The 55,578-nt window shown below is 71.8% G+C and carries 57 protein-coding genes and 1 tRNA gene (2 of these 58 cut by a window edge); 38 read left to right on the top strand and 20 right to left on the bottom strand.

The annotated features are described in order from the left end of the window. Positions 1 to 706: the 5' portion of a glucose-6-phosphate dehydrogenase gene (gene zwf, locus ASF37_RS04745; RefSeq protein WP_055961508.1), read on the bottom strand. The gene continues 704 nt to the left of window position 1, outside the view; the window shows 706 of its 1,410 coding nt (coding positions 1–706); it begins with the start codon at positions 704 to 706; its stop codon lies beyond the left edge, outside the window. A gap of 309 nt (positions 707 to 1,015) precedes the next feature. Between zwf and ASF37_RS04740 the strand changes: the two genes are divergently transcribed. Continuing rightward, positions 1,016 to 2,725, top strand: a complete 1,710-nt coding sequence (locus tag ASF37_RS04740; RefSeq protein ID WP_156368129.1) for a hypothetical protein — start codon at positions 1,016 to 1,018, stop codon at positions 2,723 to 2,725. On the opposite strand, the gene ASF37_RS04735 is transcribed toward ASF37_RS04740, so the two are convergent. From ASF37_RS04735 to ASF37_RS04720, 4 genes are all read right to left on the bottom strand, one after another. Then, positions 2,706 to 5,171, bottom strand: coding sequence for an ATP-dependent DNA ligase (locus ASF37_RS04735; protein WP_082506479.1), 2,466 nt, complete (start codon positions 5,169 to 5,171; stop codon positions 2,706 to 2,708). The two genes, ASF37_RS04740 and ASF37_RS04735, sit on opposite strands and share 20 nt — an antisense overlap. 35 nt (positions 5,172 to 5,206) lie before the next feature. Further along, positions 5,207 to 6,049 (bottom strand): Ku protein, encoded by an 843-nt coding sequence (locus ASF37_RS04730; protein ID WP_055961499.1) that lies wholly within the window; start codon positions 6,047 to 6,049, stop codon positions 5,207 to 5,209. A gap of 111 nt (positions 6,050 to 6,160) precedes the next feature. Further along, positions 6,161 to 6,703: a hypothetical protein gene (locus ASF37_RS04725; RefSeq protein WP_055961495.1), complete on the bottom strand. Its 543-nt coding sequence runs from the start codon at positions 6,701 to 6,703 to the stop codon at positions 6,161 to 6,163. A gap of 202 nt (positions 6,704 to 6,905) precedes the next feature. Further along, on the bottom strand, positions 6,906 to 7,658 hold the full coding sequence (locus ASF37_RS04720; RefSeq protein ID WP_056579315.1) for a CatB-related O-acetyltransferase: 753 nt from the start codon (positions 7,656 to 7,658) through the stop codon (positions 6,906 to 6,908). 137 nt (positions 7,659 to 7,795) lie between these two features. Here ASF37_RS04720 and ASF37_RS04715 point away from each other — a divergent pair, with 137 nt between their 5' ends. Next, complete coding sequence (locus ASF37_RS04715) at positions 7,796 to 8,755, top strand: GGDEF domain-containing protein (protein WP_156368128.1); 960 nt, start codon at positions 7,796 to 7,798, stop codon at positions 8,753 to 8,755. Here ASF37_RS04715 and ASF37_RS04710 read toward each other — a convergent pair. Further along, the gene (locus ASF37_RS04710; RefSeq protein ID WP_082481037.1) at positions 8,746 to 9,156 is read right to left on the bottom strand and encodes a DUF3817 domain-containing protein; all 411 of its coding nucleotides are present in this window, start codon (positions 9,154 to 9,156) and stop codon (positions 8,746 to 8,748) included. The genes ASF37_RS04715 and ASF37_RS04710 overlap by 10 nt on opposite strands. A gap of 56 nt (positions 9,157 to 9,212) precedes the next feature. Here ASF37_RS04710 and ASF37_RS04705 point away from each other — a divergent pair, with 56 nt between their 5' ends. Beyond that, entirely contained in the window at positions 9,213 to 9,854 is a 642-nt protein-coding gene (locus ASF37_RS04705; RefSeq protein ID WP_055961486.1) for a hypothetical protein, read from the top strand. A gap of 22 nt (positions 9,855 to 9,876) precedes the next feature. Here ASF37_RS04705 and ASF37_RS04700 read toward each other — a convergent pair whose 3' ends face one another. From ASF37_RS04700 to ASF37_RS04690, 3 genes are all read right to left on the bottom strand, one after another. After that, the gene (locus ASF37_RS04700) at positions 9,877 to 10,797 is read right to left on the bottom strand and encodes a short-chain dehydrogenase/reductase (RefSeq protein WP_056579310.1); all 921 of its coding nucleotides are present in this window, start codon (positions 10,795 to 10,797) and stop codon (positions 9,877 to 9,879) included. A 65-nt stretch (positions 10,798 to 10,862) separates the two neighbouring features. Continuing rightward, positions 10,863 to 11,390 carry an SRPBCC domain-containing protein gene (locus ASF37_RS04695; RefSeq protein ID WP_056579307.1) on the bottom strand — a complete coding sequence of 176 codons (528 nt, stop codon included), beginning with the start codon at positions 11,388 to 11,390 and terminating at the stop codon, positions 10,863 to 10,865. Further along, complete coding sequence (locus ASF37_RS04690) at positions 11,387 to 11,758, bottom strand: helix-turn-helix transcriptional regulator (protein WP_056574999.1); 372 nt, start codon at positions 11,756 to 11,758, stop codon at positions 11,387 to 11,389. Before ASF37_RS04690 ends, ASF37_RS04695 begins: the two co-directional genes overlap by 4 nt. Positions 11,759 to 11,810: 52 nt before the next feature. On the opposite strand from ASF37_RS04690, the gene ASF37_RS04685 reads away from it, so the two are divergent. Next, positions 11,811 to 12,755 carry a 1,4-dihydroxy-2-naphthoyl-CoA synthase gene (locus tag ASF37_RS04685; RefSeq protein ID WP_056579305.1) on the top strand — a complete coding sequence of 315 codons (945 nt, stop codon included), beginning with the start codon at positions 11,811 to 11,813 and terminating at the stop codon, positions 12,753 to 12,755. Between the two features lie 120 nt (positions 12,756 to 12,875). Then, positions 12,876 to 13,571 carry a hypothetical protein gene (locus tag ASF37_RS04680; protein WP_056552046.1) on the top strand — a complete coding sequence of 232 codons (696 nt, stop codon included), beginning with the start codon at positions 12,876 to 12,878 and terminating at the stop codon, positions 13,569 to 13,571. Between the two features lie 65 nt (positions 13,572 to 13,636). On the opposite strand, the gene ASF37_RS04675 is transcribed toward ASF37_RS04680, so the two are convergent. Further along, positions 13,637 to 14,650: a hypothetical protein gene (locus tag ASF37_RS04675; RefSeq protein WP_056552043.1), complete on the bottom strand. Its 1,014-nt coding sequence runs from the start codon at positions 14,648 to 14,650 to the stop codon at positions 13,637 to 13,639. Further along, a complete protein-coding gene (locus ASF37_RS04670) occupies positions 14,647 to 14,994 on the bottom strand; it encodes a PadR family transcriptional regulator (protein ID WP_055961469.1) in 348 nt (115 codons plus the stop codon). Before ASF37_RS04670 ends, ASF37_RS04675 begins: the two co-directional genes overlap by 4 nt. A gap of 246 nt (positions 14,995 to 15,240) precedes the next feature. Between ASF37_RS04670 and ASF37_RS04665 the strand changes: the two genes are divergently transcribed. The 5 genes from ASF37_RS04665 to ASF37_RS04645 all read left to right on the top strand — a co-directional run bounded on the left by ASF37_RS04665 (position 15,241) and on the right by ASF37_RS04645 (position 19,689). After that, positions 15,241 to 15,915 (top strand): HNH endonuclease family protein, encoded by a 675-nt coding sequence (locus ASF37_RS04665; RefSeq protein WP_082506478.1) that lies wholly within the window; start codon positions 15,241 to 15,243, stop codon positions 15,913 to 15,915. 120 nt (positions 15,916 to 16,035) lie between these two features. Beyond that, positions 16,036 to 17,586 (top strand): Re/Si-specific NAD(P)(+) transhydrogenase subunit alpha, encoded by a 1,551-nt coding sequence (locus ASF37_RS04660; protein WP_056579303.1) that lies wholly within the window; start codon positions 16,036 to 16,038, stop codon positions 17,584 to 17,586. Next, the gene (gene pntB / locus ASF37_RS04655) at positions 17,583 to 18,980 is read left to right on the top strand and encodes a Re/Si-specific NAD(P)(+) transhydrogenase subunit beta (RefSeq protein WP_369815230.1); all 1,398 of its coding nucleotides are present in this window, start codon (positions 17,583 to 17,585) and stop codon (positions 18,978 to 18,980) included. The genes ASF37_RS04660 and pntB overlap by 4 nt, the downstream gene beginning before the upstream one ends. An 89-nt stretch (positions 18,981 to 19,069) precedes the next feature. After that, the gene (locus ASF37_RS04650; protein ID WP_056580406.1) at positions 19,070 to 19,372 is read left to right on the top strand and encodes a helix-turn-helix transcriptional regulator; all 303 of its coding nucleotides are present in this window, start codon (positions 19,070 to 19,072) and stop codon (positions 19,370 to 19,372) included. Next, positions 19,369 to 19,689: a hypothetical protein gene (locus ASF37_RS04645; RefSeq protein ID WP_056579299.1), complete on the top strand. Its 321-nt coding sequence runs from the start codon at positions 19,369 to 19,371 to the stop codon at positions 19,687 to 19,689. Before ASF37_RS04650 ends, ASF37_RS04645 begins: the two co-directional genes overlap by 4 nt. 16 nt (positions 19,690 to 19,705) lie before the next feature. Here the strand turns inward: ASF37_RS04645 and ASF37_RS04640 are convergent, their stop codons facing one another. The 3 genes from ASF37_RS04640 to ASF37_RS04630 are packed head-to-tail and all read right to left on the bottom strand — an operon-like array spanning position 19,706 to position 23,167. Then, positions 19,706 to 21,163 (bottom strand): MFS transporter, encoded by a 1,458-nt coding sequence (locus ASF37_RS04640; RefSeq protein WP_056579297.1) that lies wholly within the window; start codon positions 21,161 to 21,163, stop codon positions 19,706 to 19,708. 49 nt (positions 21,164 to 21,212) lie between these two features. Continuing rightward, positions 21,213 to 21,854, bottom strand: a complete 642-nt coding sequence (gene upp, locus ASF37_RS04635) for a uracil phosphoribosyltransferase (protein WP_056552030.1) — start codon at positions 21,852 to 21,854, stop codon at positions 21,213 to 21,215. 56 nt (positions 21,855 to 21,910) lie between these two features. Next, the gene (locus tag ASF37_RS04630) at positions 21,911 to 23,167 is read right to left on the bottom strand and encodes a D-arabinono-1,4-lactone oxidase (RefSeq protein WP_082506397.1); all 1,257 of its coding nucleotides are present in this window, start codon (positions 23,165 to 23,167) and stop codon (positions 21,911 to 21,913) included. Positions 23,168 to 23,372: 205 nt separating this feature from the next. Between ASF37_RS04630 and ASF37_RS04625 the strand changes: the two genes are divergently transcribed. From ASF37_RS04625 to ASF37_RS04520, 22 genes are all read left to right on the top strand, one after another. Further along, positions 23,373 to 24,365 (top strand): ABC transporter substrate-binding protein, encoded by a 993-nt coding sequence (locus ASF37_RS04625; protein ID WP_056552025.1) that lies wholly within the window; start codon positions 23,373 to 23,375, stop codon positions 24,363 to 24,365. A gap of 134 nt (positions 24,366 to 24,499) precedes the next feature. After that, the gene (locus ASF37_RS04620) at positions 24,500 to 26,182 is read left to right on the top strand and encodes a sugar ABC transporter ATP-binding protein (RefSeq protein ID WP_082480587.1); all 1,683 of its coding nucleotides are present in this window, start codon (positions 24,500 to 24,502) and stop codon (positions 26,180 to 26,182) included. Next, entirely contained in the window at positions 26,175 to 27,206 is a 1,032-nt protein-coding gene (locus ASF37_RS04615) for an ABC transporter permease (protein ID WP_200931181.1), read from the top strand. The genes ASF37_RS04620 and ASF37_RS04615 overlap by 8 nt, the downstream gene beginning before the upstream one ends. Then, positions 27,203 to 28,207, top strand: a complete 1,005-nt coding sequence (gene yjfF / locus ASF37_RS04610; protein WP_056579292.1) for a galactofuranose ABC transporter, permease protein YjfF — start codon at positions 27,203 to 27,205, stop codon at positions 28,205 to 28,207. Before ASF37_RS04615 ends, yjfF begins: the two co-directional genes overlap by 4 nt. Next, positions 28,204 to 29,250 (top strand): LacI family DNA-binding transcriptional regulator, encoded by a 1,047-nt coding sequence (locus ASF37_RS04605; protein WP_056579290.1) that lies wholly within the window; start codon positions 28,204 to 28,206, stop codon positions 29,248 to 29,250. The genes yjfF and ASF37_RS04605 overlap by 4 nt, the downstream gene beginning before the upstream one ends. Next, positions 29,247 to 30,950, top strand: coding sequence for a ribulokinase (gene araB, locus ASF37_RS04600; RefSeq protein WP_056579288.1), 1,704 nt, complete (start codon positions 29,247 to 29,249; stop codon positions 30,948 to 30,950). The genes ASF37_RS04605 and araB overlap by 4 nt, the downstream gene beginning before the upstream one ends. After that, positions 30,947 to 31,621, top strand: a complete 675-nt coding sequence (locus ASF37_RS04595; protein WP_056579286.1) for an L-ribulose-5-phosphate 4-epimerase — start codon at positions 30,947 to 30,949, stop codon at positions 31,619 to 31,621. Before araB ends, ASF37_RS04595 begins: the two co-directional genes overlap by 4 nt. Before the next feature lie 19 nt (positions 31,622 to 31,640). After that, the gene (araA, locus tag ASF37_RS04590; protein WP_056579282.1) at positions 31,641 to 33,146 is read left to right on the top strand and encodes an L-arabinose isomerase; all 1,506 of its coding nucleotides are present in this window, start codon (positions 31,641 to 31,643) and stop codon (positions 33,144 to 33,146) included. A 197-nt stretch (positions 33,147 to 33,343) separates the two neighbouring features. Next, positions 33,344 to 33,814: a tRNA adenosine(34) deaminase TadA gene (gene tadA / locus ASF37_RS04585; RefSeq protein WP_255353923.1), complete on the top strand. Its 471-nt coding sequence runs from the start codon at positions 33,344 to 33,346 to the stop codon at positions 33,812 to 33,814. Positions 33,815 to 34,121: 307 nt separating this feature from the next. After that, positions 34,122 to 35,258 (top strand): ABC transporter substrate-binding protein, encoded by a 1,137-nt coding sequence (locus ASF37_RS04580; RefSeq protein WP_056579280.1) that lies wholly within the window; start codon positions 34,122 to 34,124, stop codon positions 35,256 to 35,258. 36 nt (positions 35,259 to 35,294) lie between these two features. Next, positions 35,295 to 36,191: a branched-chain amino acid ABC transporter permease gene (locus tag ASF37_RS04575; RefSeq protein ID WP_055961390.1), complete on the top strand. Its 897-nt coding sequence runs from the start codon at positions 35,295 to 35,297 to the stop codon at positions 36,189 to 36,191. Beyond that, positions 36,188 to 37,078, top strand: coding sequence for a branched-chain amino acid ABC transporter permease (locus ASF37_RS04570; RefSeq protein ID WP_082506395.1), 891 nt, complete (start codon positions 36,188 to 36,190; stop codon positions 37,076 to 37,078). Before ASF37_RS04575 ends, ASF37_RS04570 begins: the two co-directional genes overlap by 4 nt. Then, positions 37,075 to 37,893, top strand: coding sequence for an ABC transporter ATP-binding protein (locus tag ASF37_RS04565; protein ID WP_055961384.1), 819 nt, complete (start codon positions 37,075 to 37,077; stop codon positions 37,891 to 37,893). The genes ASF37_RS04570 and ASF37_RS04565 overlap by 4 nt, the downstream gene beginning before the upstream one ends. After that, positions 37,838 to 38,530, top strand: coding sequence for an ABC transporter ATP-binding protein (locus ASF37_RS04560; RefSeq protein WP_056579276.1), 693 nt, complete (start codon positions 37,838 to 37,840; stop codon positions 38,528 to 38,530). The genes ASF37_RS04565 and ASF37_RS04560 overlap by 56 nt, the downstream gene beginning before the upstream one ends. After that, positions 38,527 to 39,333: an IclR family transcriptional regulator gene (locus ASF37_RS04555; RefSeq protein ID WP_055961378.1), complete on the top strand. Its 807-nt coding sequence runs from the start codon at positions 38,527 to 38,529 to the stop codon at positions 39,331 to 39,333. The genes ASF37_RS04560 and ASF37_RS04555 overlap by 4 nt, the downstream gene beginning before the upstream one ends. 19 nt (positions 39,334 to 39,352) lie before the next feature. After that, a complete protein-coding gene (locus ASF37_RS04550; protein ID WP_056552004.1) occupies positions 39,353 to 40,222 on the top strand; it encodes an oxaloacetate decarboxylase in 870 nt (289 codons plus the stop codon). A 2-nt stretch (positions 40,223 to 40,224) separates the two neighbouring features. Continuing rightward, complete coding sequence (locus ASF37_RS04545) at positions 40,225 to 41,493, top strand: aconitase family protein (protein WP_200931180.1); 1,269 nt, start codon at positions 40,225 to 40,227, stop codon at positions 41,491 to 41,493. Next, entirely contained in the window at positions 41,490 to 42,026 is a 537-nt protein-coding gene (locus ASF37_RS04540; RefSeq protein WP_200914449.1) for a hypothetical protein, read from the top strand. The genes ASF37_RS04545 and ASF37_RS04540 overlap by 4 nt, the downstream gene beginning before the upstream one ends. A 261-nt stretch (positions 42,027 to 42,287) precedes the next feature. Further along, entirely contained in the window at positions 42,288 to 42,824 is a 537-nt protein-coding gene (locus ASF37_RS04535) for a hypothetical protein (RefSeq protein WP_056579274.1), read from the top strand. A 146-nt stretch (positions 42,825 to 42,970) separates the two neighbouring features. Then, positions 42,971 to 44,083 (top strand): LLM class flavin-dependent oxidoreductase, encoded by a 1,113-nt coding sequence (locus ASF37_RS04530; protein WP_056580398.1) that lies wholly within the window; start codon positions 42,971 to 42,973, stop codon positions 44,081 to 44,083. After that, positions 44,080 to 44,688: a CE1759 family FMN reductase gene (locus tag ASF37_RS04525; protein WP_056579272.1), complete on the top strand. Its 609-nt coding sequence runs from the start codon at positions 44,080 to 44,082 to the stop codon at positions 44,686 to 44,688. The genes ASF37_RS04530 and ASF37_RS04525 overlap by 4 nt, the downstream gene beginning before the upstream one ends. 40 nt (positions 44,689 to 44,728) lie before the next feature. Continuing rightward, positions 44,729 to 45,031 carry a DUF2277 domain-containing protein gene (locus ASF37_RS04520; protein WP_056551995.1) on the top strand — a complete coding sequence of 101 codons (303 nt, stop codon included), beginning with the start codon at positions 44,729 to 44,731 and terminating at the stop codon, positions 45,029 to 45,031. A 519-nt stretch (positions 45,032 to 45,550) separates the two neighbouring features. Here ASF37_RS04520 and ASF37_RS04515 read toward each other — a convergent pair. After that, positions 45,551 to 46,771, bottom strand: a complete 1,221-nt coding sequence (locus ASF37_RS04515; RefSeq protein ID WP_056579270.1) for a S9 family peptidase — start codon at positions 46,769 to 46,771, stop codon at positions 45,551 to 45,553. An 82-nt stretch (positions 46,772 to 46,853) separates the two neighbouring features. On the opposite strand from ASF37_RS04515, the gene ASF37_RS04510 reads away from it, so the two are divergent. Further along, the gene (locus ASF37_RS04510) at positions 46,854 to 47,921 is read left to right on the top strand and encodes a hypothetical protein (RefSeq protein ID WP_156368127.1); all 1,068 of its coding nucleotides are present in this window, start codon (positions 46,854 to 46,856) and stop codon (positions 47,919 to 47,921) included. Between the two features lie 4 nt (positions 47,922 to 47,925). Here the strand turns inward: ASF37_RS04510 and ASF37_RS04505 are convergent, their stop codons facing one another. Genes ASF37_RS04505 through ASF37_RS04495 form a run of 3 tightly spaced genes read right to left on the bottom strand, consistent with a single transcriptional unit; the run spans position 47,926 to position 51,168 of the window. Next, positions 47,926 to 49,602, bottom strand: a complete 1,677-nt coding sequence (locus tag ASF37_RS04505) for an AMP-binding protein (RefSeq protein ID WP_304438872.1) — start codon at positions 49,600 to 49,602, stop codon at positions 47,926 to 47,928. Positions 49,603 to 49,633: 31 nt separating this feature from the next. Continuing rightward, positions 49,634 to 50,719, bottom strand: coding sequence for a dipeptidase (locus ASF37_RS04500; RefSeq protein ID WP_082506394.1), 1,086 nt, complete (start codon positions 50,717 to 50,719; stop codon positions 49,634 to 49,636). Between the two features lie 32 nt (positions 50,720 to 50,751). Continuing rightward, positions 50,752 to 51,168, bottom strand: coding sequence for a hypothetical protein (locus ASF37_RS04495; RefSeq protein ID WP_056579267.1), 417 nt, complete (start codon positions 51,166 to 51,168; stop codon positions 50,752 to 50,754). Between the two features lie 83 nt (positions 51,169 to 51,251). Between ASF37_RS04495 and ASF37_RS04490 the strand changes: the two genes are divergently transcribed. Beyond that, a complete protein-coding gene (locus ASF37_RS04490) occupies positions 51,252 to 52,403 on the top strand; it encodes a MalY/PatB family protein (protein WP_056579266.1) in 1,152 nt (383 codons plus the stop codon). A 16-nt stretch (positions 52,404 to 52,419) separates the two neighbouring features. Further along, positions 52,420 to 53,265 (top strand): hypothetical protein, encoded by an 846-nt coding sequence (locus ASF37_RS04485; RefSeq protein ID WP_056579265.1) that lies wholly within the window; start codon positions 52,420 to 52,422, stop codon positions 53,263 to 53,265. A gap of 4 nt (positions 53,266 to 53,269) precedes the next feature. Here the strand turns inward: ASF37_RS04485 and ASF37_RS04480 are convergent, their stop codons facing one another. Beyond that, positions 53,270 to 53,908: a nucleoside/nucleotide kinase family protein gene (locus ASF37_RS04480; protein WP_056579264.1), complete on the bottom strand. Its 639-nt coding sequence runs from the start codon at positions 53,906 to 53,908 to the stop codon at positions 53,270 to 53,272. An 85-nt stretch (positions 53,909 to 53,993) separates the two neighbouring features. Here ASF37_RS04480 and ASF37_RS04475 point away from each other — a divergent pair, with 85 nt between their 5' ends. The 3 genes from ASF37_RS04475 to ASF37_RS04465 all read left to right on the top strand — a co-directional run bounded on the left by ASF37_RS04475 (position 53,994) and on the right by ASF37_RS04465 (position 55,448). Further along, the gene (locus ASF37_RS04475) at positions 53,994 to 54,335 is read left to right on the top strand and encodes a PadR family transcriptional regulator (RefSeq protein WP_055961341.1); all 342 of its coding nucleotides are present in this window, start codon (positions 53,994 to 53,996) and stop codon (positions 54,333 to 54,335) included. Beyond that, positions 54,332 to 55,318 (top strand): permease prefix domain 1-containing protein, encoded by a 987-nt coding sequence (locus ASF37_RS04470; RefSeq protein ID WP_056579262.1) that lies wholly within the window; start codon positions 54,332 to 54,334, stop codon positions 55,316 to 55,318. The genes ASF37_RS04475 and ASF37_RS04470 overlap by 4 nt, the downstream gene beginning before the upstream one ends. A gap of 43 nt (positions 55,319 to 55,361) precedes the next feature. Then, a tRNA-Ser gene (locus tag ASF37_RS04465) sits at positions 55,362 to 55,448 on the top strand. A 78-nt stretch (positions 55,449 to 55,526) separates the two neighbouring features. Here ASF37_RS04465 and ASF37_RS04460 read toward each other — a convergent pair. Next, positions 55,527 to 55,578, bottom strand: the 3' end of a protein-coding gene (locus ASF37_RS04460) for an APC family permease (protein WP_056579261.1). The gene runs 1,355 nt beyond the window's last position; 52 of the gene's 1,407 nt are visible here — the last part of the coding sequence; its start codon lies off the right edge, out of view; the stop codon is at positions 55,527 to 55,529.

Here is a 55,578-nt window from a genome sequence, read left to right as displayed (position 1 = left end):
TGTCGCGCAGTGCACCGGTGGCCTCGTAGAACGCGCCCCGGCCCTCGATGGTCAGCTCCTCGGGCACGTCGATCTGCACGGCGCACACGTGCTCGGCGTTCCACGACGGCTCGAGCAGCCCGTTGGCGAACCGCAGCGCCAGCACGTTCTGCACCGCCTCCTTGCCCAGGAAGTGGTCGATGCGGAACACGGCGTCCTCGCCGGCGACGTCGTCGAGCGTGGCCTGCAGCGAGCGCGACGACTCCAGGTCGGTGCCGAACGGCTTCTCCACGACGATGCGGGCGTCGTCGGCGATGCCCTCGGCGCCCAGCATGCGGATCATCGGCTCCATCGCGGCGGGTGGCACCGACAGGTAGACCAGGCGACGGGCGTCGTCGCCCAGCTCGGACTCGGCATCGCGCACCGCAGCCGCCAGGGCGCTGCCGTCGTCGGCGTCCGACGTCTGGAACGTCACGCGGGAGACGAACGCGTCGGCGACGTCGGCGTCGAGCTCGTCGACCGTGTCGCGCAGACCGTCGAGCACCTGCTGGGCGAAGTCGCCGTCGGGCTCGTGCCGTCCTGACCCGATCACCCGGTAGTCGGCGGGGAGGCGGCCGGCCGCGGCCAGGCGGTACAGGCCGGGGAACAGCTTGCGACGGGCGAGATCGCCGGTGGCGCCGAAGAGCACGACGACGTGCGGCGGCAGGGCGGTGGGGGAGTCAGGCACGACACGTCCTCGCGTCGGGGGAGCAGGGGCACCACCCACGCTAGGAGCGGGTGGGTGATGCCGCATGGCGACCGCGGCGGAAGGAGCGCGTCCGACGAGGAGGAATCGGACGCCCCGGCGCTTCTCGAGGGCTCCGGGACGTCCGTCCGGGCATCGCGCCACACCCCTGGAGGCGGGCGTGCCCAGGGCAGCATATCCGAAGTTGGACTTTCGTTCGTGTACGGCGCCTCGGGGTGGTCGCTACGATGACGCTCCGACGATGCGTCGACGACGCCTGGACGCCGTCCGGGACCCGGGGGAGGGGTGGCCGTGAGCGACGCCGAGATGGACGGACCCGACTCGGACCGCCTGTGGGGTGCGGAGTGGTGGGAGCGTCTCGCCGACGCGCGTGAGCGGTGGCGCGAGGGTCACGTCGGGACGGCACGGACCCTCGACGGGGTGGTCCGCACCGCCTTGTTCGTCGCCTTCGCCGTGCTCGTCGTGACGGTCAGCGTCTCGCCGGTCCTGCGCGCGGGACTCGGTGCGTGGCTGGGCGGAGCCTGGCTGGCGCTGCTGGGCTTCGTGCTGCTGCGCACCAAGACCATCGCCTGGTCGACGTACTGGTGGATCTTCACGGTCGCGCTCGGCTGGTCCTTCGTCGCGAGCGTCGGTCTGGGTTCCCTGGCCTCCTCCGTCTCGGCCAGGGGCGCGGAGGCCGCAGGTCCGGCGGTGGGCATCGCGTCGATCGGCGAGGAGGCGCTGAAGCTGGCGCCCCTGCTGCTCATCGCGGTCTTCGCCCCAGGACGGGTGCACCGCTTCTCGGTGGCCGACTGGGTGCTCGTCGCCCTGGCGAGCGGCGCGGCCTTCACGGCGGTCGAGGAGTTCATCCGACGGGTCGCGAGCATCGGTCTCGAGGGTGGCGGCGTCCCCGACAGCTTCCTGTCGTTCGGGGTCTCCGGGCTGCAGCTGGCCTACGACGGGGCGGTGGCCTACCCCGGCCACCACGCCGCCACCGGCATCACGGGTGCAGCGGTGGGGCTGGGCATCGCGCTGGTGCGTCGGGCACGGCGCGACATCGGCTGGCGGAGGGCGGCGCTGCTCGCCGCCGGGGTCGCGCTCCCGGTGCTCGTGTGGTGGCTCTTCGTCGTGCGGCACGCCGCGCTCAACGCCTTCGGCGTCGGCGTCGACCTGCCGGGGCCGATGGCCTTCACCGAGGCGCTGCTGCCACCTGCGTGGGGACGCACGCTGACGGTGCTGCTGGTGCTCCTGCTGGTGCAGCTCGTCGACGCCCGACGCCTCGCCCGCTGGCGGGACGCCAGCCTGGAGGACGGTCCCACCCCCGCCTGGCTCGACCGGCTGCTCGACACGACGGAGCGCTGGCGCGCCGCGGACGGCCCCGCGCGGTACGGAGCCCCCGTCGTGGAGAGCGCCGGCCACCTCGGCCACGTGGTCGGGCGCGACGTCCGCCAGCTCGCGGAGGTCGTCGGGAGCCAGGATGGGACGAACCGATGGTCGATCCTGCGGTCTTCTCGTACGCTCTTGGCCATGCAGCGAGAGATGCGACAGATCGTCCAGCACCTGGATGGCGCTCCGTCGCGTCCTTCGGTGGTCCGCTCGGTGGCCCTGGTGGCCCTCGTCGCGCTCGGTGCGGTGACCCTGCTCGTGGCCCCGGCGGTGGCCGACGACGTCCAGGCCGCGGCCGACGCCGGCCAGGCCTGGATGGCCGGCCTCCTCCAGCAGCTCGACCAGTGGTGGAGCGGCGCGAGCTTCATCGACCAGGTCCTCTTCACGAGCGGCACGGTGGCCGCCGCGAGCCTCTCGTCGGCCGCGCTCGGGCGGTCGCCCGGCTCGCTGCGCGAGACGACCCCCGTGGGTGCCGTCGCGGCGCTCGGCCACGGCGCGCTGGCCGCCGGCCTTCGGGTCACGGGGTCCTCGGCCAACGCCACGTCGCCGTGGGTGGCCGAGACCGACCGCTACCTGGCCGATCCCACCGGCTGGCGCACCGCCCAGATGATCCGACTCAGCGCGCCGGGAGCCTGACCGGCTGCACGTCGGCCACGGTCTTGTCGTCGCGCAGCCCGCGCCACACGGGGTGGCGCAGGTGGCCGGAGTCGGTCCAGCCTGCCGACGTCACCTCGCCGATGATCGTGGGCTCCACCCACACGGCCTCGCGGGCGACGTCGCGTGGCGCCGCCACCGTCGCCTCGTCACGACGTGCCTGCTCCAGTCGTGCCGCGAGGTCGGCCAGCGTGCGCTCGGCGAACCCGGTGCCCACACGACCGGCGTAGACGAGCGTGCCCTCGGCGTCGGGAACGGCGACGAGGAGCGACCCGATGCCGCCGCCGCGACCTCCCTTGCCGGGTCGCCAGCCGACCACCACGACCTCCACGTGCTGCTCGTGCTTGAGCTTGACCCAGTGCGCCGACCTCGCGCCGGGCCGGTACCGGCTGGTGCGACGCTTCGCCACCACGCCCTCGAGTCCCAGCTCCCGGCTGGCCTCCATCGCGGCCTCCAGGTCACCGTCGAAGGCGGCCGGCACGTCCACGCCGTCGGCGTCGTCGAGGTCGAGGCCGAGCAGCAGCTCGCGACGCTGCTCGTAGGGCAGCCCGGTCACGTCGGCACCGCCGAGCCTGAGCAGGTCGAACCCGACGAACCGCACCGGCACGCTGCGGCGGGCCGCGGTCACCTCGCGCGGCTTCGTGAGCCCGATGCGCTGCTGGATGCGTCCGAAGGAGGGGGAGCCGGCGTCGTCGAGGGCCACCACCTCGCCGTCGACCACGGTGTCGTCGAGGTCGAGCGTCTCCAGCGCCTCGGTGATCTCGGGGTAGGTGGCGGTGACGTCGCGACCGCTGCGCCCGACGAGCCGGACGGCGCCCGCGTCGCACGTGGCCACCACGCGCACCCCGTCCCACTTCATCTCGAACGCCCAGGCGGCCGCGTCGGCGTGGGCGTCGAACGTGCCGGCGCGCGTGGCGAGCATGGGTGCGACGGTGTCGAGCCGTCCGGGGTCCGGCGACGCCCCCTCGTCGGCGCTGTCGTCGGGGCCGTCGTCGCTGCTCGCCTCGTCGCTCTCCGGTCTCTCCTCGGCCGGCGCGCGGGCCGGGTCCATGCGGTGCATGAGCCAGTTCTCCCCGGTGCGGATGAGCGCGAACCGCACGCTGCCGCCGAGCCCGCCGCCTTCGCTGCCGTGCAGGGTGGCGATGACCTCGCCGTCCTTCCACTTCTCGAGCGCGTACGTGCCGTGGTCCCAGATCGTCACCTCGCCAGCGCCGTACTCACCCTTCGGGATGGTGCCCTCGAACGTGGCGTAGTCCATGGGGTGGTCCTCGGTCGGCACCGCCAGGTGGTTCTTCCCGGGATCCTCGGGTGGACCCTTCGGCACGGCCCACGACACGAGCACCCCCTCGCGCTCCAGTCGCACGTCGTAGTGCAGCCGGGTGGCGTGGTGCTCCTGGACGACGAAGACCGGCCCGTCACGGTCCGGGTCGGCGCTGTCGTCGGCCGGAGCGTCGGCGGGGACGGGCTCGGGCGTGCGGCTGGGGTCGCGCATGGACCGGTAGACCGTCAGGCGGTCGGGCGCTGCGGTCCCGGACGCGGCCGCGTCGATGTCGCTGCTCCCCGCCCCCAGGCCGGAGAGGGGGTCGTCGGAGCGCTCCAGCACCTCGGCCATCGTCAGGTGCCGCAGGTCGGGACCGAGCTCGTCCCAGTGCCGTGGCGCAGCGACGAAGGGGCCCTCGCCGTCCGGCGCCGCGCGGCCACGCAGCGAGTAGGGAGCGATCGTGGTCTTGGCCTGGTTGTTCTGGCTCCAGTCCACGAGCACCTTGCCGTCGCGCAGGGACTTCTTCATCGACGAGACCACGAGGTCGGGCATCGCGTCCTCCAGGGCCGCGGCGACCTGCTTGGCGAAGGAGTTCACGTAGTCGGGTCCGTGCTCGCCGGTGAGCCGGGCGTACAGGTGCAGTCCCTTGCTGCCGCTCGTGACGGGCCAGGCCGTGAGCCCCACGTCGTCGAGCAGCTCGCGCGCGGCGAGTGCCACCTCCACGCACTCGGCCAGACCCGCCCCGGGACCGGGATCGAGGTCCAGCACCAGGCGGTCGGGATGGCGGGGCGTGCCGTCGGCGTCGACCCGCCACTGCGGCACGTGCAGCTCGAGCGCCGCCACCTGCCCCAGCCACGCCAGGGTGGCCGCGGAGTCCACGATCGGGTACACGTTCACGTGGCTCTTGTGCCGTACCACCACCCGGCGCACCCAGTCCGGCGCCGAGTCGGGCAGGTTCTTCTCGAAGAAGAGCTCACCAGGATGCTCGGTGTCCCCGACGCCGTTCGGCCACCGTTTCCGGGTGGCCGGACGACCGGTCGCCCACGGCAGCAGCCGGTCGGCGACCGCCACGTAGTACGAGATCACCTCGGCCTTGGTCGTGCCCGACGCCGGGTAGAGCACCTTGTCGAGGTTGGTGACGCGCAGGCGGCGACCGTCGACCTGCACGGTCTGGGACGACCCGCGACCCGCCACGACCGCGGTCAGGCCTTCTTGCGGGCGCGCGGCTTGGTCGCGTCACCCGAGCCCTGACCACGCCGCTCCTTGCTGCGCTCGACGCTGCGCTTCAGCGCCTCCATCAGGTCGACGACCTCGGCGTCCTCGCCCTCGTCGTCCTTCTCGCCGAACGTGGCCGCGGTGTCGATCGTGTCGCCCTGCTCCAGCTTGGCCTCCACGAGCGTGCGCAGCTGCTCCTGGTAGTCGTCGGTGAACTGCGACGCGTCGAAGTCGGCTGCCAGGGAGTCGACCAGCTGGGCGGCCATGTCGCGCTCCTTGGCGCTGATCCGCGGCACCTGGTCGAGCACGTCGAACTCCGCCTCGCGGATCTCGTCGTCCCACAGCATCGTCTGCAGCAGGAGCGTCTTGTCGCGCACCCGCAGCACCGCGAGCCGCGTCTTCTGCCGCAGCGCAAACCGCACGACCGCGCTGCGGTCGGTGTCCTCCAGGGCGCGCCGCAGGAGGGTGTAGGGCTTGATGGCCGTCTTGTCCGGCTCCAGGAAGTAGGCCTTGTCGAGCCGGATCGGGTCGATCTGCTTGGCCGGGACGAACTCCACGACCTCGATCTCCTTGGCCGTCTCGGCCGGCAGCGAGGCGAAGTCCTCCGGGGTCAGGACGACCGTGTTCTCGCCGTCGTCGTAGGCCTTCGCGATGTCCTCGTAGGCCACGACCTCGCCGCAGATCTCGCACCGGCGCTGGTAGCGGATGCGGCCGCCGTCGTCCGCGTGCACCTGGTGCAGGGACACGTCGTGGTTCTCGGTGGCGCTGTAGACGCGCACCGGCACGTTGACCAGCCCGAAGCTGATCGAGCCCTTCCAGAGCGAGCGCATGAGACCAGTCTTCCCTAGGTGGACGGAGTTGGGGAAGGCGCGCGGCCGGCCCGCACGCACGTCGGGCCGGGACCTCGGCGGTCCCGGCCCGACGTACGGGTGCTGCTACGGCTACTTCGAGCCGGGTCCGTCGACCGCGTCGAGCGAGTCGGCGGTGGGGGCGGCGCCGGGGGGCGTCGAGCCCGACGGCGGACGCGGCGCGGGCGCCGGAGCCGGCTGGTACGGCGGCGGGGGCGGAGCCTGCTTGCCCTTGAGCGTGGCGAAGGCGGCAGCACCGGCGCCGGCGATCAGGCCCAGGCCGACGATGCGACGCAGACGACGCTTCTTCTTCGGCTTGACCTCGTCGGGCAGGCGGTCGGCCACGCGCTTCGGCAGCTTGTCGTAGGTCTTCTCGTTGAGCTCGGGCGTGCGCTCGAGCAGCTCGTCGCGCAGCTCCGGGAGGCGCTCGCGCAGCTCGGCGACGCCGTGGCTGGCCTTCGCCGCGACGATGTCGCGCACGTCGGCGGCACCGGACTGGGTCTTGGCGACGACGCTGTCGCGCACCTCGGGAGCGTGGTCCACGAGCTGCTGGCGGACGTCGTCGGCCTGGGCGAGGAGGTCCTCGAGGCGGCTCTGGAGCTTGTCCTTGACGGTCTTGTTCTTCCTCAGCGGCATGCTGACACGGCTCCTCGGTGGTCGATGGTGCTTCTCGCTGTCGACACTATCGCCGGTGCCCCTGCGGTGCACCCTGTGGCGGTGCCGTGCCGTTTCTCCGCCCGCGGCCCGGAACCCCCGCCGGTGCCGTTTCTCCGCCCGCGGCCCGGAACCCCCGCCGGTGCCGTTCTCCGCCCGTGGTGCGGAACCCCCGCCGGGCGGTTCAGCCGCGCAGGCGACGGGCCGCGCGACGCCAGCGCGACGCGGGGGCCGGCGCGGTCGGCTTGACGATCTCGACGAACCCCGGTGCGTAGGGCTCGAGGCCGGCGTCGACGCGGCGACCGATCTCGGCGGCGGCCGCGCGGGGGTCGGCGAAGGGGACCCCGCTCATCTGGTTGGGGGAGAAGCGCCACCACTGCAGCCGGAGCAGCTCCTCGACGACGTCGTCGGGGAGCCGGCGGCGCAGGACCCTGGCCGGCAGCCCGGCGGCGATCGAGTACGGCGGGAGGTCCTTCGTGACGACCGCGCCGGCGGCGACGACGCAGCCGTCGCCGATGCGCACACCCTTGAGCACCACCACGTTGGCACCCAGGTGCACGTCGTTGCCGATGACGGCGGGCTCCTCGCCGCGGGTGCCACGGAACGAGGTCCGTCCGTCCGCCTCCGGGTCGACCGTCTCGACGGCGTCCGCGCTCGGGTGCCACCCCCAGGTGCTGGCGCGGTACTGGAAGGCGGAGGCGCTGAGCCACGTGGTGGGGTGGCTGATGGCGCCGAGGATGCTGCCCGGCCCGATCTCGCCGTACCGACCGACGTCGGCCGACTGGATCTCCACGATCTTGCCGAACTCGGTGAAGGCGCCCACGTGCGTATCGGAGCGGATCGTCAGGGCCCCGATGATCCGCACGGGCGGCTCGGCCAGGAACCGGGCGCCGTTGGACCGGTTGATCCGCTGGGCGCCGCGCGCGTGTTGCTCCACGGCGTCAGGGTATCGGCGCCCGGCAGAGGCTTTGGTCCCCCGTCCGGCCGTTCCGGCCCCGGTGCCTTCGCTGATCGGTGATCATGGACCCCGACGATCGGGGCCGAGCGGGTCGGGGTGGGGAAGCAGGGGTGCACGTGCCGGGTTCCGTCGTCGTCGCCGGCCGCAGGTACCCGGCGATGACCGTGGCCACCGTGCTGCTCAACCTGATCGCCGTCGCGATGCTGTCGCTGACGCTGCTCACGTGGCGCCCTGACAACAACCCCAGGTCCGCGCTGGTCGCGCTGATCGTCACGGCGGTCGCAGGCCTGGTCTGGACGCTGGCGCGCGGCGCGCTGCTCGAGCAGCGCGACGTGGCCGTGATGGTCGCCCTGGCGTTCGGCGCTCTCGCAGCGCTCACCTGGGGGACGGAGCGCGAGCTGGCGGCGTTCGCGAACGGCTCCAGCGTTCCGATGCTCTCGGTGTTCGCCGTCTGGTTCCTGGCCATCGGGTTGGCGCGGGTGATCGCGTACGTCGGCACGGCGGTGTGGGGACTCGCGATCGCGAGCCACGCCGACGAGACGTTGCTGGTGCCCGCCGTCACCGTGGCCGTGCAGGTCGTGGTGGCGACGGAGGTCCTGGGCAGGCTCCGGGCCCGGCTCGACCAGCTGGCCCGCACCGACGAGCTCACCGGAGCCCTCAACCGTCGAGGTGCACACGCCCTCGTGACGCAGCAGCTGACGCGCAGGGCGCGACTCGGCACGCCGCTCACGGTGCTGGCGCTCGACGTGGACGACCTGCGCGCGGTGAACAACCGGGACGGTCACCCGGCCGGCGACGCGATGCTGCGGGCGATCGTCGACCACCTGCGCTCAGGGCTCCGACCCGGCGACGAGGTGGGCCGGCTCGGTGGTGACGAGTTCCTCGTGGTGCTGCCGGGCGCGGATCACGGGGTGGGTGACGTCGTGGCCCGACGGCTCGCCGAGGGAGCGCCGGCCTCCTGGTCCGTCGGGGTGGCCGAGGCGCGGGCCGACGACGACCCGGCGGCGCTGCTGGCCCGGGCCGACGCGCGGATGTACGAGCGGAAGCAGGCCCGGCGGGGCCTGGATCAGGCCTGAGGCGTGGGGGCGGACGTGGTCCGGGAGTCGACTCGTGCCGGGCGGCCGAGGAGCCCGCGTCGGTCGGCCAGCACCTCGAACACGACCGTGAAGAACGGCGGGATCGCGGCGAGCAGCGCGAGGACGAGCGTCTTGAAATTCCAGCCGAAGGTGCGCCAGGCGACGAGGGCGGACGCGCAGTAGGCCACGAAGAAGGCGCCGTGGATGGGGCCGGAGATCGGGACGCCACCCTCGATGCCGCTGTGCGGGTCGTCCTGGACCACCCACTTGAAGAACATCGTGACGAGCAGGACGGCCCACGACACGGCCTCGGCGAACGCGAGCGCGCGGAAGGTCGGTCGGACCCAGGCCGGGTGGGTGCCGTCGGGGGAGGGGGCATCGGTGCGGCTGGCGGCGTTCACGGCGGCCAGAGTAGCGGCGCAACGCAAAAGAAACACCGGCGTGGTGAGATGTGCCCATGGCCTACCTGCTGCGCGTGGAGCTGCCCGACGTACCGGGCTCCCTGGGCGCGATGGCGTCGGCGCTCGGTGGTGCAGGTGCCGACATCGAGGCCATCGAGATCGTGGAGCACCGCTCCGACGGCAAGGCCGTGGACGACGTGCTCCTCGAGCTGCCGCCCCAGGTCATGGCCGACGCGCTCATCACGGCCTGCCACGAGCTCGAGGGCGTGCGGGTCCACTGGATCAGCCGCTACAACGCCGGCGCGAACCTCAGCATGGACCTCGAGGCCGTCGAGGCGTTCACCGCCGAGCCCGCGCACGCGATCGAACGGCTCGTGGAGGTCGTGCCGGCCACCTTCCGCACCGACTGGGCCATGGCGGTGCACCGGGTCGACGGGGAGCCGGCCGTGCTCAGTGCCTCGCCCTCGGCGCCGAAGCTGGTGCCTGACGCGGCGTCGTGGCTCTCGATCCGCAGCTCGCGTGCGCTCGACTCCGTGGACGCCTGGTCGTCGACGTTGCTCGCCGGCACCCAGGCGAAGGACCGCAGCGGTCAGGTGTTCGTCGTCGTGGTCGGACGCCACGGCGGACCGGAGTTCCTGGCCTCCGAGCTGGCCCGGCTGGGCCACATGGTGAGCCTCGCCGGGTCCGTCCAGGCCTGACGCGGCTGGGCCGGACGGGCTGTCAGGGGCCCTCGGGCTCCTGGACCACCGGCTTCTTGGGGTCGGTCAAGGGGACGTGGGCGTGCTGGAAGCGGCCCAGCGCCGCGACCTCGCGCTCGAGGTCGGGCACGTGCTTCTTCAGCTGCGGGCGCATGACGGCCCAGCCGATCGGGGAGTTCACGAGCGGCTTGGTCCAGTTGGCCACGACGACGCCGCGGCGCACGTAGACGCGGGTCTTCCGCTTGGCGAGTCCCGCGACGATCGCGTCGACGCACTCGGCCAGCGTGGTGGTGGCGTTCGCCGGGAACGGGAGCTTGCCGCGGATGACCTTGAACGTCGGCAGGTCGGCCTCGGCGCCGCGGACGATGTCGGTGTCGATCCACGACGGGTGGGCGACGCCGACCTTGACGCCGAGGTGCGCGACCTCCTGGCGGGCGACGAGCGCCAGCGACTCGGCGCCGGCCTTGCTGGCGTTGTACGACGCGAGGCCGGCCAGGTTGGTGAAGGAGGCGAGGGAGGCGACGACGAGCGCGTAGCCCCTGGTCTTCTCCAGGTGCGGGATCGACGCGTGCAGGGTGCGGTAGACACCGTTGACGTTGATGTCGATGACCCGCTCGAAGGAGTCCTCGTCGATCTGGCGGACCGTGCCGTACGAGGCGATCCCGGCGTTGGCGAGCACGTGGTCGATGCGGCCGAAGTGGGCGGCAGCGGCATCGATGGCGGCGGTCATGGCGCGGCCGTCGCGGGCGTCGGCCTCCCACCAGGCCGCCGCAGGACCCAGCTCGGTGGCGAGCGCCTCGAGCAGCTCGGGCTCCAGGCCCAGCAGCGCGACGCGGCCGCCCTTCGCGACGTAGGCCCGCGCGACTCCGGCGCCGATGCCGCGCGCCGCGCCGGTGACGACCAGGACCTTGCCGGAGAAGCCCTTGCGGGCGAAGAGTGCCATGCGGTCAACATACCGACGGTATCTGAGTTCGTCACGCAGGTGTGACGCATCGTGCGACGTGGGAGTCACCGGGGTCGGTCGGGGGTGAGCGTGTCCTGGAGTGCGCGGTAGTGGTCGTGCGTGGCGGCGAGGTAGGCGTCGAAGTCCAGGTCGTCGGGGTCCGCTCCGGACGCCGAGGTCACGAGCCGGTCGAGGTACCACTCCCAGCCGGGGCCGGTGTGCTCGACGATCGAGACGTCGTGGATCCGCTGGGCGAAGCGGAGCGTCGTGGTGCCGTCGGACTCCCGCAGCTCGAGGTCGAGGTACCAGGCCCCGCCCTCGTCCACGACGTCGACGGCGAGGTGGGTCGGGGCGTCGCACGCGCGGATCTCGAAGCGGGACGGCTCGGCGGCGTCGCCCTCGGCGTTCATCTGGACCGTCACGAAGCCGTCGGACGGGTCGCCGGTCCAGGTGCCGAACCAGCGGGCCAGGCGGTCGGACTCGGTGACCGACGCCCAGACGTCGTCGAGCGGGGCGCGGAAGGTCCGTTCCCACACGAGGTGGTCGTCGGTGCCGCGTCGCTCGTGGCGACCAGTGGGGGTGGGTGTGGTCATGCCGACTCCTCGTGGGTGCGGGTGGTGGGACGGTCGGTGGCGGGGTCGCGACGTTCGCGTCGGGTGCGGGCGACCTCGGTGGCCAGGGCATCGAGCGCCTGCTCGGGCACCGGCGGTCGAGGCGTGAGGGCGTCGACGAAGCGCCGCACCTCGTCGAGGGGCTCGGTGTGCAGGCGGTAGTGCCGTTCACGGCCGTGCTCGTCGGCGGTGACGAGTCCGGCCTCGGACAGCAGACGCAGGTGCTTGCTGACGGCCGGTCTGGACACCGGGTGCTCGGCCGCGAGGTCGGCGACCCGTCGTGGACCCTCGGCGAGCCGGGCCAGTAGGGCTCGCCGGACCGGATCGGCGAGCGCGGCGTAGACGTCCATACGCAATAGGTAACCAGTTGGTTACTCATCGTGTCAACGATACGGTCGCGCCATGAGTGCACTGCCCGGCGTGTCCGAGACCTTCGACCCCTCCGCGTGGAACGAGGTGGCCGGCTTCGAGCACCTGACCGACGTCACCTACCACCGCGCCGTCGACCACGGCACCGTCCGGGTGGCCTTCGACCGCCCCGACGTGCTCAACGCGTTCCGCCCGCACACCGTCGACGAGCTGCTGCAGGTCCTCGACCACGCGCGCACGTCGGCCGACGTCGGCTGCGTGCTGCTCACCGGCAACGGCCCGAGCGAGAAGAACGGCAAGCGATCCTTCTGCACCGGCGGCGACCAGCGCATCCGCGGCCGGTTCGGCTACCAGTACGAGGACGGGTCGGCGTCGGGGTCGGACACCGGGGCCGAGGAGCCCAGCCCGGTGGACAAGGCGCGGCTGGCCCGCCTGCACATCCTCGAGGTGCAGCGGCTCATCCGCTTCATGCCGAAGGTCGTCGTCTGCGTCGTGCCGGGCTGGGCGGCCGGCGGCGGTCACAGCCTGCACGTCGTCTCCGACCTCACCATCGCGAGCGCCGAGCACGCCCGCTTCAAGCAGACCGACGCCGACGTCGGCAGCTTCGACGGTGGCTTCGGCTCGGCCTACCTCGCCCGCCAGGTGGGTCAGAAGTTCGCCCGCGAGATCTTCTTCCTGGCCGAGGAGTACTCCGCCGAGGACGGCGTCCGGATGGGCACCGTCAACCGCGCGGTCCCGCACGCCGAGCTCGAGGCCACGGCGCTGGAGTGGGGCCGCATGATCAACGGCAAGAGCCCCACCGCGCAGCGCATGCTCAAGTACTCCTTCAACATGATCGACGACGGACTCGTCGGCCAGCAGGTGCTCATGGGCGAGACCACCCGCCTGGCCTACATGACCGACGAGGCGCAGGAGGGCCGCGACCAGTTCCTCGAGAAGCGCGACCCCGACTGGTCGGAGTTCCCCTGGTACTACTGAGCCGTCCTGGACGGGGTGTCGCGGGTCACCACACCAATACGTGATCGACATGGTGGCGAACTAGGGGTACTTCCACCCGCCAAGACATGGCGGGTGCCCCCCATCAAGGACGTGGCTCCAATGAGCACCCTGCACCCCACCAAGAAGTTCTTCGCGAGCCTGGCCGTCGTGGCCGTCGCCGCACTCCCCCTCGCCGCCTGCAGCTCGGGCTCGGACTCCGGCTCCTCGTCGGACAGCAGCTCCTCGAGCTCGACGCCTCCGAAGGCCGTCGCCTCGATCACCGCGCTGACCGGTGAGGACACCGCCGTCGCGCTCGACACCGGCTTCACCGACGCCCTCGAGTCCCTCGGACTCACCCCGGGCACCGTCGGCGACGGCGCGCTCGAGGACGGCTCGCTCGTCTTCCCGATCACCGGCGGCAACGTCGAGGTCTTCACGCCGGGCGAGGTCTCGCCCTACGTGATCGGCCAGATCCAGCACGAGGGCTCGGGCTTCTCGCTGACCGCCGGCGACACCGAGGTCGAGATCACGAACCTGAACGTCGACCCGGGCGCCTCGCGCGTCTACGGCGACGTGGCGGTCAACGGCGAGACCGCCGTGACCAGCGCCTACATCTTCACGCTGAACGGCAGCACGCTGAAGCCGCTGCAGTCCGAGGGCGACACGGCGATCCTCGAGGGCACCCAGGTGCTCATCAGCCCGGTCGCCGCCGACCTGCTGAACCAGACGTTCGACACCGACGCGGTCACCCCCGAGCTGCTCGTGGGCATCGCCAAGATCACCGTCAACACCACCTCGGGTGACGACGGCAACTGACCTCCCGGTTGGGAGCATGACGGCGGGCAGGACTCTCGGGTCCTGCCCGCCGTCATGTCCGGACGTCAGTGCGCGGGGCTCGGCCTCCGGTGCAGCGCGAGACCCAGCGACAGGAGGCCCGCCCCGACGAACACCCAGGTCGACCAGTCGACGTTGCCGCTGACGACGTTGGTCACCACGACCGCGGCCGCGAAGATCGCGAACAGCAGGTGCCAGCGACGCTCGGACCGGTCGCGGTAGACCACCGTGCGGAGGTCGGCCTCGGCCAGGGCGAGCGCGTGCACCTGCGGCGGACCGAACGACTCGAACGGGTGCTCGCCGGTCTCCTCCGCGTGGGCGCGCGTCTCGGCCGTGAGTCGACGGGCCGTCTCGCGCGGCATCTTGTGACGTCCGCGCAGCAGCCACTCCATGCGGGTGAACCAGCGCTCGGCGGGCCAGGTGCGGGAGCTGTCGTCGATCGCGGGCTTGCGCTCGGGCAGCCTCCACCAGACCACGAGCAGGACAGCGCCGATCGCCGGGAGCGTCAGGGTCGGCACCGAGCCGAGGCTCCGCTCCCGGTCCAGGAGCTCCATCGCCGCGTAGACCGCCACGACGACGAGCGCGAGGCTGGCGAGCACCCACGCGCCGGTGGCGACCGGTCGTCCCGACCGCCAGGCCAGGCCGGCCGTGCCCAGCCCTCCCGCGCCGAGGACCAGCGCCGCGAAGACCGCGGCCCCGGGGGCGGTGAGGTCGGTGCTCCAGCCCTCGCTCACGAGCCTGGCGATGCCGAGCGCCATCAGGAACCACCCCGCCATCGCCAGAAGCGTGCGTGGGAGGTCGGACCACGTGCCCTCGTCGAGGTCGCCGGCCGCACGCTGCTCCGGGGGGAGGTCCTGGGCGAAGGTCTCCGCCGCGTCGCGCGCCGGGCCGAAGAGCTCCTCGGCCGTGCCGCCGGAGTCGACGACGGCCTCGTGCACGACGTCGAGCCAGCCTCGGATGTCGTCCTTGCGGGCGGCCGTGGCCCAGGCTGCGTGCCAGGTGAAGGTGTCGGCCCAGTCGCCGTCCTGCTTCTGCGGCCAGGTCAGCTCGGTGGCGCTCATCGGGTGCTCCTCGTGGTCGTGGGGGCGATCGCGGCGGCCATCCGGGAGGCGAAGTCGCCCCACGCGTCGCTCATGGAGTCGAGGCGAGTACGGCCGGCGTCGGTGAGCGCGTACTGCTTGCGGCCGGGGCCGCCGTCGCCCGCGACCCACTCGGCTCGCACCAGGTCCTGCGACTCCAGCCGGTTGAGCACGGGGTAGAGCGTGCCGACCTTGAGCCCGAACAGGCTCAGCTCCTCGAGTCGTTGCGCGATCGCGTAGCCGTGCAGCGCGCCGTCGCGCAGCGTGAGGAGGGCCAGGAAGGGCAGGGCCCCGCGCAGCCACTCGGCCTCCGACGGTTCGCTCATGCTTCGACCGTAGATTCGAGTAGTTTGTGAAGTCAAGTAGTCAGGATCACGAATAGTTGCGCGGTGGACCGTGCGACCCGCGTCCTGACGCGCTGGCGACGGTCCGTCGTCGGTGGATCGTCAGGACGCGTCGAACTCCGGGGGCATGACGTTCTGGTGAACGACGGCGTCGATCCCTTCCCCTCGGGCGGTTGCCGTGCCTACGGTCCTCTCGACCTGACCAGTGACTTCGGGGGGAGTCCCACCATGTCGGTGCCTGTCATCGCGCCTGCTCACCACTCGTCCGACCTCGTGCCACCGCGGCGGCCACGACGCCGGCTTCGCACGCTTCTCGTCGCGCTCGCCACCACACTCGTGGCGACCGTGCTCGTGGCCCCGGCCGCGTCGGCCTCGCCGGAGACCCAGCTGGCCGAGCTGACCGTCCGGTCGGAGGCCGGCGGGACCACGTACGACCGTGACGCCTTCCGGCACTGGATCGACGCCGACGGCGACGGCTGCACCACGCGGGCCGAGGTGCTGAAGGACGAGTCCTCGACGTCGACCGGCCACACCGGCACGTGCACCATCACCAGCGGGTCGTGGACGTCGGCCTACGACGGGGTGCGCTTCACCGACGCGGGCGGCATGGACATCGACCACATGGTCCCGCTCAAGGAGGCGTGGATCTCGGGCGCCTCGGGCTGGAGCGCGACGAAGCGCGAGGACTTCGCCAACGACCTGGGGGACGGGCGCAGCCTCATCGCCGTCTCCGCGTCGTCGAACCGGTCCAAGAGCGACCAGGACCCCGACTCCTGGATGCCGCCCGCGACGTCGTACCGCTGCACCTACGTGTCGGACTGGATCGCGGTCAAGCACCGTTGGGGCCTGGCCGTCGACTCCGCCGAGAAGACTGCGCTCCGGGAGGTGCTCGCAGGCTGCTGAGCAGGGTCCGGATGCGACCACTCGTCCCGCGCCACCTGCCGCTCGTCGCGCGGATCCGCTCCCTGAGACACGCGTCTCATGAGGTGGTCGCCCCCGAGGCCCTCCGCTAGTGTCCGCGGAATGAGGATCGGAGTGGTCGCCGAGTCGCGCCCAGGGGAGACCCGGGTGGCCGCGACTCCCGCGACGGTCGTACGTCTGGAGAAGCTCGGCTACGAGGTGCTCGTGGAGTCCGGCGCGGGTGCCCGCGCGGCCTTCGCCGACGCGGCCTTCGCCGAGGCCGGTGCCTCGGTCGTGCCCGGAGCCGACGCCTGGTCCGCCGACGTCGTGCTCAAGGTCAACGCTCCGACGACCGACGAGATCGCGCGGCTGAACGACCACGCCACGCTCGTCAGCCTCATCGCGCCCGCGACGAGCCCGGAGCTGCTCGAGGCCCTCGCCGCTCGTCCGCTCACCGTGCTCGCGATGGACGCCGTGCCGCGCATCTCGCGCGCCCAGTCGATGGACGTGCTCTCGTCCATGGCCAACATCGCCGGCTACCGCGCCGTCGTCGAGGCCGCGCACGAGTTCGGCCGCTTCTTCACCGGCCAGGTCACGGCTGCCGGCAAGGTCCCGCCCGCCAAGGTCCTCGTGGCCGGTGCCGGTGTGGCCGGGCTCGCCGCCATCGGTGCTGCATCCAGCCTCGGCGCCATCGTGCGCGCCACCGACCCCCGCCCCGAGGTGGCCGACCAGGTCAAGTCCATCGGCGGCGAGTACCTGGCCGTCGACGTGGAGGTCGAGAAGTCCACCGACGGCTACGCCAAGGCCACCAGCGAGGAGTACGACCGACGCGCCGCGGAGATCTACTCCGAGCAGGCCGCCGACGTCGACATCGTCATCACCACGGCCCTCATCCCCGGGCGCCAGGCGCCGCGGCTGCTCACCGAGGCCGACGTGGCCGCGATGAAGCCGGGCAGCGTCGTCGTCGACATGGCTGCGGCGCAGGGCGGCAACGTGGCCGGGTCCGTGGCGGGTGAGAAGGTCGTGACCGCGAACGGCGTGACGATCCTCGGCTACACCGACCTGCCCGGTCGCCTGCCGACGCAGGCCTCGCAGCTGTACGGCCAGAACCTCGTCAACCTGCTGACGCTGCTCACGCCCGGCAAGGACGGTCAGCTGGTCCTCGACCACGACGACGTCGTGCAGCGCGGCGTGACGGTGGTGCACGAGGGCGACGTGCTCTGGCCCCCGCCGCCGGTCCAGGTGTCCGCCGCCCCGGCTCCGACCGCCGAGATGCCGGCCGTCAAGGAGGCGCCCGCCCCGAGGCCCGGCCTGACGCAGCGCGGCAAGTACCTGCTCATCGCCGCGGGCGTCGCCGTGCTCTTCCTCATCAACGCGTTCGCTCCGCCGCCGTTGCCCGAGCACTTCTTCGTGCTCACGCTGTCGATCGTCATCGGCTACTACGTCATCGGCAAGGTCCACCACGCGCTGCACACCCCGCTGATGAGCGTCACGAACGCCATCAGCGGCATCATCGTCGTCGGTGCCCTGCTGCAGATCGGCGTCGGTGAGGGTGCCGACAACGAGTGGGCAATCCGCCTGCTCGCGTTCGTGGCGGTGCTGCTCGCGTCCATCAACATCTTCGGCGGCTTCGCCGTGACCCGACGCATGCTCGGCATGTTCTCGAAGGGCTGATCGCTGTGACCGCTGAGAGCATCGCCACCGCGGCGTACATCGTCGCCGCCCTGCTGTTCATCCTGAGCCTCGCGGGGCTCAGCAAGCACGAGACCGCGTCGTCGGGCGTGGCCTACGGCATCGCCGGCATGGCCATCGCGCTCGTGGCCACGATCATCCTGGCCGTCGAGGACGCCGAGACCGTGGGCATCGTCCTGCTCGTCGGTGCCGTGGCCATCGGTGCTGCGATCGGTCTCTGGCGGGCTCGCGTCGTCGAGATGACCGGCATGCCCGAGCTCATCGCGCTGCTGCACTCCTTCGTCGGTCTGGCCGCCGTGCTGGTGGGCTGGAACGGCTACCTCGAGCACCCCGAGTACCCGCTCGAGTCGCTGGAGCGGATCCACTCGGGCGAGGTCTTCGTCGGCGTCTTCATCGGTGCGGTCACGTTCACCGGCTCGATCGTCGCGTTCCTCAAGCTGAGCGCCCGCATCAAGTCCGCGCCCCTCGTCCTGCCGGGCAAGAACTACCTCAACCTCGGCGCGCTCGTGCTGTTCTTCGTGCTGACGGTCGTGTTCGTCGCGAACCCGAACATCTGGCTGCTCGTCCTGGTCACCGCCCTGGCGCTCGCGCTCGGCTGGCACCTCGTGGCGTCCATCGGTGGCGGCGACATGCCGGTCGTCGTGTCGATGCTCAACAGCTACTCGGGCTGGGCCGCGGCCGCCGCCGGCTTCCTGCTGAGCAACAACCTGCTGATCGTCACCGGCGCCCTCGTCGGGTCGTCCGGCGCCTACCTCAGCTACATCATGTGCCAGGCGATGAATCGCTCGTTCATCTCCGTGATCGCCGGCGGCTTCGGCATCGAGGCATCCGCCGGCGACGCCACGGACTACGGCGAGCATCGCGAGATCGACGCCGACGGCGTGGCCGAGATGCTCAAGGACGCGTCGAGCGTCGTCATCACGCCGGGCTACGGCATGGCGGTGGCCCAGGCGCAGTACCCCGTGGCCGACCTGACCCGCAAGCTGCGCGAGCGCGGCGTCGACGTGAAGTTCGGCATCCACCCGGTGGCGGGCCGCCTGCCCGGCCACATGAACGTGCTGCTGGCGGAGGCCAAGGTTCCCTACGACATCGTGCTCGAGATGGACGAGGTCAACGACGACCTCGCCGACGTCGACGTGGTGCTCGTGATCGGTGCCAACGACACCGTCAACCCGGCCGCCGCGGAGGACCCGACGAGCCCGATCGCCGGCATGCCGGTACTGCGGGTGTGGGAGGCGCGGAACGTCGTCGTGTTCAAGCGGTCGATGGCTGCGGGCTACGCCGGCGTGCAGAACCCGCTGTTCTTCCGCGAGAACTCGCAGATGCTGTTCGGTGACGCGAAGGATCGCGTCGAGGACATCCTGCGCGCTCTCTGATCGGAACCCACCCGTGCCTGCGGGTGGGTCTCGTTACCGGGTTGACATGCAGGTATTGCCATATGAGGATGTCCGCATGAGTGGGTCCGATGCCTGAGCGCGGTGACGTGGCGGCGTACGACGCCGTCGCTGGACTCTTCGACGCCATGTCGACGCCGTTGCGCGCCGCCCTCGTGCACCGGCTCTGCGAGGGGGAGCAGACGGTCGGTCAGCTCGTCGAGTGGACGGGTCGGTCGCAGCCGCTCGTCTCCCAGCACCTGAGGATCCTGCGCACCGCCCACCTCGTCTCCGGCGAGCGACGCGGCCGCGAGGTCGTCTACTCCCTCACCGACGAGCACGTGGCCCACGTGCTGCTCGACGCCTTCCACCACACCCAGGAGAACCACCCATGACCGTCATCGACCACCGCGAGGCCGAGAAGCACGACCACACCCACGGACCGGGCTGCGGTCACGACGCCGTGGTGCACGAGGACCACGTCGACTACCTGCACGACGGCCACGTGCACCGTGAGCACGCGGGTCACTACGACGAGTGCGCCACCTGCTCGTGCGCGCACTGCTCGGACAGCTGCGCGACCTGCGTGTGCGACGACTGCACGTGCGAGACCTGCAACCACAACGTCTGCTCCTGCGCGCACTGCTCCGACAGCTGCGCCAACTGCGTGTGTGCCGACTGCTCCTGCAGCACCTGCAAGCACGCGGCCTGACGCTGGACGGCGGCGCTCAGGCGGCCGCGAGACGCCGCGAGGACCGTAGCGCCATCACCGACGCCGCGAGAGCGAGGGCGAGGACGGCCAGCGCCACGAAGAGGGCCACGCGGATGCCGGTGTCGCCGCCGGACCCGCCCGCCACCACCTGGTAGGTGGTGGCCAGCAGGGCGGCGCCGAGCGACGAGCCGATGCGCTGGCCGGTCTGCAGCGCGCCACCGGCCGCACCGCCCATGCGGGGCGGTACCTCCTGCAGCGTGAGGGTGATGTTCGGCGACACGACGGCGCCGCCGCCGAGGCCGGCCAGCAGCAGGAACGGGGCGAGCGCCCACCACAGGTCTTCGGTCGGCCGACCGGGAGCCACCAGCGCGGCGCCCAGCACGCCGACCATCATGACGCCCAGGGCGCCGACGGTGAGCGATCGTCCGACCGTGCTCACCAGGCGGCCCGCCAGGGGCGACGTGATGGCCGACCCGAGCGCGAAGGGCGTCAGCAGCAGCCCGGCGTGCAGGGCGCTGACGTCGCGGGAGCCCTGCAGCCACACCGACGCCACGAGGAACACGCCCGTGAAGCCGGTGAAGTACACGGTGCCCACGAGCATCCCGTTGCCGAAGCCGGGAAGCCGACGCAGCAGGTCGAGGTCGAGCAGTGGCTCGTGACCGCGCCGCTTGAGCCGGTGCTCCCAGGCGGCGAAGGCCCAGCCGAAGAGCGGCACGCCCACCAGCAGCACGAGCGGCCACCGCGCGCCGGACTCCAGGCTCACCAGCGGGTACAGCAGGCACAGCACCGAGAGGCCGAGCAGGACGGCGCCCGGGACGTCGATGCGTCCCGGTCCGCCGTCGGACTGGCGCCCGGGCACCATGCGGGCCACGGCGATCGCGGCGACGAGCCCGATCGGCACGTTGACGAGGAACAGGAGTCGCCACCCGAGGTCCTCCCCGACCAGCCCGATCACCAGCCCGCCGAGCAGGGGCCCCGTGGCCGAGGCGATCGAGACGGTGAGGCCGAAGTACCCGAACGCCCGTCCGCGCTCGGCGCCGGAGAAGAGCTGCTGGATCAGCCCGGAGCTCTGCGGGGTGAGGAACCCTGCCGACGCACCCTGGAGCAGTCGCGCCACGACCACCAGCTCGGCCGTGGGCGCGAGACCTGCCGCCGCGCTCGAGGCCACGAAGCCGGCCAGCCCGATGAGCATCAGTCGACGTCGGCCGTAGGCGTCGCCGAGCCGTCCGCCGGCGACGAGGGTCAGGCCGAAGGTCAGCGCGTACCCGGACACCACCCACTGCACGGTGCCCGGCGTGGTGTCGAGACCCTCCTGGATCGACGGGATCGCGACGTTGACGATGGTGACGTCGAGCAGCGACATGAAGCCGACCACGAGGGTGACGGCGAGGATGCGCCAGCGGTGGGGGTGCGGACCGTCGTCCTGCGGGGACGTCGACCGTCCTGTGGGGACGTCGACCGGATCCTCGTGCACCAGAACAGCCTGCCGGAGGAACCGGTGGACCGCAGCGTGGGTGCCGGGGTCAGTCCGCGACGCCGTACAGCCGGTCGCCGGCGTCACCGAGACCGGGGACGATGTAGCCGTTCTCGTCGAGCCGCTCGTCGAGGCCTGCGACCACGAGGTTCACCGGCACGCCGATCTCCTCCATCTCGCGCTCGATGCGCGCGACGCCCTCGGGAGCGGCCAGCAGGCACACGGCCGTGATGTGGTCGGCGCCGCGGTCGACGAGGAACTGGATGGCAGCCGCCAGGCTGCCGCCCGTCGCGAGCATCGGGTCGAGCACGTAGCACTGGCGGCCGGACAGGTCGTCGGGCAGGCGCTCGGCGTAGGTGTCGGCCTCGAGGGTCTCCTCGTTGCGCACCATGCCGAGGAAGCCGACCTCGGCGGTGGGCAGCAGGCGCTGCATGCCCTCGAGCATGCCCAGGCCCGCGCGCAGGATCGGGACGACGAGCGGACGCGGATCGGCCAGGCGTACGCCCTGGGCCTCGGCCACGGGGGTCGTCACGGCGACCGTCTCGACCCGCACGTCGCGCGTGGCCTCGTAGGCGAGCAGCGTCACCAGCTCGTCGGCGAGCCGTCGGAACGTGGGGGAGTCGGTGGACGCGTCGCGCAGCACCGTGAGCTTGTGGGAGACGAGCGGGTGGTCGGCGACGTGGACGTGCATGCGTCGAGCCTAGTGCCCCGGCGATCCACCTTCGCCGCCCGATTCGGGGGGACGGGTCAACCGTCGAGCAGCACGCGCTCGAGCCAGGGGTTGACGAAGGTGCGGTCGGGGTCGAGACGGTCGCGCAGGGCGCGGAAGTCGTCGAGGCGGGGGTAGGCCCGGCGGACGTCGAGGGTGAAGTGCTTGCCCCAGTGCGGTCGGGGTGCGAAGGGGGCGAGCGCCTCCTCCACCACGCGCGCCGCGGCGTCGGCCAGGACGGTGTCGCCGACCCACGTGAAGTGGAACGAGCAGGTGGTCTGCCCGAACTGCGGACTGAGCCACAGGGTGTCGGCGGCCACGGCACGGATCTCGGCGACCTGCAGCGCGACGGCGAGGTGCTCGCCCACGGCGCGCACGGCGCGGGCCGCGTCGGCCGCGTGCTCGAACGGGACGTGGAACTCGGACTGCACCTCGTCGCCCACGCTGGGCAGGAAGCCGGGGCGGAAGTGCGGGAGCCGTTCCACCCACGGTCCGGGGACGCCCTGCTGGGCGGTGCAGTGCACGGGGTCGAGGCCGGGGATCGGGTGCTGCTCGCCGGTCATGGGCGCGAGGCCCGTCGTCGCCAGGTCGAGCTCGGGGTCGCCGTCACGGGACTTGACCCACACGCGGTCGGGCGAGCCGTCCCACAGCGTGAAGACGCTGACGCTGCGGCCGAGCGCCAGGACGGACGCGAGCCGGTCCGGAAGCGTCTCGGGGTCGCCGTCGAGCAGCACCACCTGACGGTGGTCGACGGCCGGCACGACGTCGAGCTCGAGCGAGGTCACGACGCCCAGCGCGCCGAGACCGACGACCGTGCCGTCGAAGTCGGGCTCGCCGCGACGCACCGTGACGACGTCGCCCGAGGCCAGCACCAGCTCGACGGCGCGCACCTGGGTCGCGAGGTTGCCCGTGCGGACGCCGGACCCGTGGGTGGCGGTGGACACTGCTCCGGCGACGTTCAGGTGCGGCAGGGAGGCGAGGTTCTCGAGCGCCAGGCCGTGCGGCTCGAGCGCGACCGCGAGCTGCGCGTGGGTCAGGCCCGCCCCGACCCGGACCCACGTGCGGTCGTCACCGACCTGCAGCTCGTCGAAGGCCGCGACGCTCACGGCAGCGACCTCGGCACCCGCGGCGGCGTCGGGCAGGTCGTTGAAGGTGTGGGCGGTCCCGACGGGCCGCAGGCGCGTGGAACCGGCCACGAGCTCGCGCAGTGCGTCGAGGTCGTGGGGACGGTGCTCGCGGGCGAAGTGGTAGGGCACCGTGCCCGACCAGCTGGTTCGGCGTGGGTCGTGGGTCACGCTCCATGGTCGCACGGGGCCGGTCACGTTGTGAGCGCTCACAATTCTTTGGCGAAACCCTTGACCCTATGGGTTGTGAGCGTTAACAATCGGGCAAGCAGTGATGCAGGTCACGTGATCTGGCATCGGAGTGTGATCGGTTGTCCGCCCGCCACACGACCCCCCTGGCGCCCGGAAGGGCGCCGACCCACATGGAGGTAGTGCAATGTTGAAGAAGGTCATCACCGTGACGGCAGGGCTCGCCCTGCTGGGAGGCATGACGGCGTGCGGCAGCAGCTCCGACAGCGGCGGATCCGACGGCGGGAGCGACGCGATCACGATGGGCTTCGCCCAGGTCGGCGCCGAGAGCGGCTGGCGCACCGCCAACACGAAGTCCGTCCAGGAGACCGCCAAGGCCGAGGGGGTCGACCTCAAGTTCTCCGATGCACAGCAGAAGCAGGAGAACCAGATCAAGGCGATCCGCTCCTACATCCAGCAGAAGGTCGACGTGATCGCCTTCAGCCCGGTCGTCGAGACCGGCTGGGACGCGGTCCTGCAGGAGGCCAAGCGCGCCAAGATCCCCGTGATCCTCACCGACCGCGCGGTCGACTCCGAGGACGAGTCGCTCTACGCCACGTTCCTCGGCTCCGACTTCGTAGAGGAGGGCGAGAAGGCCGGCCAGTGGCTGGTCGACAACGCCGAGGACGCCGACGTCGACGGCAACGGCGACATCAACGTCGTCGAGCTCCAGGGCACCACCGGCGCCGCACCGGCCATCGACCGCAAGGCCGGCTTCGAGGACGTCACGTCCTCCGACGACGCCATCAAGATCGTGGCCTCGCAGACGGGCGACTTCACGCGTGACGGCGGCAAGAAGGTCATGGAGGCCTTCCTGCAGTCCAACGACGACATCGACGTCGTCTACGCGCACAACGACGACATGGGCCTCGGCGCCATCGAGGCCATCGAGGCGGCCGGCAAGAAGCCGGGCGAGGACATCAAGATCATCACGGTCGACGCCGTGAAGGACGGGATGACCGCGCTCAGCGAGGGCAAGATCAACTTCATCGTCGAGTGCAACCCGCTGCTCGGCCCGCAGCTGATGGACCTCGCGAAGAAGGTCGTCGCCGGTGACGAGGTCCCGAAGCGGGTCGTCACCGAGGAGGGGACCTTCACCCCCGAGCAGGCGAAGGACGTGCTGGCCGACCGCCAGTACTGACCGCCTGAACGACCCGACCCGGGCGCGGGGGTCGCTGCCACGACCCCCGCCCCGAGTCGCCCCACCCGGCCGACCGGTCGACCCGCCATCCGATCGACCCCGCCCGGCCGATCCCCCTTGTCCCGAGGAGTGACATGAGTGCAGGCACCGCCGCAAGAGCGGCCGCCCCCGCCCCCGGCGCCACGCCCGACGTCGACCCCGTGGTCGTGATGACCGGCATCGAGATCGGCTTCCCGGGGGTCAAGGCCCTCGACGGCGTGGGCCTGCGTCTGTATCCCGGTGAGGTGCACGCCCTCATGGGCGAGAACGGCGCCGGCAAGTCCACGCTGATCAAGGCGCTCACGGGCGTGTACTCCATCGACGCCGGCTCGATCCGCGTCGGGGGCACCGAGCACCGCTTCTCGGGACCGACCGAGAGCCAGGCCGCGGGCATCAGCACGGTGTACCAGGAGGTCAACCTCTGCACGAACCTGACGGTCGCCGAGAACATGCTCCTCGGCCGCGAGCCGCGTCGGCTGGGCCGCATCGACACCCGCGCCATGAACCGGCACGCCGGCGAGGTGCTGCGTCGGCTCGGTCTCGACGTCGACCCCGCATCGACCCTCGGTCGCCATCCCATCGCCGTGCAGCAGCTGGTGGCGATCGCGCGCGCGGTCGACGTCGAGGCCAAGGTGCTGGTGCTCGACGAGCCCACCTCGAGCCTCGACGCCGACGAGGTCCGGGTGCTCTTCGACGTCGTGCGCACGCTGCGTGACCAGGGCGTCGCCATCCTGTTCGTCTCACACTTCCTCGACCAGGTCTTCGAGCTGTCCGACCGCATGACGGTGCTGCGCAACGGACGGTTCATCGCCGAGCACCGCACCGCCGCGCTCACCCAGCTCGAGCTCGTGCAGGAGATGATCGGCCGTGAGCTCGAGGTGCTCGAGCGCCTCGACCGCGAGCCGGCCGACCCCGCTGCGCCTGCCGCCGAGCCCGTGCTGAAGGTGCTGGGGCTCGGACGCAAGGGCGAGCTGCAGGCCACGGACCTCGAGCTGCACGCCGGCGAGGTCGTCGGCGTCGCCGGCCTGCTCGGGTCGGGACGTACCGAGCTGGCGCGGCTGCTGTTCGGTGCCGACGTCGCCGACGAGGGCGAGGTGCAGGTGGGAGGGCGCACCCGTTCGTGGCGCACCCCCCGGCACGCGATCGGGGCGGGCGTCGCCTTCTCCAGCGAGGACCGTCGCGCCGAGGGCGTCGTGGGCGACCTCACCGTCGCCGACAACATGATCCTCGCGCTGCAGGCCTCCCGCGGCTGGCTGCGCCGGGTGCCGCAGGGGACGAGGGACGAGCTGGTCCAGCGCTACATCGAGACGCTCGACATCCGCCCGGCCGACCCGAACGCCCTCATGCGCAACCTCAGCGGCGGCAACCAGCAGAAGGTGCTGCTGGCCCGCTGGCTCATCACCGAGCCACGGCTGCTGGTGCTCGACGAGCCCACCCGCGGCATCGACGTGGGCGCCAAGGCGCAGATCCAGCAGCTCGTCGCCGAGCTGGCGCGTGAGGGCATGGCCGTCGTCTTCATCTCCGCCGAGCTGGAGGAGGTGCTGCGCCTCTCCGACCGGGTGGTCGTCATGCGCGACCGCCGCAAGATCGACGAGCAGGTCAACATCGACCTCGAGGTGTCCGACGTGCTGCACACGATCGCCGGAGGCGGTGAGTCGGCGGTCTCGCTCGAGGTGGTCACCGACCGCGGTCCCGACACCGCGGTGCAGGAGGGCAAGCACGTGTCCGACCAGCCCGCACACGGCCCCGCCGACCCGAAGGGAGCGACCCGTGCCTGACGTGCGCACGCTGCTCCGCAGCTCTCTCGTGTGGCCGGTCCTGGCCCTGCTCGCCCTCGTCGTGCTCAACGTCGTGGTGAACCCCGGCTTCCTCTCGATCCGTCTGCAGGACGGGCGCCTCTACGGCAGCGTGATCGACATCCTGCGCAACGGTGCCCCGGTGCTCCTGGTGGCACTGGGGATGACGCTGGTCATCGCCACCCGCGGCATCGACCTGTCGGTCGGCGCGATCGCGGCGATCTCCGGGGCCGTGGCCTGCGTGCAGATCGCGGGATCCTCGCAGGAGTCGGCCGCGGCCACCGCCATCGTCGCGATGTCGATGGCGCTCGCCGTCGCCGTGCTGCTGGGCCTGTGGAACGGTTTCCTCGTCTCGGTGCTGGGCATCCAGCCGATCATCGCGACGCTCGTGCTCATGACCGCCGGACGTGGTCTGGCCATGCTCGTGACCGACGGCCAGATCACCACGGTCAACAACCCGACGTTCCGACTCATCGGTGCCGGCTTCTTCCTGGCCGTGCCCGTCGCGGTGCTGGTGGCGCTCGTCGTGTTCGCCGCCACCGCTGTCCTGACCCGGCGCACCGCGCTCGGCATGCTCATCGAGTCGGTGGGCATCAACCCCGAGGCGAGCCGGCTCGCCGGTGTCCGTAGTCGGACCATCATCTGGACGGTCTACGTCTTCGCCGCCTTCTGCGCGGGCATCGCGGGCCTCATGATCGCCGCGAACACCAGTGCGGCCGACGCCAACAACGCCGGGCTCTGGATCGAGCTCGACGCGATCCTCGCCGTCGTCATCGGCGGCACGTCGCTGGCCGGTGGTCGGTTCTCCCTCACCGGAACGTTCGTCGGCGCGCTGTTCATCCAGACGCTCGCGACGACGATCCCCACGATCGGCATCCCGGCCGAGACGAACTACCTGTTCAAGGCCGTGGCGGTCATCGCGGTGTGCCTGCTGCAGTCGCCGCAGGCGCGCGGCGCCCTGGCGGCCCGACGAACCTCGACCCGCGCGAAGGCAGGTGTGGCATGACCACCGCGACCGTCCCCACCGGCTCGGCGCTGGACCGGCTGAAGGGATACCGCCCGCCGGACCGCTACCTGCCGGTGATCGCCACCTTCGCCGTGTTCGTCGGCATGTTCGGCCTCGGGTCGTCGCGCTACGAGGGCTTCTCCTCGCCGCAGGTCGTCGCGAACCTCTTCGTCGACAACGCCTTCCTCATCGTCCTGGCCGTCGGCATGACGTTCGTGATCCTCACGGGCGGCATCGACCTCAGCGTCGGCTCGGTGGTGGCCCTCTCGACCATGGTGGCCGCCTCGACCCTGCAGGCAGGCTGGAACCCGGCGCTCGCGATCATCGCCGTGCTGCTCACCGGCACCGTGATCGGCCTGGGCCACGGGCTGGTGATCCACTACCTCGGCATCCAGCCCTTCATCGCCACGCTCGCGGGCATGTTCCTCGCGCGGGGCCTGTGCTACCTGATCAGCGTGGAGTCGATCCCGATCCGCGACCCGTTCTTCTCCACCCTGGCCTCCGGCACGGTGACGCTGCCCGGCGACGTCTACGTCACCTGGACCGCGCTGCTGGCGCTGGCCGTCGTCGGGATCGCCGCGTGGGTGCTGCACCTGACCCGCTTCGGACGCACGGTGTACGCCGTCGGCGGCAGCGAGCCGTCGGCCGTCCTCATGGGCCTGCGCGTGGCCCGTGTGAAGGTCGGCGTGTACGTGGTGAGCGGCTTCTGCTCCGCCCTCGCCGGGCTGCTGTTCTCGCTCTACATGCTGTCGGGCTACAGCCTGCACGCCGTGGGCATGGAGCTGGACGCGATCGCCGCCGTGGTGATCGGCGGGACGCTGCTCGTCGGCGGCCGTGGCATGGTGCTGGGGTCGTTGCTCGGCGTGCTCGTCCTGGGCACCATCCAGACCTTCATCTCCTTCGACGGGACGCTCAGCTCGTGGTGGACGAAGATCTCGATCGGCGTGCTCCTCCTGGTGTTCGTCGTCATGCAGCGGTTCTTCACGAGGAGGCAGGCATGACGCTCAAGCACGAGGGGCCCCGCACCCCGGTGATGGCCGACGTGGCCGCGCTCGCCGGGGTGTCCCACCAGACGGTCTCGCGCGTGGTGAACGGTCTGCCGCACGTCGGCGAGGCCACTCGCGACCGCGTCCTCGCGGCCATCAAGGAGCTCGACTACCGGCCCAACACCGCGGCGCGCACGCTCGTGACACGGCGTTCGTCGATCATCGGCATCATCAGCACCGAGACCGGGCTGTACGGGCCGAACAGCATCCACCGCACGGTCGAGGAGGCCGCGCGCGAGGCCGGCTACTTCGCCGGCTCGGTCGGGCTGAAGACCATCACCGCCGACGGCCTGCAGGACGCGATCGAGCACCTGCGACGCCAGTCCGTCGAGGGCATCGTCATGATCGCCGCCCAGCACGAGGCGCTCGACCTCATCCGCCGCCAGGACCCGGGCGTCCCGCTCGTGGTGGTCGAGGGCGACCTGACGCGGGCCAAGTTCGCGGTCGGCGTCGACCAGCACCTCGGCGCGAGCGAGGCCACCCGGCACCTCCTCGACCTCGGCCACACGCGGATCGCGCACGTCAGCGGCCCGCGAGGCTGGACCGAGGCCGAGGCTCGCGCCCAGGGGTGGCGCGACGCGCTCGTCGCGGCCGGGCTCGAGCCCGGGCCGTGCCTCGAGGGCGACTGGACCGCCGAGTGCGGCTACGCGCTCGGGCTGGAGCTGGCCACCCAGCACGACGTCGACGCGGTCTTCGTGGCCAACGACCAGATGGCCATCGGCGTCCTGCGTGCCCTGCACGAGTCCGGACGCTCCGTGCCGGCCGACGTGAGCGTCGTCGGCTTCGACGACTCGCCGGAGGCGGGCTACCTGATCCCGCCGCTCACGACGGTCCGGCAGGACTTCCCGGCCGTCGGTCGTCGGGCGATCGCCGTGCTGCACGCCGCGATCGTCGGTGAGGACGAGAACCTCGACCGGCTCGTCGCGCCGCACCTCGTCGTGCGCTCCAGCACGGCCCCACGTGGCCTCGTCGGCGGCGCCGAAGGGGGAGAGCGATGAGCGGGCGTGAGACCTACGTGATCGGGGTCGACTACGGGACCCTCTCGGGCCGCGCCCTCGTCGTCCGCGTCAGCGACGGCGCCGAGCTCGCCTCGGCCGTGCACGCGTACCCGCACGCGGTGCTCGAGCGCACGCTGCCGGCGAGCCTCACCGGCGGCGCCGACGTCGACCTCGAGCCCGACTGGGCGCTGCAGGTGCCGCAGGACTACCGCGAGGTGCTGCAGGTCGCCGTGCCCGCCGCCGTGCGCGAGGCGGGCATCGACCCGGCCGACGTCGTCGGCATCGCCACCGACTTCACCGCCTGCACCATGGTGCCGACGCTGGTCGACGGCACCCCGCTGAACGAGGTCGACGGCCTCGCCGACCGGCCCCACGCCTACGTCAAGCTCTGGAAGCACCACGCCGCGCAGGGTCAGGCCGACCGCGTCAACGCCCTGGCCGCCGAGCGCGCCGAGCCGTGGCTGGCGCGCTACGGCGGACTCCTGTCCTCGGAGTGGGAGCTGGCCAAGGGGCTGCAGCTGCTCGAGGAGGACCCCGAGCTGTACGCGCGGACCGAGCGCTGGGTCGAGGCGGCCGACTGGATCGTGTGGGAGCTGTGCGGCACCTACGTGCGCAACGCCTGCTCCGCCGGGTACAAGGGCGTGCTGCAGGACGGCGCCTATCCGTCGAGCGACTTCCTGGCCGCGCTCGACCCCCGCTTCGCGGACTACGTGACCGACAAGGTCGAGCAGCCCATCGGCCAGCTCGGCGACCGCGCCGGTACCTTGACCGCCCGCGCGGCCGGTTGGACCGGGCTTCCCGAGGGCATCGCCGTGGCCGTGGGCAACGTCGACGCCCACGTGAGCGCCCCCGCGGCCCAGGCCGTCGACCACGGCCAGATGGTCGCCATCATGGGCACCTCCACGTGCCACGTGGTGAGCGCCGGCGTGCTGCGCGACGTGCCCGGCATGTGCGGTGTCGTCGACGGCGGCATCGTCGCCGGCAGCTGGGGCTACGAGGCCGGGCAGAGCGGCGTCGGTGACATCTTCGGCTGGTTCGTCGAGCACGGCGTGCCGCCGTCCGTGCACGAGGAGGCGGCCGCGCACGGCCGCTCCGTGCACGAGCACCTCACCGCCCTCGCGGCGGAGCAGGAGGTGGGCGAGCACGGTCTCGTCGCCCTCGACTGGCACAGCGGCAACCGCTCGGTGCTGGTCGACCACGAGCTCTCGGGGCTCGTCGTCGGTCAGACGCTGGCCACCCGGCCGGAGGACGTGTACCGCGCCCTCATCGAGGCCACCGCCTTCGGCACCCGCACCATCATCGAGGCCTTCACGTCCTCCGGCGTCCCCGTCGAGGAGCTCGTGGTGGCCGGCGGGCTGTCGAGGAACCGCCTGCTCATGCAGATCTACGCCGACGTGACGCGCCTGCCGCTGTCCGTCGTCGGGTCCGAGCAGGGCCCAGCACTGGGCTCTGCCCTCCATGCCGCCGTCGCGGCCGGCGCGTACGCGGACATACGCGCCGCCGCGAAGGTGATGGGGTCGGTGCAGCGCGGTGTGTTCACCCCGGACGAGGACGCCGCACTGCGGTACGACGTCCTGTTCGGCGAGTACACCGCGCTGCACGATCACTTCGGCCGCGGCGGGAACGACGTCATGCACCGTCTGCGCGCGGTCCGTCGCGACGCCGTCCGTCGTCGCCACGCCCGGAAGGATCCGTCGTGACCGTCACCGCCGACGTGTCGGCAGCGATCACGACGCTCCGCGAGCAGGTGTGCGCACTGCACGCCGAGCTGACCCGCTACGCGCTGGTGGTCTGGACCGCCGGCAACGTCTCGGCGCGCGTGCCCGGTCACGACCTCATGCTGATCAAGCCCAGCGGCGTCTCCTACGACGACCTGACGCCCGAGAACATGGTGCTGTGCGACCTCGACGGCAAGGTGCTCGAGGGCGACCTCGCGCCCAGCTCGGACACCGCCGCCCAGGCCTACGTCTACCGGCACATGCCGCACGTCGGGGGCGTGGTGCACACGCACTCCACCTACGCCACGGCGTGGGCGTCGCGGGCCGAGCCGATCCCGTGCGTGCTCACGATGATGGCCGACGAGTTCGGCGGCCCGATCCCCGTCGGACCGTTCGCGCTCATCGGTGACGACTCCATCGGGCGCGGCATCGTCGAGACGCTCGAGGGCAGCCGGTCCCCGGCCGTGCTCATGCAGAACCACGGCGTGTTCAGCATCGGCACGGACGCCCGCTCGGCCGTCAAGGCCGCCGTCATGTGCGAGGACGTGGCCCGCACGGTGCACGTGGCCCGCCAGCTGGGCGAGCCCGTCCCCATCGCCGAGCAGCAGGTCACGAGCCTGTTCGACCGCTACCAGAACGTCTACGGGCAATAGCCCTCGAGGGAGATCACGCATGAGCAAGCAGGAGGCCCGTGAGGTCTGGTTCCTCACCGGGAGCCAGTCCCTCTACGGCGACGAGACGTTGGCGCAGGTGGCCGAGCAGTCGCGCGAGGTCGCGGCCATGGTCGACGGTGACGACCGGATCCCCGTCCCGGTGGTCTGGAAGCCCGTGCTCACCACCGCCGACGCCATCCGGCGCGTGGTGCTGGAGGCCAACGCCGACGACGCGTGCGTGGGCCTCATCGGCTGGATGCACACGTTCTCCCCGGCCAAGATGTGGATCCAGGGCCTCGACGCGCTGCAGAAGCCGTTCCTGCACCTGCACACGCAGTGGCACCGCGACATCCCGTGGGCCACGATCGACATGGACTTCATGAACCTCAACCAGGCCGCCCACGGCGACCGGGAGTTCGGCTTCGTCCAGACCCGGCTCGGCGTCGCCCGCAAGACCATCGCCGGCCACGTGAGCGACCCGGCGGTGGGCGAGCGGATCGCCACCTGGGCCCGTGCGGCCACGGCGGCGCGCGACCTGCGGAGCCTGCGGCTCGCCCGCTTCGGCGACAACATGCGCGACGTCGCGGTCACCGAGGGCGACAAGGTCGAGGCGCAGCGCCGCTTCGGCGTCTCGGTCAACACGTTCGGCGTCAACGACCTCGTCGACGTGGTCGACGCCGTGGAGCCGGGTGCCGTCGACAAGGTGGTCGCCGAGTACGAGGACCTCTACGACGTCGCCTCGGACCTGCGCGCCGGTGGCGAGCGGCACCACCTCCTGAACGACGCCGCCCAGATCGAGGTCGGCCTGCGCCGGTTCCTCGAGGACGGCGGATACGGCGCGTTCACCACGAACTTCGAGGACCTCGGCGGCCTGCGTCAGCTGCCGGGCATCGCGGTGCAGCGGCTCATGGCCGACGGCTACGGCTTCGGTGGAGAGGGCGACTGGAAGACGTCGGTGCTGGTGCGCACCACCAAGACGATGACGGCCGGGCTGCCCGGCGGCACCTCGTTCATGGAGGACTACACGTACCACCTCGAGCCGGGCAACCAGAAGTCCCTGGGAGCGCACATGCTCGAGGTCTGCCCGACCATCAGCTCGCAGCGGCCGACGGCCGAGGCGCACCCGCTGAGCATGGGCAACCGGGAGGACCCGGTGCGGCTGCGGTTCGTCGCCGACCCGGGCGAGGCCGTGGTCGTCGGCCTGGCCGACCTGGGCGACCGGTTCCGCCTGACCGCCAACGACGTCACGCTGGTGGCTCCGGACGAGCCGCTGCCGAACCTGCCGGTGGCGTGCGCCGTGTGGCAGGCGCACCCCAACCTGCCCACGGCGGCGGAGGCGTGGCTGATGTCGGGCGGTCCGCACCACACGGTGCTCACGACGGCCGTCGGCATCGAGGCGTTCCAGGACCTCGCGGAGATCCTGCGCACCGAGCTCGTGCACATCGACGCCCACACGACGCCGCACCGGTTCTTGCAGGAGCTGCGCTGGAACGCGGCGTACTACCGCCTGGCCGACGGGATCTGACGCCGGCTGGCACCGGGGTGACGCAAGATTCTGCGTTGCTGCGCGGACGACGCAAGGTTCTGCGTCCGAGCACCCGGGCTCGAAGGATGCTGCGTTCGTGGCGGGATCCCGTCGTCGACGCAGCATCCTTCGGCGCCCAGCACGCGAAGGCAGAATCGTGCGTGCCGGCGCGGCCGGCAGTCTGGGACGATCAGGGGGTGACCGAGCCAGCCGCGTCGTGGGACGACGAGACCGCGATGCGTCGCGCCCTCGAGCTCGCGCGGGATGCGCTCGCGTCGGGTGACGTCCCGGTGGGCGCCGTGGTGCTCGACCCGGACGGTCGTGTGGTGGGGGAGGGCCTCAACACCCGCGAGCGCGACGAGGACCCGCTCGGCCACGCGGAGCTCGTGGCCCTGCGCGCGGCCGCAGCGACGCTGGGCACCTGGCGCCTCGACGGCTGCACGCTCGTCGTGACGCTCGAGCCGTGCACCATGTGCGCGGGTGCGGTCGTCTCCTCCCGTGTCGCCCGGCTCGTCCTCGGCGCGTGGGACGACAAGGCGGGAGCCGTCGGCTCCTTGTGGGACGTCGTGCGCGACCGTCGCCTCAACCATCGCCCCGAGGTCGCGTCGGGGCTGCTGGCCGACGAGTCCTCCGCCCTCCTGCGCGACTTCTTCGCCGCCCGCCGCTGACGGATCCTCCGGTCGACCGGGGCATCTGCGCCCGGCCGCACCTCGCCCGTCCTTCGATTCCCATCAGGTGATGGGAACGCCCCACTCCCCATGGAAGACCCTCCATGGGGAGTGGGGGAGAACCCGGGTGAGTCCGCGATCCCCATCAGGTGATGGGAATCGCGAAGCCGGGAGGAGCGGCGGGACGGCCGATGCAAGGACGTCCGACCAATGTCGAGGAAGGTCTTGACATGAGCCAGGTCACATCCATAACGTCATCCGGATAGCGGTACGCGTTCCGCAATACGGAACCTACAGAAGGATGGCCATGACGATCACCCCCCTCGCTCGCCGACTGGCGGCACTGTCCCTGACGCTGGTCACAGCGACAGCCCTCACCGCCTGCGGCTCCTCCGACGGCGCCGGCTCCGACTCCGACGTGAAGATCGGGCTCATCGCCGCCGAGCAGGGCCCGTTCGCCTTCGCCGGCTCGTCCTACCTCAAGGGTGCCGAGCTCGCCGCCGAGCTGGAGGGGGTCGAGCTCGTCGTCGAGGAGGGCTCGGAGGACCCGGCCAAGAGCATCACCGCGTTCAACAAGCTCACCGGCCAGGAGGGTGTCAGCGAGGTCGTCTGCTGCATCTCCAGCGCCGTGGCCGGCGCGATGAAGCCGCTCGCCACGCAGAAGAAGGTGCCGCTGGTCGTCTACGGCGCCACCACCCCCGACCTGGAGGACCCGCCCTACGTGCTCCGTCCCGCGCTGCTGCCGCAGCAGGGCATCGCGCCGGTCGCGGCCCAGCTCGTCGAGGAGCTCGGCATCGAGAGCGCCGTGCACGTGACCGCCAGCGACAACGACGGCCTGGTCGCGCAGAGCGAGGCCGCCCGCAGCTCGACGGAGGAGGCCGGCGCCGAGGACCTCGGCACGGTCAAGACGCTCGTCGCCGACACCGACTTCAGCGGTGCCGTGACCGAGATCCTGTCCAAGGACGCCGACATGGTGACCGTCTACACGCTCGGCGAGGCCGCGGCCACGATCACCAAGGCCCTGCGCGAGAAGGGCTACGAGGGCGTCATCCTCGCCAACAACGCCGTCGCGACGGGCCCGCTGCTCAAGTCCTTCGGCGAGACCCTGGCCGACACCTACTACTCCGTGGAGTACACGCCGGCGAGCGAGAACGCTTCTGCGCAGGAGTTCACGAAGGCCTACGAGGAGAAGTACGACGAGACGCCGGACCTGTTCGCCTCGCAGGGCTACGTCGCGGTCAAGTACGCCGCCAAGGGCGCGGCCGACGCCGGTGACGGCGCCGACGCCGCTGCCGTCGCGAAGTCGCTGGCCGCCATCTCCGAGCTGGAGTCCCCGTGGGGCCCGCTGACCTTCGAGAACGGGCAGGGCACGAGCGAGGACTTCCAGATCGTGCAGATCGACGACGCCGGCGTCCCGCAGCTCTGGAAGGGCGCGGGCGCGTGATCCACGACCACCACGACCAGGAGAGGAGGCGATGACATGGACGTCCTGGCACAGCAGATCCTGAACGGGCTGGCGCTCGGCTCCGTGTACGCCGTCTTCGGCGTCGGCTTCGGCCTCATGCTCGCCACCCTCGGCGTGCTCAACGCCGCCCACGGGACCTTCGCGACCTGGGGAGCCCTCACGGTGCTCTTCCTCGTCAACGACGCGGGCATCGGCTTCTGGCCGGCGCTCATCGCCGGGGTGCTCGTCTCGGGCCTCCTGGCCGTGGTGGTCGACTTCGTCGCCTTCCAACCCATCCGACGGCGAGGAGGGGACCTGCTGCCGGCGCTCATCACGAGCATCGGCGTGTGGATCTTCCTCCTCGCGCTCGCCCGGATGGTCACGGGCGCCACGACGTCGCGCTTCTCGCCCGACGCGGCGCCGAGCGGCTCGATCAGCTTCCTCGGCCTCACCCTGGGGCGCACCCAGCTGGTGAGCCTGGTGGCCGTCGCGGTCGTCGGCATCGGCCTCTACGCCCTGCTGCACCGCACGAAGGTCGGCGCTGCGATGCGGGCCGTGGGCCACTCGCCCATGGCGGCCTCGCTGGGTGGGGTCAACCCCGTGCTCATCGTGGCCACGACCGCCTTCCTCTCCGGAGCGGTCGCCGGCCTGGCCGGCATCACGATGGGTCTCAACACGAGCACCGTGAACTTCATGCTGGGCGAGGCGCTGCTCCTCAAGGGCTTCGCGGCGGTCATCATCGGTGGCTTCGGCGACGTGCGCGGCACGGTGCTCGGCGGGCTGCTGATCGGCGTCGCCGAGGTGCTGACCGCGCAGTACGTGTCGGGCAGCCTGCGCGACGCGGTGACCTTCGGGCTGCTGCTCGCCTTCCTGGTGTTCCGGCCGCGGGGCCTGTTCGGCTCCGCCACCGCGATGCAGACCGTGAGGGCATGATGGGCGGCCTCTGGGACCAGTACCGGACCGTCGTCGAGTTCGCGATGGCCAACGCGCTGTTCGCGCTCGGCAGCTGGATCGCGATGTGGGCGGGCGTGTTCAGCCTCGCCGGCGCCTCGTTCGGCGCGGTCGGCGGCTTCAGCGCCGCGTACCTCGACCTGCACATGGGCGCGGGCATCGTCGTCCAGCTCCTCGTCGGCGCCGGCCTCGGCCTGGCCGTCGCCGCGATCCTGTCGGTGCTCCTGCTCAAGCTGGAGAGCCACTGGATGGCGATGGCCACGGTGGCGCTGGTGCTCATCACCCGCGTCGTGGTCCTCTCGGCCGAGGAGTACACCGGCGGCAGCGTCGGCACGGGCGTGACCCGCAAGATCGACCTCGTCACGGTCGTCGTCCTGGTCGCGATCGTCTGCTACGCCCTCGCCCGCCTGCGCCGCTCGCGGTACGGCATGGCCGCCCACGCGGTCCGCGAGGACGCAGCGGTCGCCGCGGCCCTCGGCGTCAACCCGTTCACCGTCCGCGCGGTCGCGTTCGCGGCGAGCGGACTCGTGGCGGGCATGGCCGGGGTGGTGCTGGCGAACCTGCTCCAGTACATCGGCCCGGACACGTTCTTCATCACGCTGGCCTTCACCATGGTCGCGGCGATGGTCCTCGGCGGCACCTACCACTGGGCCGGACCCATCGTGGGCGCGATCGTCTTCGTCGGCCTGCCCGAGGTGGTGCGCTCCTACGTCGACGGGGTCGACGAGCTCATGACCGGTGCCCTGCTGGTGCTGATCATGGTCTTCATGCCGCGCGGTCTCATCGACCCGCGACGCCAGTGGGTCCGGCGGCTGCGTCGGACCGACGACACGCCCGTGGCCGAGCCCGAGCCGGAGGTGGCCCGATGAGCGACGCACTGCTGACCATCGAGGGACTGACCAAGCGGTTCGGCGGCGTGACCGCCGTCAACGGTGTCGACATGGTCGTGCCGCAGGGCACCGTCATGGGGCTCATGGGTCCCAACGGCGCCGGCAAGACCAGCCTCGTGAACCTGGTGACCGGCTTCTACACGCCGGACGAGGGCTCGGTCCTCTTCGAGGGCGACGAGATGGCGGGCCTGGCGCCGCACCAGATCAGCCGACGCGGCATCACCCGCACCTACCAGAACGTGCGGCTGCTCAGCGGCTTCAGCGTCCTGGAGCAGGTGGTGGCGGGCATGTACGCGTCGCGGAAGGCGTCGTCGCTGTCCAGCCTCGTGATGTGGCCGGGCGAGCGGCGGGAGCGGCGCGAGTGTCTCGAGCGCGCCGACGCCCTCCTCACCCGGGTGGGCGTGACGGAACGGCGTGAGCTGGCCGAGACGCTGCCGTACGGCACGCAGCGACGGGTGGAGATCGCTCGTGCTCTCGCCACCGACCCGCGCCTGGTGCTCCTCGACGAGCCGACGGCGGGCATGAACCGCGAGGAGTCCGTGGCGGTCGGTGAGCTCATCCGCTCGGTCCGCGACCAGGGCCTCACGGTGCTCGTCGTCGAGCACAACATGCGGCTGATCCTCGACTACTGCGACGCCGCCTACGTCATGAGCTTCGGCGAGGTGCTGTCGCACGGCACCCCGCAGGAGTGCGTCGACGACCCCGCCGTCCAGAAGGCCTACTTCGGAAAGGAGAACGATGCTTCAGGTATCCCGGCTCTGCGCGAGCTACGGAGCGATCCGCGCCGTCCGTGACGTCAGCCTGGAGGTCCCCGAGGGGAACCTCGTGGCCGTCCTCGGCGCCAACGGCGCCGGCAAGTCGACGTTGGTCCGGTCCATCGCGGGTGTGCACCGCGAGAAGACCGGCGACATCGTCCTCGACGGCAAGCCCGTCCAGAAGCTGCCGCTGCACCGCATCACGCGGCTGGGCCTGGCGCTCGTCCCCGAGGGTCGGCACGTCGTCTCGCCGCTCACCGTGGCCGAGAACCTCGCGCTCAGCACCTTCTCCGGACGGTCCCGACCCGAGCTGCTCGACCGCGTCTACGAGCTCTTCCCGCGGCTGGCCGAGCGCCGGACGCAGCAGGCCGGCTCCATGAGCGGCGGCGAGCAGCAGATGCTCGCCATGGGCCGTGCGCTCATGACCGACCCGCAGGTGCTCCTGCTCGACGAGCCGTCCATGGGTCTGGCCCCGTCGGTCATCGACGTCATCTACGGCGCCATCGCGGCCCTGCACGCCGAGGGCCAGAGCATCCTGCTCATCGAGCAGGACGCCACGCGGGCGCTCGAGGTGGCCGACCACGCGTACCTGCTGCAGCGCGGCGAGGTGCACATGTCCGGCACGCCGGAGCAGCTGGCGCACAGCGAGGACATCCAGAAGGCGTACCTCGGATGAAGGACGTCACGGGACCGGCGGGCAGCGCCGACGAGGTGGACCCTCGCAACTACGTCGCGTCGGTCATCAAGTCGTGCAACGTCGTCGAGGTGCTCGGCGGCGGCGACAGCGAGTACAGCCTCGGGGAGATCGCCGCGGCGACCGGCATCGGCAAGACGACCGTGCACCGGCTCCTGTCGTCGCTGCAGATGGCCGGCTGGGTCGAGCGCGGGCCTCGCGACGGCTACCGGCTCAGCATCCGCATGCTCAAGCTCGCGCACGCGTCGCAGCGCCAGTTCAGCATCCGCAACGAGGCGCTGCCCCACCTGCGGTCGCTCGCGGGCCACTTCGGCGACACCGCGTTCCTGCTGGTGCCCTCGGACGAGGGGGCCGTGGTCGTCGAGATGGTCGAGGGCGAGAGCCCCCTGAAGGTCAACACGGTCACCCTCGGCACCGTGCTGCCGTACCACGTGGCCGGCGGGCCGACCGTCATGGCGGCCTGGGACGACACCATCCGCGAACGGGTGCTCTCCGCACCACGCAAGCGCTACACCGACAAGACCGACGTCACGCGCGACGCCCTGGAGACGAAGTTCGCCCGCATCCGCGAGCAGGGCTACGTCTTCGCCGACGAGGACCTCAACAACGGCGTCGCCGTCGTGAGCGCGCCCGTGTTCGGTCCCACCGGTGCCCTCAGCTGCACCCTCAGCCTCGGAGGCGCCGCCCAGGGCTTCGGCCCGGACCGCCTCGACCACATCGTCACCGCCGTGCGCGAAGCCTGCGCGGCGCTCTCCGAGCGCCTCGGGGCGCCCGCGCCTCGGTGACACGAAGGAAGGAAGCACGATGACGAACCACTTCAGGAGCCAGCTCGCCGACGGGCTGGTCTACGCCCCCGGCGTCTGGGACGGCCTGACCGCCCGGATCGCCGAGCAGAGCGGCTTCACGGCGCTCTGCGCGTCGGGGTTCGCCATCTCGGCGTCCCTCGGCCTGCCCGACGCCGAGATGTACTCCATGTCGGAGAACCTCGACGCCGTCCGCCGCATCCGGGGGGCCTCGCGCCTCCCGGTCGTCGCCGACATCGACACCGGCTACGGCAACGCCGTCAACGCCGCCCGCACCGCACGCATGTTCGCCGACGCGGGCGTGTCCGCGGTCTTCATGGAGGACCAGCTGGCGCCCAAGCGCTGCCCCGCGGCCACGAGCGGCGCACCGACGCTGCTCCCCGCCAAGGAGGCGGCGGGCAAGGTCCGCGCCGTGCGCGACGAGGTGGGCGACGAGCTCGTCCTCATCGGGCGCACCGACGGCATCGGTGACGACGCCATCCGTCGTGCCGTCGCCTACGTGGAGGCCGGCGCCGAGATGATCATGCCCATCTCCAAGGGCTTCCCCGACGCCGAGTCGTGGGCCCGCCTGCACGCCGAGGTGGGTGTGCCGCTCATGTGCTCGCTCACCGCGTGGACGTGGACGGCCGAGCAGTTCACGAGCGAGGTGCTGCGCGAGATCGGCGTCGGCCTCGCGCTGCTCCCGACGCAGATCCTGCTCGCGGCCACGACCGCCACCCGCGCGTCGCTCGAGCGCCTGTCGGCGGGCGAGCCGCCGGCCGACGTCAGCCGTGACTACATGGAGCACGCCGACTTCCTGAAGCTCATCGGCTTCGACGAGGTCCTGCACAAGCAGTCCCTGTACATGCCCGAGACCCTCGAGGAGGCGTGACCATGGGACAGACCATCACGCAGAAGATCCTGGCCCGCGTCGGCGACCGCGACGCGGTGACCCCCGGCGAGAACTACCCCGTCCGCCCCGACTACATGATCGCGTACGACTTCCCGGGGTACACCGACCGCTTCTTCAAGCAGATGCGCGAGGACTTCGGTGTCACGAAGGTCGCCGAGCCCGACCGGTACGTCCTGTTCATCGACCACATGCTCACCAACAAGAACGAGCGCGAGGCCGAGGTCCACCAGGTCACCCGCGACTGGGCGCACGAGAACGGCGTGCACTTCCACGAGGGCGAGGGCATCGGCCACCAGGTCGCCGCCGAGCTGGGCTACGCGATGCCCGGGTCGTTCCTCATCCACTTCGACGGCCACATCTCCAGCCTCGGCGCGTTCGGTGCGCTCGGCATGGGCGTGCGCCGCGACCTGCTCGAGGGCTGGGTCACCGGCGGCATCCACCTCGACGTCCCGGCCAGCACCCGCTTCCACCTGACCGGGTCCTTCGCGCCCGGCGTGGAGAGTCGTGACCTGATCCACCGGATCATCTCCGACATCGGCGCGGACGGCGTGGCCTTCCAGGTCATGGAGTACACCGGCCCGGGTGCGGAGTCGATGGCCCTCGGCCAGCGCCAGGCCCTGTGCGGCATGGCGATGTTCGCCGGCGGGGTGTCGGCGATCTTCAACCCCGACGAGATGAGCCTCGAGTACAGCCGCAAGGTCGCCCAGCGCGACTTCGAGCCGCTCTACAGCGACCCGGACGCCGAGTACACCGCCCGCTACGACATCGACCTCGACGCCCTGAGCCCGCAGATCGTCATGCCGGGGTCGGCGCGTGCGTCGAACACCCGCGACGTGGCGGAGGTGCACGGGCAGAAGATCCAGCGCGCCTTCATCGGCTCCTGCGCGAGCGGCCGCATCGAGGACATCCGGGCCGCGGCCGGGATCCTCAAGGGCGAGAAGGTGGCGCACGGCGTGGAGCTCAACGTCGTGCCGACGTCGCGTCGCATCTACGAGCAGGCCGAGTCCGAGGGTCTGCTGGACACGCTGCGCTCCGCCGGCGCCCACGTCGTGGAGTCCACCTGCGACTTCTGCTTCGGCTACGCGAAGCCGCTCGAGGCCGGCGAGGCCTGCGTGTCGACCGGGGTGCTGAACATCTCCGGTCGCATGGGCAGCCCCGACGCCGACATCTACATGGGCTCGGCGACGACCGTCGCGGCGAGCGCGCTGACCGGTCGGCTCACCGACCCGCGCGAGGTGGTGAACCCGTGACCGCGACGACGGCCGCGCCGCAGGTGCTGCCCGACGTGCTGACCGGTCGCGTGGCCTGGATCTTCGGCGACGACCACGACATCGACCTGATGATCGGCGTGCAGAACATCAAGTACACCGACCCGGAGCACCTGCACAGCGTCTGCATGAAGGCGTACGAGGAGGACTTCACCGACAAGGTGCGCGAGGGCGACTGGCTCGTGGGAGGACGGAACTTCGGCTACGGGCACCCGCACTACGTGGCGATGACGGCGATGCGCAACGAGGGCATCGTCGGCGTGGTCGCGGAGTCCTTCTCGCCGGGCTTCTGGCGCGGCGAGGTCAGCAACGGCATGCCGCTGCTGACCGTGCCGGGCATCTCGACGTCGGTCGAGCGCTGGGACGAGATGGAGGTCGACTGGCGGGCGGCCACCGTCACCGTCCGGGCGAAGGACCTCGTGCTGCAGGGAGAGGTCCTCAACGACCGGACGCAGGACATGATCGCCGCTGGCGGTCGGTACCAGCTGCTCCTCGCCGAGCACGGCCGCTCGTAGCGGTCCGCCTCCGCCCCACCCGTCCCTCGATTCCCATCACCTGATGGGAATCCCCCACTCACCATGGAGGACCCTCCATGGTGAGTGGGGGAGGACCAGGGTGAGCTCGCGATTCCCATCAGGTGATGGGAATGGGCGGGTCGGACGGACCTCGCCGAGGCGCCATCCTCGGAGGTGATTCCTACTTCCGTCGTTCCCGGTCCGAAGGGGTGCGACCGGTGTCACAGTGACGTGGTCATGTCCACCACGGGAGGGAGAACCGTGAACACCACCATCATCGGCCGCACGTGTGCGGCGGCCGTCATCACGCTCATCGGCGTGGCCGGCGCGACGGCGCCGGCCAGTGCCGACGACGCAGCTCCGAGCTGCGACCCGGCCGTCGTCCAGGCCGCGCTCACGAAGGCCGAGGCCGACGCGCGCGCAGCGCAGAAGGCGTACGTCACCCACACGCGGACCGCCATGAAGGCGCTCGTGAAGCAGGTCAAGGTCGACGAGACCGCCGAGGCGCGTGCGGCGGCCAGGAAGGCCGGCCGTCTGACGGCGGCCGCCGCGAAGGACCCCGCGCTGCGTGATGCAGCGAAGGCGGCGCGGGCGACGGCGCGGGTGGAGGCCAAGGAGGCCGCACGCGCGCAGCGGGCGTCCTTCGCGACGCTCCAGCGCCAGGTCAAGGCCGACCGCGCGACGCTCAAGACGGCCTGGAACACCGCGAAGGCCGACCTCGCGACGCAGAAGCAGATCGCCGAGGACTGCGCCGAGGTGCCCGAGCCGCCCGTGGTCGAGGCCCCCGCGCCCGCCTGACCCGCGCTGGGTGACGCCACCGCCGCCGCCGCGTGCCTGAGATTCCCAGGTCGACCTGGGGATCTCAGGCACGGCGTGACCGGGAACAAGTTGAAGGTTGAACTAGTTGATGGGAGTATCGAGGCAAGGAGGCTCCCATGAGCAGCATGCAGTTCGGCATCTTCACCGTCGGTGACGTCACGCAGGACCCGACCGACGGCACGACGCCCACCGAGAACGCGCGCCTCAAGGCGCTGGTGGAGATCGCGAGGAAGACCGAGGAGGTCGGGCTCGACGTCTTCGCGAGCGGGCAGCAGCACAACCCGCCGTTCGTCACCACCTCGCCGACGACGCTCATGGCCTACATGGCCGCGCAGACCGAGCGGATCGTCTTCTCCACGGCCATCGCGCAGATCACCACGAACGACCCGGTCAAGCTGGCCGAGGACTACGCGGTCCTGCAGCACCTGTCCGACGGGCGCGTCGACCTCATGCTCGGGCGCGGCAACTCCGCCCCCGTCTACTCCTGGTTCGGGCAGGACCCGACGCGCGCGGTGGAGCTGACGGTCGAGAACTACCAGCTGCTGCGACGGCTGTGGGACGAGGACGTCGTGGACTGGGAGGGCCAGTTCCGCACGCCGCTGCGCGGCTTCACGGCCACGCCCCGCCCGCTGGACGGCGTGCCGCCGATGGTGTGGCACGCGTCCATCCGCACGCCCGAGGTGGCCGAGCTGGCCGCGTACTACGGCGACGGCTACTTCGCCAACAACATCTTCTGGCCCAAGGAGCACTACATCCGGCTGATCAACTTCTACCGGCAGCGCTTCGCCCACTACGGCCACGGCGAGCCCGAGCAGGCGATCGTCGGGCTCGGCGGTCAGGTGTTCATGCGCAAGAACAGCCAGGACGCGATGCGGGAGTTCCGCCCCTACTTCGACAAGGCGCCGGTCTACGGCCACGGCCCGAGCCTGGAGGACTTCACCGCGCAGACGCCGCTCACCGTCGGCAGCCCGCAGGAGTTCATCGAGAAGACGCTGACGTTCGCCGACTACTTCGGTGACTACCAGCGCCAGCTGTTCCTCGTCGACCACGCCGGTCTGCCGCTGAAGGAGGTGCTGCACCAGATCGACATGATCGGCGAGGTGCTGCCCACCCTGCGGGCGGAGTTCGAGGCGCGACGTCCGGCCGGCGTCCCCGATGCTCCCACCCACGCGTCGCGCGTGGCCGCGCGAGACGCGGCGCAGGCCGAGCGGGACCTCGACGCGGGAGCCCACGCATGACCCGCGTCGTCATCGTCTCGGCCGGGCTCGGCTCGCCGTCGACCACACGGCTGCTCGCCGACCAGATGGCCGCGGGCGTCCGTCGAGCCGAGCCGGGTGCATCCGTGGAGGTCGTCGAGCTTCGACCGCTCGCCCACGACGTCGTCGACGCGACGCTCACCGGGTTCGCGTCGCCGCGTCTGCAGCACGTGATCGACCAGTTGGGCGCGGCCGATGCCCTCGGCTTCGTCACGCCGATCTTCCAGGCGTCCTACAGCGGACTCTTCAAGTCGTTCGCCGACGTGCTCGAGCCCGACCAGCTGATCGGCAAGCCGGTGCTGCTCGGCGCCGCCGGTGGCACCGCGCGCCACTCGCTGGCCGTCGAGCACGCCATGCGTCCGCTCATGGCCTACCTGCAGGCCGTGCCCGTGCCGACCGGCGTGTTCGCGTCGCCGCACGACTGGAGCGCCGAGGGCGAGGGTGCGCTCACGTCGCGCGTCGACCGCGCCGTCGGCGAGCTGATGTCGCTGCTGGGCGGTGCGGGTACCGGACGCACGCGTGACGACGAGATCGACCTGTTCAGCGAGACCATGCTGAGCATCTCCGATCCGAGCCGCGGCGCCTGAGGACCTTCCGCGTCCCGCCCACCGGGGCTACCGTCGGAGGATGTGCCGCAACATCCGCGTGCTCCACAACTTCGAGCCGCCGACCACCGACGACGAGGTGCGCGAGGCCGCCCTGCAGTTCGTGCGCAAGGTGAGCGGGTCGACGAGACCCTCGCAGGCGAACGCCGAGGCGTTCGAGCAGGCCATCGACGACATCGCGGCCGCCACGCGCACGCTCCTCGACGGCCTCGTGACCAAGGCGCCGCCGAAGAGCCGTGAGGCCGAGGCGCTGAAGGGTCGCGCGCGCCACGAGAAGCGCATGGAGCGTGAGGTGCGGATCCGCACGGGGGTCGGGTCGGCGTAGGGCGAGTCGCGCGGGCACGCGGCACTAGGCGCTCGGCGGCGAGGCTGCGCTGCTGACGGTCGGGCCTGGGGTGGGACTGCGCTGCTGCGGGTCGGGTGTGGGCTGGGGCTGCGCTGCCGCAGCTCGGCGTCGACGTGCTCTCCGAAAGGCCTCGACGGTGCAGGGGCCGTCGGCGCGATCGAGCCCGCCGGCCGCGCCCCCATCGGTGGATCCTCAACCGCACGAGCGGCGCTGCGGTTGAGGATCCACCGATGGGGGGTCCGGACGGGGTGGGGTGGTGGATCCTCAACGCCAGAAGGGTTGCTGCGGTTGAGGATCCACCGCTCGGGGTGGACCAGCGCGACGGAGGCCCGCAGGCCCGGCCGACGCGCTGGGAGTCACCCGGTCGAGGCCCTCTCGGAGACCGAGCCCCACGCCCACCCGTGCCGGCGCAGCCCCGCGCCCACGGGGAGCCGCGCCGGCGCAGCCCGACGAAGCCCGGCAGCGGGCAGGGCGCGACGCTCTCGAGGCCCGTCTACCTCAGAGGTGCTCGACGAACCACTGCGTCGTCAGGTCGCGGCCGACGAGGTCGCCGAACGAGAGGGTGCCGAGGCCGCCCCCGGTCGTGTGCTCCTGGCCGGGCAGCTCGACGTAGCGCGTGGTGGTGCCGGCCTCCTGCGACGCGCGGGCGAAGTCGCGCACCGGCCCCGGCAGGATCAGGTGGTCCGCGCTGCCCTGGTAGATCAGCAGCGGCGGGTTGCCACGGCCGAGATGGTTCACGGAGTCGGTGAGCGCGTACCGCTCGGGGTGCTCCTCGGGCGGGCCGCCGACGTACTGGTCGCCGTAGGCGCGGCCGAGCCCGGACTGGTCGTAGGCGGCCGAACCGTCCACCGCGGGGTAGCCGGCGACGACCGCGGAGACCTCCGGGAGCTCGCCGCGGGTCCGGCACGACGGGTCGAGCTCCTCGAGGGCTCCGAGGTTGGCGGCGTTGATCGCCAGCTGCCCCCCGGCGGAGTCGCCCATGGTGCCCACCCGCTCGGGGTCCAGGCCGACGCCGGGACCCTCGGTGGTGACCCACGTGAGTGCACAGCCGACGTCGGCGACGGCGGTGTCCCACGTCTGACGTTCGGGGCTGGCCAGGCGATAGCTGACGTCGAGCACCGCATAGCCCCGCTCGAGCAGCGGCGGGTAGTACGGACTGGGTGCCGGGGCGCCACCCGTGAAGCCGCCTCCGTGCACGTAGACGACCACCGGGACGCCGTCGCCGTCGTCGGCCCCGTCGGGGAGATAGAGGTCCGCGTCGAGGTCCGTGCCGTCGACCGTGCCGACGGTGACGCTGCGATCGGGGGCGACCGTCCCCTTCAGGAACGGGACGACAGGAGCGAAGACCCCGACGTCCGCGCCCGCCTGCCTGGCGTCGACCACCTGGTACGACCACAGGCAGAGCGACGACGCGAGCACCGCCGCGGCCACCACGGTGGCCGGTCGCAGCAGGCCGCTGCCGCGGGCCCGACCGATGGCCAGGAGCAGGCCGAGCAGGATCGCGACGAGGACGACGTTCCACACGCCGAGCGCGTCGCGCCACACGCCTGTGGCGAGGACGACGTACTGCACCGGCCAGTACTGCAGCAGCGGAACCCACCACGACGGTGACGTCCACGCCACCAGCTGGCCCAGGGCCGCCACCGCGAGGAGCAGGGCGAGGACGACTCGGCCGAGGGTGTGCAGAACCGCACGCAGGCGTGAGCTGGCCTTCTGCACGTCGTCCTCTCGTCGTCCGTCCCGGGTCTCGACGCTACCGCTGTTCTCGGCCGACGTCGCCGCGAGCGCCTACGGTGAGGAGGTGGCTTCCGTCCCGTACCGACTCGTGCCGGCACCGCCGTCGCGGCGTCTCTCCGAGCGCTTCTTCGGACGGTTCCGGCGCGTCGGGCTCCGCGGCGTCCTGGCCGACCTCGACCGTCGGGGCAGCCGCGCCGAGGTCCCGGGGGAGGCCGCGGTCGGCGGCATGCAGTGGGAGGAGCGCGACGCGACCTCGCAGCGGTGGTGGCCGCAGGGCATCACGACGTCGGCCGATGCCTACGGCCCCGACCCGCAGTCGGGCACCTTCGAGGGTCGCCCGGTCGTCGTCGTCAGCTGGTACGCGCACGGCGTCCTCGGCTGGTTGACGCTGGGCTCGCGCATCTCCGTCATCGACCACGCCGACGACGCCGCACCCCGCTACCGGCACGTGCTGCTCGTGGCGCCGCGTCGGGTGCTCGGCCTGCACCTGCTGCGACCCGTGCGGGTCCACGCGGGGGGCATCGTCTGGTACGGCGACCACCTGTTCGTGGCGGGCAGCTCCGGAGGCGTCCGCGTCTTCGCCCTCGACGACGTGATCCGCGTGCGCAACCGGTGGCGCACCCGCGGCTACCGGTACGTGCTGCCCCAGCGGACCCACTACGCCGCCGACACCGACGCCGGTGTCCGACCGATGACCTACTCGTTCATGTCGCTCGACCGCCGGGGCGACGTCGACCACCTCGTCGCCGGCGAGTACGGCCGCAAGGGCGGCAGCCATCGCATGGTCCGCTACGAGCTCGACCGCGACACCCACCTGCTGCGCTCGGGCGAGACCGAGCCGGCCGTGCCGATCGAGGTGCACGACGCGGTCGCGCCACGCATGCAGGGTGCCGTCCTGGTCGACGGCACGTGGGTGATCACCGCGAGCGCGGGCGAGGACAACCCGGGCGACCTGTGGGTCGGGCGGCCCGGCGCCCTCACGCGCCGCCGCGGCGTGCTGCCCACCGGGCCCGAGGACATCACGTGGTGGCCGCAGCGTGGGCAGCTGTGGTCGCTCACGGAGTGGCCCGGCCGTCGCTGGGTCTACGCCATCGACGCCGACACCTGGGTGCGGCCGACGTCGCAGGAGTGACGGCTCAGAGGCCCAGCAGCGCGCGGGCGTCCTCGCGCATCTGCACCTTGCGCACCTTGCCGGTGACGGTCATCGGGAACTCCTCGACCACGTGCACGTAGCGCGGCACCTTGTAGTGCGCGAGGCGTCCGGTGCAGAAGTCCCGGACGGCCTCGACGGTGAGCGGCTCGGAGCCGTCGCGCATGCGCAGCCACGCCATGAGCTCCTCGCCGTACCTCGCGTCGGGCACGCCGACGACCTGGGCGTCGAGGACGTCGGGATGCGTGATCAGGAACTCCTCGATCTCGCGCGGGTAGATGTTCTCGCCGCCGCGGATCACCATGTCCTTGATGCGTCCGGTGATGCTCAGGTAGCCGTCGTCGTCCATGACAGCGAGATCACCGGTGTGCATCCAGCCGTCGGCGTCGATGGCCTCGGCCGTCTTCTCCGGCTCCTGCCAGTAGCCGATCATCACCGAGTACCCGCGCGTGCAGAGCTCGCCGGCCGTGCCGCGTGGCACGACCTCGCCCGTGGCCGGGTCGACCACCTTCGTCTCGAGGTTCGGGTGGACCCGACCGACGGTGCTCACGCGTCGTTCGATGCTGTCGTCGGTGCGGGTCTGCGTGGAGACCGGCGACGTCTCGGTCATGCCGTAGCAGATCGATACCTCCTCGGCTCCCATCCGCTCGATGACCTGCTTCATGACCTCCACGGGGCACGGCGATCCGGCCATGATGCCGGTGCGCAGGGCCGACAGGTCGTGGTCGTCGAAGGACGGGTCGGCGAGCATCGCGATGAACATCGTGGGCACGCCGTAGAGCGACGTGCACCGCTCCTCGGCGGCCGCGCGCAGGGTGGCGGCGGGGTCGAACACCGGGGCCGGGACCACCATCGTCGCGCCGTGCGAGGTGGCCGCCAGGTTGCCCATCACCATGCCGAAGCAGTGGTAGAAGGGCACGGGGATGGCGATGCGGTCGTCGGACGTGTAGTGCAGCAGCTCGCCCACGGCGAAGCCGTTGTTGAGGATGTTGCGGTGCGAGAGCGTGGCGCCCTTGGGGAAGCCGGTGGTGCCCGACGTGTACTGGATGTTGATCGGGTCCGTCGGGTCGAGGGTGGCCTCGATGGCGTCGACGTCGAGGTCGCTCGCGCGGCCCGCCTCGAGCAGCGCGTCCCACGAAGGGGTGCCGATGAGCAGCACGGCGGTGAGGTCGGGGTGGTCGGGACGGACCTCGTCGATCATGTCGGCGAACGAGCTGCCCTTGAGCTCGGGGACGGCCACGATCGCGCGCATGCCCGACTGGCCGACGACGTAGCCCAGCTCGTGCGCGCGGTAGGCGGGGTTGACGTTCACGAGCACCACGCCGAGCCGGGCTGTGGCGTACTGCACCAGGGTCCACTCCGCGCAGTTCGGTGCCCAGATGCCGACCCGGTCGCCCTTCTCGATGCCGAGCGACGCGAGGCCGCGGGCCACCACCTCGACGTCGGCGGCCAGCTCGCGGTAGGTCCAGCGTCGGCCGGTGGCGCACTCCACGAGTGCCTCGGCGTCGGGCACCCGCGCGACGGTGGCGGCGAGGTCGGCGCCGATCGTGGTCTCCAGCAGCGGCACCTCGGCGCTGCCTGCGGTCTGGCTGAGTCGCTGGTCCATCGTGTCCCCCCACGTGCCGGCCGACGTGACGTCCGAGCCGGGTGTGTCCTGGCTCACGTCGAGTCTGCCACGCGCTCGATGGGACGACTCAGGACGTCGCGTCGAGCACCCGCAGCACGTTCTTCCCGGTGAGGCGGGCGAGGTCGTCGGCCGACCACCCGCGCCGAGCGAGCGCGTCGAGCAGGACCGCGTGACCGGTCACGTCCCCCATCGCCTCGGGGAAGAGCTCGAACCCGTCGTAGTCGCCGCCGAGTCCCAGGTGGTCGACGCCGACGACCTCGCGGGCGTGCTCCACGTGCGCGACGACGTCGTCGACGGTGACCCGCGGCATGGGGCCGGCGCCGGTGGGGTCGACCTCCCGGTGGGCGAACCAGGCGCCGAAGTCGGCGTTCACGAACGGCGGCACGTAGGTGACCATGAGGACGCCACCGTTGCCGGGGAGCCGTTCGAGGACGTCGTCGGGGACGTTGCGCGGGTGGTCGGTGACGGCCCGGCACGAGGAGTGGCTGAAGATCACCGGCGCGGTGGTGACGTCGAGGGCGTCGTGCATCGTCGTGGCCGCCACGTGGGACAGGTCGACGAGCATGCCGAGCGCGTTCATCTCGCGCACCACGTCGCGGCCGAAGTCGGTCAGGCCTCCGTGCTCGGGCTCGTCAGTGGCGGAGTCGGCCCACGGGGTGTTCTCGTTGTGGGTGAGGGTCATGTAGCGCACGCCCAGAGCAGCGAGCTGTCGCAGGACGGCGAGGGAGCCGTCGATGCTGTGGCCGCCCTCGGCGCCGAGCAGCGACGCCAGGCGGCCCGAGGCCCACGACTCGCGCACGTCGTCGCCGGTGCGGCAGAGCGCGAGCCGGTCGGGGTAGCGCGCGACGAGCCGGTGCACCCAGTCGACCTGCTCGAGCGTGTACGTGACGGCGTCGGCCCCGCGCTGGTAGCACGGTGCGTAGACGGACCAGAACTGGCCGCCGACCCCCGAGCGACGCAGCCGGACCAGGTCGGTCTGGAACGCCGGGTCCTCGCCCGCTGCCGCGCGGTCCAGGTCGAGCCCGTCGACGGAGTAGCCGGCGCTCTCGCGCATCTCCCAGGCGAGGTCGTCGTGCCCGTCGATGAGCGGCGCGATCGCCACGGCCTCGCGGGCTGCCGACTCGGTGAGCAAGGATCCGAGAACGTCGTCCATGGGACCACGGTAGACAGCGCGACGGCCCCGGCTCAGCCCCCGGGGCAGGTGTTCGAGCCGCCGCTGAACGCCACGCAGCCGTTCGGGTCGCCCGACGGCGGATCGGGTGCCGTGCGGTCGCGCCAGTCGCGCGCCACGGCTGGGCCGATGAGCAGCACGGGCACGAGCGCCAGCGCCACCGCGACGCCCAGTCCGAGGGCGGCGGCGACGCGTCGGTTCACCAGGGCCGCGAGGAGCCCCATTGCCGGCAGCACGGTGGTCAGCCCGATCGCCACGGTGGCTCCCACGAGGACGCGCGTCTCCTCCGCCGGACTGAGCCCTCCGCCGAGGGTGAACCCGGTGGCGACGGCGTAGGCCCAGGCCGCGAGGCCCGCGACCCAGGAGACCCAGGCGAGCGCGAACCCGCGCCTGAGCCCGCGGTCCGTCGACGTCGGGCGGTGCTGCGCCACGGTGCCCCCTCGGCTCGGTCGAGCCGACGGTCCCCCAGCCCCGACCGGGTGTCAAGGTCCCGGGGGAGTGGCACGCTGGCCGCATGCACCCGCTGCACGAGCTGACCCTGACTGACTTGCGCCGCCGCACGAGCATCAAGTGGACGATGCACGACCCCGACGTCATCCCGATGTTCGTGGCCGAGATGGACGTGCCGCTCGCCGAGCCCGTGGCGCGTGCGCTGAGCGACGCCGTGACCCGCGGCGACACCGGCTACCCGCAGCCGCGCGTGTACGCGGAGGCCCTCGCCGACTTCGCCGCCGACCGCTGGGGCTGGACCGGGCTCGACCCGGCACGCACGCTCGCCGTCGCCGACGTGATGGTCGGCATCGAGGAGGTGCTGCGGCTCACCGGCGCCGCCGACGTGCCGGTCATCGTGAACCCGCCGGTCTACCAGCCGTTCTTCGACGCGGTCGGTCACGTGGGCCGACCGCTGGTGGAGGTGCCGCTCGGCGACGACGGGCGTCTCGACCTCGGCGCGCTCGCCGCCACGTTCGCCCAGCGCCCCGGCGCCACGTACCTGCTGTGCAGCCCCCACAACCCCACCGCCGTCGTCCACGCGGCCGAGGAACTGGGCGCCGTGGCCCGGCTGGCGCACGAGCACCGGGTCCGGGTGGTCGTCGACGAGATCCACGCGCCTCTCGCGCCGGTCTCCATCGACGACGACGCCTTCGTGCCCTACCTGTCCGTCGACGGCACGGACGACGCGTACGCCGTGCTGTCGGCGTCGAAGGCCTTCAACCTGGCGGGCGCCAAGGCGGCCGTGGTGGCCGGTGGCGCGGCCACCGCCGACGAGATCGCCTCGGTGCCGGAGATCGTGAGCCACGGGCCGAGCCACCTCGGCACCATCGCCCACGTCGCGGCGCTCACCGAGGGCCGCGACTGGCTCGACGCGCTGCAGTCCGACATCGCGGGCAACCGCGCGCTGCTCGGCGAGCTGGTGGCCGAGCACCTCCCGCGAGCCGGCCTGCTCGCCGGTCCTGGCACCTACACCGGCTGGCTCGACCTGCGCCCGTACGACCTCGGCGCGGATCCGGCGGCCACGCTCCTCGAGTCGGCCCGCGTCGCGCTGGCACCGGGACTCGCATTCGGTGGCTCGTCCGGCGTCGGTGATGGGCGCGCGCGACTGACCTACGCGACCCCGCCCGACGTGCTGCGCGAGGCGTTGGCCCGGCTCGGCGCCGTGCTCGACTGAGGGCGGGGATCGACTCGTGGCGCACTTCGTCGCGCCCGCCGCCTGGGGTGCGCGCAACGGGCCGGGCATCGTCCGCCGTGCCCTCGACGCCGGGCGCACCTGGCGGGCGGTGCTGCTGATGCTGGGCACGACGCTGTTCTCGTCGCTCTTCACCGTCGTCTGGGCGGTCACCGTGGCGATGGGACGGCCGCTGCTCTCGCTGGTCTTCGGCCTCGCGTGCTGGAGCGGCTGGGTGGTGGCCGTCGACGTGGTGGGGCGGTGGGTCCGTGCGCCGCACGCCGACGACGGGCCGGTGCTCGCCACGGCTCCCTCCGGACGTCCAGCCACTGCATGGCTCCGGCCGGGGTGGGCCCTCGCGCGACCGTGGGCCGTCGTCGCGGCGTTCTCGATCGTGGTGGTCGGCGAGGGCGTGGCCTGGGTGCTCGGGGACAGCAGTGCCTGGACGCTCCTGGGCGCGGGGTTCGTGGTCCTCCTGCTCGTGCCGAACCTCTGGATGGCGCGGCGCGGGGTGCAGGCGGGTGGGCTGTACCTGACGGCCGAGGGCGTCGAGCACGTGTGGGGGCCGGCGTCCACGCGGGTCTCGTGGGAGTCGCTCGAGATCGTCGGCCCGCTCGGCCTGGAGCGGACGCCCGGCCTCGAACGAGTTCGTCGGGGGGAGTGGTGGTGCGTGGACACGACCGACCGCAGCGGCCGCGCGATCCCGATCCCGTCCGCCTACCTGGGCGACCGCACCGACGTGCTGCGCCGCCTGCTGATCGACCACGCCACCCGGCCCGCGCAACGCCACGCGCTCGGGACGAGCCGGTCGCTCGAGTGGGCGGCGGCCGTGGCGGGGCTCCCTGGTCGGACCGCACCCGGCTGAGCGGTCAGGGCGAAGGGACGACGAGGTCGGCGGTCCCGCTCCGGGCCAGCACCCGCCGCGCGTTGGGCTCGTCCACCTCGTCGACCCACGCCTGTGCCGCCTCGGGGGTCTTGCCGTGCTTGACGTGGCGGTCCACGAGGCGTGATCGACGACGACCGTCGTCGAGGTCGACGAACCAGACCTCGTCGAGCTCGGCGTGCACCTCGGGCCACGGGTCGGCGTCGTCGAGCAGGTAGTTGCCCTCGGTCAGGACGACACGGTGCGACGGTGCCACGGTGATCGAGGCGGCGATCGGCTGCTCGAGGTCCCGCTCGAAGCCGGGGGCCAGCACGTCGTGGCCGGTCTCGGCGCGCAGGCGCCGCAGCAGGTTCAGGTAGCCGTGGGCGTCGAAGGTCTCCGGGGCGCCCTTGCGGTCGAGCAGGCGGCGTTCGGCGAGGGCGACGTCGGCCAGGTGGAAGCCGTCCATCGGCACGCGCACGGCCGGCCAGCCGTCGGCGGTGAGCCGGTTGGCCAGCCGCTTCGCGAGCGTGGACTTGCCGCTGCCCGGGGCACCGACGACGCCGACCAGCACGCGGCGTCCTGCAGCGGCGTCGGCCAGTCGGGTGACGCGCGCGGCGAGGTCGTCGAGGTCCACGTCCGGCATTCTCCCGCATCCTCCGGCGGCAGGCGTCCGGGGCACGATGATGTGTGATCTAGACATACTGTGTGTCACACAGTAATGTGGCAGCATGACCTGGGACGACCACCTCCGCACCCATCTGCAGGAGCTGCGCCGCGGCACCGTCGTGGTGGCCAGCCTCGCCGCCCTGCGCGAGCCCGGCTACGGCTACGGCCTGCTGCAGACGCTCGCCGACGCCGGCTTCAGCGTCGACGCCAACACGCTCTACCCGCTGCTGCGGCGCCTCGAGGACCAGGGCCTGCTGACGAGCGAGTGGGACACCACCGAGTCCCGGCCCCGCAAGGTCTACCGGACGAGCCGCGACGGCGAGCAGCTCCTCGCCGCGCTGCTGGCCGACCTCGACGCCGTACGCACCTCCATCGAGTCCCTCACGGAAGGGCATCTGCCATGACCACCCAGACGACCACCCTGACCGACCGCTACGTGCACGCCGTGCTGCGCTCGGTGCCCGAGGACCGACGCGACGACATCGGCCGCGAGCTGCGTGCCTCGATCGCCGACATGGTCGAGGCGCGCACGGATGCCGGCGAGCCCGAGGCCGACGCGGAGCGTGGTGTGCTCACCGAGCTCGGCGACCCGGGCCTGCTCGCCGCGCAGTACGCCGACCGACCGCTGCACCTGATCGGCCCCCGCTACTTCCTCACCTACTGGCGGCTGCTGCTCAGGCTGCTGGCCTGGATCCCGGCGACGGTCGCGGTCGTGGTCCTGACCGTCAGCATGATCGTCGAGCAGGACTCCGCGAAGGCGATCGGCGACGGCATCTCCGCCGGCTTCCAGGTGGCGTTCCACATCCTGTTCTGGTCGACCCTCACCTTCGCGATCCTCGAGCGGGTCGACGTCGACCCGGGGCTGCCGGGGTGGACGGTCGACTCGCTGCCCGAGGCGCCGGAGGAGCGCCAGATCACCCTGGTCGACACGGTGGCGTCGGTCGTGTTCATCGGCTTCTTCATCGTCGTGCTCATCGGTCAGAACTTCCGCAGCTGGGTGCAGGGTCCGAACGGCGACGACGTCGCCCCGCTCGACCCGGACCTCTGGTCGGGCTGGCTGCCGTTCCTCATCGGCGTGCTCGTGGTGAACATCGCCGTCGAAGTGTGGAAGTACCGCGTCGGTCGCTGGACCTGGCCGCTCGCCGGTGCCATGTCCGCGGTGTCGGCCGCGTTCGCCCTGCCGATCGGCTGGCTGGCCTGGAACGAGTCGCTGTTCAACCCGGCGTTCGTCGACGCCGTCGGCATGAGCGAGAAGGTGCTCGGCTACGTGAACGACGGCGTCGCCGCCGGCGCGGTCGTCATCGTCCTGATCGAGGTGGCCGACGTGGTCTGGAAGGCCCACCAGGCCGGCTCGGCGCCCCGCGGTTCCACCCCGATCGCCGCCTGACCTCGCTGCGGCCGCTCCGCCGGTGTCCGGTAAGGTTCCCGGCGGTGGCGTGTCCGAGCGGCCGAAGGTGCATCACTCGAAATGATGTGTGGGGTCAAACCCACCGTGGGTTCAAATCCCACCGCCACCGCCGACGACGAACCCCCGGTTCGGACTGGACTGCCAGTCTGGCCGGGGGTTCGTCGTGTGTCGCGGTCCGGGCGTCGGCTCACCCCACGTCCTCGAGAGCCCTCTCGACCTGGCGAGCCGGCGATCGGCGG

Source organism: Aeromicrobium sp. Leaf289 (assembly GCF_001423335.1).
Taxonomy (GTDB): Bacteria; Actinomycetota; Actinomycetes; order Propionibacteriales; family Nocardioidaceae; genus Aeromicrobium.
This window is presented reverse-complemented; position numbering and strand designations above follow the sequence as displayed.

Coding starts and splice junctions, on each gene's coding strand:
- ASF37_RS04730 (WP_055961499.1), bottom strand. CDS start 6,049: ATGCGCTCGCTCTGGAAGGGCTCGATCAGCTTCGGGCTGGTCAACGTG.
- ASF37_RS04725 (WP_055961495.1), bottom strand. CDS start 6,703: ATGCCGCTGAGGAAGAACAAGACCGTCAAGGACAAGCTCCAGAGCCGC.
- ASF37_RS04705 (WP_055961486.1), top strand. CDS start 9,213: ATGGCCTACCTGCTGCGCGTGGAGCTGCCCGACGTACCGGGCTCCCTG.
- ASF37_RS04700 (WP_056579310.1), bottom strand. CDS start 10,797: ATGGCACTCTTCGCCCGCAAGGGCTTCTCCGGCAAGGTCCTGGTCGTC.
- ASF37_RS04695 (WP_056579307.1), bottom strand. CDS start 11,390: ATGACCACACCCACCCCCACTGGTCGCCACGAGCGACGCGGCACCGAC.
- ASF37_RS04690 (WP_056574999.1), bottom strand. CDS start 11,758: ATGGACGTCTACGCCGCGCTCGCCGATCCGGTCCGGCGAGCCCTACTG.
- ASF37_RS04685 (WP_056579305.1), top strand. CDS start 11,811: ATGAGTGCACTGCCCGGCGTGTCCGAGACCTTCGACCCCTCCGCGTGG.
- ASF37_RS04680 (WP_056552046.1), top strand. CDS start 12,876: ATGAGCACCCTGCACCCCACCAAGAAGTTCTTCGCGAGCCTGGCCGTC.
- ASF37_RS04675 (WP_056552043.1), bottom strand. CDS start 14,650: ATGAGCGCCACCGAGCTGACCTGGCCGCAGAAGCAGGACGGCGACTGG.
- ASF37_RS04670 (WP_055961469.1), bottom strand. CDS start 14,994: ATGAGCGAACCGTCGGAGGCCGAGTGGCTGCGCGGGGCCCTGCCCTTC.
- ASF37_RS04665 (WP_082506478.1), top strand. CDS start 15,241: ATGTCGGTGCCTGTCATCGCGCCTGCTCACCACTCGTCCGACCTCGTG.
- ASF37_RS04660 (WP_056579303.1), top strand. CDS start 16,036: ATGAGGATCGGAGTGGTCGCCGAGTCGCGCCCAGGGGAGACCCGGGTG.
- ASF37_RS04650 (WP_056580406.1), top strand. CDS start 19,070: ATGCCTGAGCGCGGTGACGTGGCGGCGTACGACGCCGTCGCTGGACTC.
- ASF37_RS04645 (WP_056579299.1), top strand. CDS start 19,369: ATGACCGTCATCGACCACCGCGAGGCCGAGAAGCACGACCACACCCAC.
- upp (WP_056552030.1), bottom strand. CDS start 21,854: ATGCACGTCCACGTCGCCGACCACCCGCTCGTCTCCCACAAGCTCACG.
- ASF37_RS04625 (WP_056552025.1), top strand. CDS start 23,373: ATGTTGAAGAAGGTCATCACCGTGACGGCAGGGCTCGCCCTGCTGGGA.
- ASF37_RS04620 (WP_082480587.1), top strand. CDS start 24,500: ATGAGTGCAGGCACCGCCGCAAGAGCGGCCGCCCCCGCCCCCGGCGCC.
- yjfF (WP_056579292.1), top strand. CDS start 27,203: ATGACCACCGCGACCGTCCCCACCGGCTCGGCGCTGGACCGGCTGAAG.
- ASF37_RS04605 (WP_056579290.1), top strand. CDS start 28,204: ATGACGCTCAAGCACGAGGGGCCCCGCACCCCGGTGATGGCCGACGTG.
- araB (WP_056579288.1), top strand. CDS start 29,247: ATGAGCGGGCGTGAGACCTACGTGATCGGGGTCGACTACGGGACCCTC.
- araA (WP_056579282.1), top strand. CDS start 31,641: ATGAGCAAGCAGGAGGCCCGTGAGGTCTGGTTCCTCACCGGGAGCCAG.
- ASF37_RS04580 (WP_056579280.1), top strand. CDS start 34,122: ATGACGATCACCCCCCTCGCTCGCCGACTGGCGGCACTGTCCCTGACG.
- ASF37_RS04575 (WP_055961390.1), top strand. CDS start 35,295: ATGGACGTCCTGGCACAGCAGATCCTGAACGGGCTGGCGCTCGGCTCC.
- ASF37_RS04570 (WP_082506395.1), top strand. CDS start 36,188: ATGATGGGCGGCCTCTGGGACCAGTACCGGACCGTCGTCGAGTTCGCG.
- ASF37_RS04565 (WP_055961384.1), top strand. CDS start 37,075: ATGAGCGACGCACTGCTGACCATCGAGGGACTGACCAAGCGGTTCGGC.
- ASF37_RS04560 (WP_056579276.1), top strand. CDS start 37,838: ATGCTTCAGGTATCCCGGCTCTGCGCGAGCTACGGAGCGATCCGCGCC.
- ASF37_RS04555 (WP_055961378.1), top strand. CDS start 38,527: ATGAAGGACGTCACGGGACCGGCGGGCAGCGCCGACGAGGTGGACCCT.
- ASF37_RS04550 (WP_056552004.1), top strand. CDS start 39,353: ATGACGAACCACTTCAGGAGCCAGCTCGCCGACGGGCTGGTCTACGCC.
- ASF37_RS04545 (WP_200931180.1), top strand. CDS start 40,225: ATGGGACAGACCATCACGCAGAAGATCCTGGCCCGCGTCGGCGACCGC.
- ASF37_RS04530 (WP_056580398.1), top strand. CDS start 42,971: ATGCAGTTCGGCATCTTCACCGTCGGTGACGTCACGCAGGACCCGACC.
- ASF37_RS04525 (WP_056579272.1), top strand. CDS start 44,080: ATGACCCGCGTCGTCATCGTCTCGGCCGGGCTCGGCTCGCCGTCGACC.
- ASF37_RS04520 (WP_056551995.1), top strand. CDS start 44,729: ATGTGCCGCAACATCCGCGTGCTCCACAACTTCGAGCCGCCGACCACC.
- ASF37_RS04500 (WP_082506394.1), bottom strand. CDS start 50,719: ATGGACGACGTTCTCGGATCCTTGCTCACCGAGTCGGCAGCCCGCGAG.
- ASF37_RS04490 (WP_056579266.1), top strand. CDS start 51,252: ATGCACCCGCTGCACGAGCTGACCCTGACTGACTTGCGCCGCCGCACG.
- ASF37_RS04480 (WP_056579264.1), bottom strand. CDS start 53,908: ATGCCGGACGTGGACCTCGACGACCTCGCCGCGCGCGTCACCCGACTG.
- ASF37_RS04475 (WP_055961341.1), top strand. CDS start 53,994: ATGACCTGGGACGACCACCTCCGCACCCATCTGCAGGAGCTGCGCCGC.
- ASF37_RS04470 (WP_056579262.1), top strand. CDS start 54,332: ATGACCACCCAGACGACCACCCTGACCGACCGCTACGTGCACGCCGTG.